Source organism: Lutibaculum baratangense AMV1, from assembly GCF_000496075.1.
Taxonomy (GTDB): domain Bacteria; phylum Pseudomonadota; class Alphaproteobacteria; order Rhizobiales; family Tepidamorphaceae; genus Lutibaculum; species Lutibaculum baratangense.
The window spans coordinates 1-55,730 of record NZ_AWXZ01000017.1; the positions used below are offsets into that span (position 1 = coordinate 1).

56 protein-coding genes and 4 pseudogenes (1 of these 60 running past the window's edge) are annotated in these 55,730 nt (G+C 68.5%); 31 read left to right on the top strand and 29 right to left on the bottom strand.

From position 1 onward, the window contains the following. Window positions 1-13 precede the first annotated feature (13 nt). Window positions 14-844 (bottom strand): quinoprotein dehydrogenase-associated SoxYZ-like carrier, encoded by an 831-nt coding sequence (locus N177_RS05535; RefSeq protein WP_023431273.1) that lies wholly within the window; start codon window positions 842-844, stop codon window positions 14-16. Between the two features lie 74 nt (window positions 845-918). After that, window positions 919-1,905: a quinoprotein relay system zinc metallohydrolase 2 gene (locus tag N177_RS05540; protein WP_051402258.1), complete on the bottom strand. Its 987-nt coding sequence runs from the start codon at window positions 1,903-1,905 to the stop codon at window positions 919-921. Window positions 1,906-2,292: 387 nt separating this feature from the next. On the opposite strand from N177_RS05540, the gene N177_RS05545 reads away from it, so the two are divergent. The 4 genes from N177_RS05545 (at window position 2,293) to N177_RS05560 (ending at window position 6,237) form a co-directional block, all read left to right on the top strand. After that, window positions 2,293-4,128 (top strand): methanol/ethanol family PQQ-dependent dehydrogenase, encoded by a 1,836-nt coding sequence (locus tag N177_RS05545; RefSeq protein WP_040485259.1) that lies wholly within the window; start codon window positions 2,293-2,295, stop codon window positions 4,126-4,128. Window positions 4,129-4,326: 198 nt separating this feature from the next. Next, window positions 4,327-4,827, top strand: coding sequence for a c-type cytochrome, methanol metabolism-related (locus N177_RS05550; protein WP_425280794.1), 501 nt, complete (start codon window positions 4,327-4,329; stop codon window positions 4,825-4,827). After that, window positions 4,811-5,680 carry a substrate-binding domain-containing protein gene (locus N177_RS05555; protein WP_023431277.1) on the top strand — a complete coding sequence of 290 codons (870 nt, stop codon included), beginning with the start codon at window positions 4,811-4,813 and terminating at the stop codon, window positions 5,678-5,680. Before N177_RS05550 ends, N177_RS05555 begins: the two co-directional genes overlap by 17 nt. Beyond that, the gene (locus tag N177_RS05560; protein WP_023431278.1) at window positions 5,677-6,237 is read left to right on the top strand and encodes a PQQ-dependent catabolism-associated CXXCW motif protein; all 561 of its coding nucleotides are present in this window, start codon (window positions 5,677-5,679) and stop codon (window positions 6,235-6,237) included. The genes N177_RS05555 and N177_RS05560 overlap by 4 nt, the downstream gene beginning before the upstream one ends. A gap of 76 nt (window positions 6,238-6,313) precedes the next feature. Here N177_RS05560 and N177_RS05565 read toward each other — a convergent pair whose 3' ends face one another. The 4 genes from N177_RS05565 to N177_RS05580 form a co-directional block, all read right to left on the bottom strand. Continuing rightward, complete coding sequence (locus N177_RS05565; protein WP_023431279.1) at window positions 6,314-6,937, bottom strand: hypothetical protein; 624 nt, start codon at window positions 6,935-6,937, stop codon at window positions 6,314-6,316. Continuing rightward, window positions 6,924-7,352 (bottom strand): cupredoxin domain-containing protein, encoded by a 429-nt coding sequence (locus N177_RS05570; protein WP_023431280.1) that lies wholly within the window; start codon window positions 7,350-7,352, stop codon window positions 6,924-6,926. Before N177_RS05570 ends, N177_RS05565 begins: the two co-directional genes overlap by 14 nt. Window positions 7,353-7,405: 53 nt before the next feature. After that, window positions 7,406-8,377 carry a YVTN family beta-propeller repeat protein gene (locus tag N177_RS05575; RefSeq protein WP_023431281.1) on the bottom strand — a complete coding sequence of 324 codons (972 nt, stop codon included), beginning with the start codon at window positions 8,375-8,377 and terminating at the stop codon, window positions 7,406-7,408. Between the two features lie 111 nt (window positions 8,378-8,488). Continuing rightward, window positions 8,489-9,697, bottom strand: coding sequence for an ABC transporter substrate-binding protein (locus N177_RS05580; RefSeq protein ID WP_023431282.1), 1,209 nt, complete (start codon window positions 9,695-9,697; stop codon window positions 8,489-8,491). 264 nt (window positions 9,698-9,961) lie between these two features. Here N177_RS05580 and N177_RS05585 point away from each other — a divergent pair, with 264 nt between their 5' ends. From N177_RS05585 to N177_RS05615, 7 genes are all read left to right on the top strand, one after another. After that, on the top strand, window positions 9,962-10,384 hold the full coding sequence (locus N177_RS05585; protein WP_023431283.1) for a DUF3280 domain-containing protein: 423 nt from the start codon (window positions 9,962-9,964) through the stop codon (window positions 10,382-10,384). A gap of 135 nt (window positions 10,385-10,519) precedes the next feature. After that, window positions 10,520-10,762 carry a hypothetical protein gene (locus tag N177_RS21830; protein ID WP_244444235.1) on the top strand — a complete coding sequence of 81 codons (243 nt, stop codon included), beginning with the start codon at window positions 10,520-10,522 and terminating at the stop codon, window positions 10,760-10,762. Continuing rightward, window positions 10,696-11,523, top strand: a complete 828-nt coding sequence (locus N177_RS05595; RefSeq protein WP_051402259.1) for an ATP-binding cassette domain-containing protein — start codon at window positions 10,696-10,698, stop codon at window positions 11,521-11,523. The genes N177_RS21830 and N177_RS05595 overlap by 67 nt, the downstream gene beginning before the upstream one ends. After that, entirely contained in the window at window positions 11,520-12,323 is an 804-nt protein-coding gene (locus N177_RS05600) for an ABC transporter permease (RefSeq protein WP_023431285.1), read from the top strand. Before N177_RS05595 ends, N177_RS05600 begins: the two co-directional genes overlap by 4 nt. 129 nt (window positions 12,324-12,452) lie before the next feature. Further along, window positions 12,453-13,442 carry an ABC transporter substrate-binding protein gene (locus tag N177_RS05605; RefSeq protein ID WP_023431286.1) on the top strand — a complete coding sequence of 330 codons (990 nt, stop codon included), beginning with the start codon at window positions 12,453-12,455 and terminating at the stop codon, window positions 13,440-13,442. A gap of 136 nt (window positions 13,443-13,578) precedes the next feature. Then, window positions 13,579-14,274 (top strand): ABC transporter permease, encoded by a 696-nt coding sequence (locus N177_RS05610; protein ID WP_081718409.1) that lies wholly within the window; start codon window positions 13,579-13,581, stop codon window positions 14,272-14,274. Window positions 14,275-14,302: 28 nt separating this feature from the next. Continuing rightward, the gene (locus N177_RS05615) at window positions 14,303-15,019 is read left to right on the top strand and encodes an ABC transporter ATP-binding protein (protein ID WP_244444236.1); all 717 of its coding nucleotides are present in this window, start codon (window positions 14,303-14,305) and stop codon (window positions 15,017-15,019) included. A 28-nt stretch (window positions 15,020-15,047) separates the two neighbouring features. Here N177_RS05615 and pqqE read toward each other — a convergent pair whose 3' ends face one another. From pqqE to pqqA, 4 genes and pseudogenes are all read right to left on the bottom strand, one after another. Further along, window positions 15,048-16,163 (bottom strand): pyrroloquinoline quinone biosynthesis protein PqqE, encoded by a 1,116-nt coding sequence (gene pqqE, locus N177_RS05620; RefSeq protein WP_023431289.1) that lies wholly within the window; start codon window positions 16,161-16,163, stop codon window positions 15,048-15,050. Next, window positions 16,160-17,217, bottom strand: a pseudogene (gene pqqC / locus N177_RS05630) (pyrroloquinoline-quinone synthase PqqC). Before pqqC ends, pqqE begins: the two are co-directional and overlap by 4 nt. Beyond that, complete coding sequence (pqqB, locus tag N177_RS05635) at window positions 17,178-18,077, bottom strand: pyrroloquinoline quinone biosynthesis protein PqqB (RefSeq protein WP_040485264.1); 900 nt, start codon at window positions 18,075-18,077, stop codon at window positions 17,178-17,180. The pseudogene pqqC and the gene pqqB overlap by 40 nt, the downstream one beginning before the upstream one ends. 31 nt (window positions 18,078-18,108) lie before the next feature. Beyond that, a complete protein-coding gene (gene pqqA / locus N177_RS22355; RefSeq protein ID WP_081718391.1) occupies window positions 18,109-18,189 on the bottom strand; it encodes a pyrroloquinoline quinone precursor peptide PqqA in 81 nt (26 codons plus the stop codon). 487 nt (window positions 18,190-18,676) lie between these two features. Here pqqA and N177_RS05640 point away from each other — a divergent pair, with 487 nt between their 5' ends. Further along, on the top strand, window positions 18,677-19,762 hold the full coding sequence (locus N177_RS05640) for an acyltransferase family protein (RefSeq protein ID WP_244444241.1): 1,086 nt from the start codon (window positions 18,677-18,679) through the stop codon (window positions 19,760-19,762). Between the two features lie 255 nt (window positions 19,763-20,017). On the opposite strand, the pseudogene N177_RS22435 reads toward N177_RS05640, so the two are convergent. From N177_RS22435 to N177_RS05650, 3 genes and pseudogenes are all read right to left on the bottom strand, one after another. Continuing rightward, a pseudogene (locus N177_RS22435) lies at window positions 20,018-20,092 on the bottom strand (SRPBCC family protein); the annotation flags it as partial. A gap of 110 nt (window positions 20,093-20,202) precedes the next feature. Next, a pseudogene (locus tag N177_RS21320) lies at window positions 20,203-21,027 on the bottom strand (ABC transporter substrate-binding protein); the annotation flags it as partial. A 192-nt stretch (window positions 21,028-21,219) separates the two neighbouring features. After that, window positions 21,220-22,002: an alpha/beta hydrolase family protein gene (locus N177_RS05650; protein ID WP_200863369.1), complete on the bottom strand. Its 783-nt coding sequence runs from the start codon at window positions 22,000-22,002 to the stop codon at window positions 21,220-21,222. A gap of 86 nt (window positions 22,003-22,088) precedes the next feature. Between N177_RS05650 and N177_RS05655 the strand changes: the two genes are divergently transcribed. Then, entirely contained in the window at window positions 22,089-22,724 is a 636-nt protein-coding gene (locus tag N177_RS05655; RefSeq protein ID WP_023431297.1) for a TetR/AcrR family transcriptional regulator, read from the top strand. Between the two features lie 30 nt (window positions 22,725-22,754). Here the strand turns inward: N177_RS05655 and N177_RS05660 are convergent, their stop codons facing one another. The 3 genes and pseudogenes from N177_RS05660 to N177_RS05670 all read right to left on the bottom strand — a co-directional run bounded on the left by N177_RS05660 (window position 22,755) and on the right by N177_RS05670 (window position 25,283). Next, a complete protein-coding gene (locus tag N177_RS05660; RefSeq protein ID WP_023431298.1) occupies window positions 22,755-22,994 on the bottom strand; it encodes a DUF2188 domain-containing protein in 240 nt (79 codons plus the stop codon). Between the two features lie 99 nt (window positions 22,995-23,093). Further along, a complete protein-coding gene (locus N177_RS05665; RefSeq protein ID WP_023431299.1) occupies window positions 23,094-24,341 on the bottom strand; it encodes a DUF5996 family protein in 1,248 nt (415 codons plus the stop codon). 25 nt (window positions 24,342-24,366) lie between these two features. Continuing rightward, window positions 24,367-25,283 (bottom strand): annotated as a pseudogene (locus tag N177_RS05670) (pirin family protein). Window positions 25,284-25,551: 268 nt separating this feature from the next. Between N177_RS05670 and N177_RS05675 the strand changes: the two are divergent. The 8 genes from N177_RS05675 (at window position 25,552) to N177_RS05710 (ending at window position 32,287) form a co-directional block, all read left to right on the top strand. Then, window positions 25,552-26,205, top strand: a complete 654-nt coding sequence (locus tag N177_RS05675) for a hydrolase (protein ID WP_023431303.1) — start codon at window positions 25,552-25,554, stop codon at window positions 26,203-26,205. A 99-nt stretch (window positions 26,206-26,304) separates the two neighbouring features. Continuing rightward, the gene (locus tag N177_RS05680) at window positions 26,305-26,667 is read left to right on the top strand and encodes a nuclear transport factor 2 family protein (protein ID WP_023431304.1); all 363 of its coding nucleotides are present in this window, start codon (window positions 26,305-26,307) and stop codon (window positions 26,665-26,667) included. Window positions 26,668-26,894: 227 nt separating this feature from the next. Beyond that, complete coding sequence (locus N177_RS05685; RefSeq protein ID WP_040485266.1) at window positions 26,895-27,581, top strand: type 1 glutamine amidotransferase domain-containing protein; 687 nt, start codon at window positions 26,895-26,897, stop codon at window positions 27,579-27,581. Between the two features lie 8 nt (window positions 27,582-27,589). Beyond that, window positions 27,590-27,769, top strand: a complete 180-nt coding sequence (locus N177_RS05690) for a DUF1330 domain-containing protein (protein WP_023431307.1) — start codon at window positions 27,590-27,592, stop codon at window positions 27,767-27,769. A 4-nt stretch (window positions 27,770-27,773) separates the two neighbouring features. Then, window positions 27,774-28,457 carry an NAD(P)H-binding protein gene (locus N177_RS05695; RefSeq protein WP_023431308.1) on the top strand — a complete coding sequence of 228 codons (684 nt, stop codon included), beginning with the start codon at window positions 27,774-27,776 and terminating at the stop codon, window positions 28,455-28,457. A 353-nt stretch (window positions 28,458-28,810) separates the two neighbouring features. Then, window positions 28,811-30,466 (top strand): acetolactate synthase large subunit, encoded by a 1,656-nt coding sequence (locus tag N177_RS05700; protein ID WP_023431309.1) that lies wholly within the window; start codon window positions 28,811-28,813, stop codon window positions 30,464-30,466. Window positions 30,467-30,489: 23 nt separating this feature from the next. Continuing rightward, on the top strand, window positions 30,490-31,872 hold the full coding sequence (locus tag N177_RS05705) for an aldehyde dehydrogenase family protein (protein WP_023431310.1): 1,383 nt from the start codon (window positions 30,490-30,492) through the stop codon (window positions 31,870-31,872). 25 nt (window positions 31,873-31,897) lie between these two features. After that, entirely contained in the window at window positions 31,898-32,287 is a 390-nt protein-coding gene (locus N177_RS05710; RefSeq protein ID WP_023431311.1) for a DUF4260 domain-containing protein, read from the top strand. A 2-nt stretch (window positions 32,288-32,289) separates the two neighbouring features. On the opposite strand, the gene N177_RS05715 is transcribed toward N177_RS05710, so the two are convergent. Further along, window positions 32,290-33,840: a VOC family protein gene (locus N177_RS05715; protein WP_040485268.1), complete on the bottom strand. Its 1,551-nt coding sequence runs from the start codon at window positions 33,838-33,840 to the stop codon at window positions 32,290-32,292. Window positions 33,841-34,021: 181 nt separating this feature from the next. Next, a complete protein-coding gene (locus tag N177_RS05720; RefSeq protein WP_023431313.1) occupies window positions 34,022-34,633 on the bottom strand; it encodes a TetR-like C-terminal domain-containing protein in 612 nt (203 codons plus the stop codon). A gap of 246 nt (window positions 34,634-34,879) precedes the next feature. Between N177_RS05720 and N177_RS05725 the strand changes: the two genes are divergently transcribed. Continuing rightward, window positions 34,880-35,791, top strand: a complete 912-nt coding sequence (locus tag N177_RS05725) for a helix-turn-helix domain-containing protein (protein ID WP_040485231.1) — start codon at window positions 34,880-34,882, stop codon at window positions 35,789-35,791. Window positions 35,792-36,429: 638 nt separating this feature from the next. On the opposite strand, the gene gyrB is transcribed toward N177_RS05725, so the two are convergent. Next, a complete protein-coding gene (gene gyrB, locus N177_RS05730) occupies window positions 36,430-38,868 on the bottom strand; it encodes a DNA topoisomerase (ATP-hydrolyzing) subunit B (protein WP_023431315.1) in 2,439 nt (812 codons plus the stop codon). A gap of 209 nt (window positions 38,869-39,077) precedes the next feature. Further along, entirely contained in the window at window positions 39,078-40,244 is a 1,167-nt protein-coding gene (gene recF, locus N177_RS05735) for a DNA replication/repair protein RecF (protein ID WP_023431316.1), read from the bottom strand. Window positions 40,245-40,502: 258 nt separating this feature from the next. Here recF and N177_RS05740 point away from each other — a divergent pair, with 258 nt between their 5' ends. Beyond that, complete coding sequence (locus N177_RS05740; protein ID WP_023431317.1) at window positions 40,503-40,802, top strand: DUF5818 domain-containing protein; 300 nt, start codon at window positions 40,503-40,505, stop codon at window positions 40,800-40,802. Between the two features lie 8 nt (window positions 40,803-40,810). Here the strand turns inward: N177_RS05740 and N177_RS05745 are convergent, their stop codons facing one another. The 7 genes from N177_RS05745 to mutM all read right to left on the bottom strand — a co-directional run bounded on the left by N177_RS05745 (window position 40,811) and on the right by mutM (window position 47,516). Continuing rightward, window positions 40,811-41,257, bottom strand: a complete 447-nt coding sequence (locus N177_RS05745) for a GNAT family acetyltransferase (protein ID WP_023431318.1) — start codon at window positions 41,255-41,257, stop codon at window positions 40,811-40,813. Then, window positions 41,254-42,375, bottom strand: a complete 1,122-nt coding sequence (dnaN, locus tag N177_RS05750) for a DNA polymerase III subunit beta (protein WP_023431319.1) — start codon at window positions 42,373-42,375, stop codon at window positions 41,254-41,256. The genes N177_RS05745 and dnaN overlap by 4 nt, the downstream gene beginning before the upstream one ends. Window positions 42,376-42,555: 180 nt before the next feature. Continuing rightward, the gene (gene dnaA, locus N177_RS05755) at window positions 42,556-44,154 is read right to left on the bottom strand and encodes a chromosomal replication initiator protein DnaA (RefSeq protein ID WP_244444237.1); all 1,599 of its coding nucleotides are present in this window, start codon (window positions 44,152-44,154) and stop codon (window positions 42,556-42,558) included. Beyond that, window positions 44,151-44,585 (bottom strand): rhodanese-like domain-containing protein, encoded by a 435-nt coding sequence (locus N177_RS05760; RefSeq protein WP_023431321.1) that lies wholly within the window; start codon window positions 44,583-44,585, stop codon window positions 44,151-44,153. The genes dnaA and N177_RS05760 overlap by 4 nt, the downstream gene beginning before the upstream one ends. A gap of 771 nt (window positions 44,586-45,356) precedes the next feature. Further along, window positions 45,357-45,623, bottom strand: coding sequence for a 30S ribosomal protein S20 (gene rpsT / locus N177_RS05765; RefSeq protein ID WP_023431322.1), 267 nt, complete (start codon window positions 45,621-45,623; stop codon window positions 45,357-45,359). Between the two features lie 165 nt (window positions 45,624-45,788). Continuing rightward, window positions 45,789-46,562 (bottom strand): enoyl-CoA hydratase, encoded by a 774-nt coding sequence (locus N177_RS05770; protein WP_023431323.1) that lies wholly within the window; start codon window positions 46,560-46,562, stop codon window positions 45,789-45,791. A 78-nt stretch (window positions 46,563-46,640) separates the two neighbouring features. Beyond that, window positions 46,641-47,516, bottom strand: a complete 876-nt coding sequence (gene mutM, locus N177_RS05775; RefSeq protein WP_023431324.1) for a bifunctional DNA-formamidopyrimidine glycosylase/DNA-(apurinic or apyrimidinic site) lyase — start codon at window positions 47,514-47,516, stop codon at window positions 46,641-46,643. A 90-nt stretch (window positions 47,517-47,606) separates the two neighbouring features. Here mutM and ubiE point away from each other — a divergent pair, with 90 nt between their 5' ends. From ubiE to N177_RS05815, 8 genes are all read left to right on the top strand, one after another. Beyond that, window positions 47,607-48,380 (top strand): bifunctional demethylmenaquinone methyltransferase/2-methoxy-6-polyprenyl-1,4-benzoquinol methylase UbiE, encoded by a 774-nt coding sequence (gene ubiE, locus N177_RS05780; protein ID WP_023431325.1) that lies wholly within the window; start codon window positions 47,607-47,609, stop codon window positions 48,378-48,380. Window positions 48,381-48,396: 16 nt separating this feature from the next. Further along, window positions 48,397-49,959 carry a 2-polyprenylphenol 6-hydroxylase gene (gene ubiB / locus N177_RS05785; protein WP_023431326.1) on the top strand — a complete coding sequence of 521 codons (1,563 nt, stop codon included), beginning with the start codon at window positions 48,397-48,399 and terminating at the stop codon, window positions 49,957-49,959. A 15-nt stretch (window positions 49,960-49,974) separates the two neighbouring features. After that, entirely contained in the window at window positions 49,975-51,204 is a 1,230-nt protein-coding gene (coaBC, locus tag N177_RS05790) for a bifunctional phosphopantothenoylcysteine decarboxylase/phosphopantothenate--cysteine ligase CoaBC (RefSeq protein WP_023431327.1), read from the top strand. After that, window positions 51,201-51,653 carry a dUTP diphosphatase gene (gene dut, locus N177_RS05795; protein ID WP_023431328.1) on the top strand — a complete coding sequence of 151 codons (453 nt, stop codon included), beginning with the start codon at window positions 51,201-51,203 and terminating at the stop codon, window positions 51,651-51,653. Before coaBC ends, dut begins: the two co-directional genes overlap by 4 nt. A 183-nt stretch (window positions 51,654-51,836) precedes the next feature. Continuing rightward, a complete protein-coding gene (gene cysK / locus N177_RS05800) occupies window positions 51,837-52,790 on the top strand; it encodes a cysteine synthase A (protein ID WP_023431329.1) in 954 nt (317 codons plus the stop codon). Between the two features lie 61 nt (window positions 52,791-52,851). Further along, entirely contained in the window at window positions 52,852-53,589 is a 738-nt protein-coding gene (locus tag N177_RS05805) for a DUF2259 domain-containing protein (RefSeq protein ID WP_023431330.1), read from the top strand. Further along, window positions 53,586-53,972 carry a hypothetical protein gene (locus N177_RS05810; protein WP_023431331.1) on the top strand — a complete coding sequence of 129 codons (387 nt, stop codon included), beginning with the start codon at window positions 53,586-53,588 and terminating at the stop codon, window positions 53,970-53,972. Before N177_RS05805 ends, N177_RS05810 begins: the two co-directional genes overlap by 4 nt. Before the next feature lie 47 nt (window positions 53,973-54,019). Next, the gene (locus N177_RS05815) at window positions 54,020-54,757 is read left to right on the top strand and encodes a molybdopterin-synthase adenylyltransferase MoeB (protein WP_023431332.1); all 738 of its coding nucleotides are present in this window, start codon (window positions 54,020-54,022) and stop codon (window positions 54,755-54,757) included. 9 nt (window positions 54,758-54,766) lie between these two features. Here N177_RS05815 and N177_RS05820 read toward each other — a convergent pair whose 3' ends face one another. Next, the gene (locus N177_RS05820) at window positions 54,767-55,075 is read right to left on the bottom strand and encodes a TM2 domain-containing protein (protein WP_023431333.1); all 309 of its coding nucleotides are present in this window, start codon (window positions 55,073-55,075) and stop codon (window positions 54,767-54,769) included. Between the two features lie 80 nt (window positions 55,076-55,155). Further along, window positions 55,156-55,730, bottom strand: the 3' end of a protein-coding gene (locus tag N177_RS05825) for a DUF2254 domain-containing protein (RefSeq protein WP_023431334.1). Its footprint extends 802 nt past the window's final position; only the last 575 of its 1,377 coding nucleotides appear in the window; the start codon falls outside the window, past its right edge — the gene reads right to left on this strand; its stop codon occupies window positions 55,156-55,158.

The window sequence follows — 55,730 nt, forward strand, 5'->3', positions numbered from 1 at the left end:
ACGGAAGCGGGCCTCACGAGTCCCTTGCGATCTCGAGCGGCCACTCGCCCTGGAAGACGTTGTCCTCCGTGTCGACCACCTCGACGCGGAGAGGCTCCCCGGTCGGCACGAAGTCGAAACGGAAGTTCGGGTCCTCCGCCAGGGAGATGCCGCCCTCCATCCGCATCACCAGGTCGCCGCCCTGCAGGATCGACACCTCGCGCACGAAGTGGGCGGGGATGTAGTGCCTTGTCAGCTGGTCCATCTGCAGGCCGGAATTGTTCGGGTGGCGGATCATGAGCTGGACCTCGGCGCGCGGGCCCTCCCCTCCCGGCTCGCTCATACGGCCGAACTGCCTCAGCTTCATCTCGCCGAGATGGGCCAGCGCCTCCTGCGGGTCCTTGGCCGCCGGCGCCGAGCAGCCGCCCGACGCCTTCACGAAGGCTTCCGCCACGTGAAGCGATCCGTCGGAGAGTTCGGCGACGGCGTGGACGTTCGTGTAGCGGTTGACCCGGACGCGCGTGGCGATGCGCGTGACGCCCGCCGTCTCGCCGAGCTCGAAGGTGGCCGCGACGGGGGCAGGGTTCTCGTCGATCACCAGCGTCAGCCGCTCGACCCGCCGCCCATCCTCCGGCGGCAGTCCGGCCGCGATCGTCATCGGGACGATCGCGGCGTCCTCGGCGCGATAGGGCGCCTCGAGCGTGACGACGCCGTCTGCGAGCATCGGCCGGCCGTCGAAGACATTCTCGACGATGTCGGCCCACGCCCCGCCGTCCTCCTCGGCACCGGAAGCGGGTATGGGGACGGAGGCGGCCAGAATGGCGGCCATGCCCGCGACGATCATCCCACGGAGACGTTCCAGCATGCGATTTCTCCTCGTGTCGGTGCGCCCCGGGCGCGCCCATCCTTCAAGCCCCCCCGCAACCGCCACGGGGCAGTCTACTCCCATTCGAGCTCGGCGAAGGCCGCCGTCGTGTTGCGGCGGTGGAACTCCTCGACGAGCGCCCACCCGCCCGCCGGCGGGCCTATGCCCCCGACCGCTCCCGCCATACCCGCGCCATCCGCGATCGCCGCGCGAAGCTCCTCCGCGAGCCCTTCGAGATAGGCAAGTTGCGGCGCGAGCGCGTCCGGCCAGGGTGACGCGGCAGGGCCGTGGCCCGGCACGACCTGCCGGGCCGGAAGTCCCGCCAGCTCATCCTGAATGGCGAGCCAGCCCAACAGGCTGCCGTCGATCACCGGGAGGTGGCGCTGGAACAGGAGGTCGCCGGCGAAGAGCGTCCCCGTGCGGACGTCGAGGACGGTCAGATCGTTGTCCGTGTGGGCCGTCGGCCAGGCGCGCAGCTCGATCTCGCGGCCGCCGAGGTCGAGTGTGAGACGGTCCTCGACGGCGAGGTCCGGCAGCACGATCTCGATCTCGCCCGCCAGGTCGTTCCCGAGCAGCGACGCGTTGGCGGCGAGATAGTGCTCCGCCCGGCTCGACAGCGCGCGCGACAGGTCGGCATGGCCGACAAAGGCGGGGTCGCCGCCTTCGGGCCCGCTGCCCCTGAAGGCCATGTTGCCGAAGACGTGGTCGGGGTGCATGTGGGTGTTCACGACATAGGCGACGGGCAGGTCGCTCACCCCCCGGACCGCCGCCAGGAGCGCCCGCCCCTCCGCGGCGCTGCCGCCGGTGTCGACCACCGCCACGGCCCGTTCGCCGACGATGAACCCGACATTGGCGATCGCCCCGCGGTTCTGCGCCGACATGAGCGCGACGGCCCCCTGATGGACGAAGACGCCCGGCGCCACCGCCACGACGGGAAGCGACGCCTCGTCGGCCCTCGGTGACCCGCACGCGAGGAGGAGGAGACAGGCGCACAGCCACGCCGAGCGCAACCTGGCCAGCGGTGCGCAGATGCCGGAGGCCGGGCAAGCAGAGGACAACATCGCGTCTCGCCAGCGGATGCCTTTCAAGCCGCCGTTCTGGTATACCACAGTAGTTCGCACTGCTTCATCGGCGGATCGAAACACGACAAAACGAACTATGCAAGTCACACGCCCGTGTGACGCCATGTCAGATCAAGACCTTTTCCGTTCCAGCCTCCCGCAATTCGCAGATGCAAAGAAACTTAATCGCAGATGCACAATGCGCTACTTCCAAAACTTGTTGTGGAAACCGGCGTTTTGCGCATAGGCTGAGCGCGTCGTGCGAAGTCCACCATGCGAAAGGCGCGGTTCTTCCAGACCGCTCCTTCGAACCGGGAGAGTTTGCTCCTGAAGCGCACGGCTCGAAGAGCCGGTGATAAATTGGGGAGGAGAACCATGCGGAAGCTGATGCTTCGGTCGGCCTGTCTGCTTTCAGCGACAGCCCTCGTGACCACGACGGCCCTGGCGAACGACAAGCTCGTTGAGATGCAGGAGAACGCATCCGACTGGGTGATGCAGACAGGGAACTACGCCAACTGGCGCTGGTCCGAGCTCGACCAGATCAACAAGGACAATGTCGGCGAGTTGCAGGTCGCCTGGACGATGTCCACCGGCGTCCTTCGCGGTCACGAAGGCGGGCCCCTCGTGATCGGCGACATGATGTACTTCACGACGCCGTTCCCGAACAATGTCTTCGCCGTCGATCTCTCCGACGAGCACATCATCAAGTGGAAGTACGAGCCGCAGCAGGACCCGAACGTCATCGGCGTGATGTGCTGCGACACCGTCAACCGCGGCGTCACCTTCGCGCCCGGCGAGGGCGACCGGCCCGACATCATCCTCCTGCAGCAGGCCGACACGACCGTGGTCGCGCTCAATGCCGAGACGGGCGAGGTCGTGTGGGAAGCCGTGAACGGCGATCCGGCCAAGGGCGAGACGGCGACGATGGCGCCGATCGTCGTCAAGGACAAGGTGATGGTCGGCATCTCCGGCGGCGAGTACGGCGTGCAGGGCCACCTGACGGCCTACGATCTCAACACCGGCGAGCAGGCCTGGCGGGCCTATTCGACCGGCCCCGACGACCAGATCCTGTTCGATCCCGAGAACACGACCCATCTCGGCGAGCCGGTCGGGGCGGATTCGAGCATCAAGACCTGGGAAGGCGACCAGTGGCAGCTCGGCGGCGGCACGACCTGGGGCTGGTTCTCCTACGATCCCGAACTCGACCTCATATATTACGGCAGCGGCAACCCCGGCACATGGAACCCCTCGCAGCGCCCCGGCGACAACCGCTGGTCGATGACGATCTTCGCGCGCAATCCCGACGACGGGATGGCGAAGTGGGTCTACCAGATGACGCCGCACGACGAGTGGGACTATGACGGCGTCAACGAGATGATCCTGGCCGATCTCGAGATCGACGGACAGACCAGGAAGACCCTCGTCCATCCCGACCGCAACGGCTTCTCCTACACGCTCGACCGCGAGACGGGCGAGCTCCTCGTGGCGGAGAAGTTCGATCCGGCCGTGAACTGGGCGACCGAAGTCGTGATGGATCCCTCGAGCGACCAGCACGGCCGGCCGCAGGTGGTCGAGGAGTTCTCGACGGCGGCGAACGGCGAGGACGTCAACACGACGGGCATCTGCCCCGCCGCGCTCGGCACGAAGGACCAGCAGCCCTCCGCCTTCTCGCCGAAGACGAAGCTCTTCTACATCCCGACGAACCACGTGTGCATGGACTATGAGCCGTTCCGCGTGAGCTACACGGCCGGCCAGCCCTATGTCGGCGCCACCCTGTCGATGTACCCCGCCCCCGACAGCCACGGCGGCATGGGCAACTTCATCGCCTGGGACGCGGCGGTCGGCGAGATCAAGTGGTCGCTGCCGGAGCGCTTCTCCGTGTGGTCGGGCGCCCTCGCCACGGCCGGCGACGTCGTCTTCTACGGCACGCTCGAGGGCTATCTGAAGGCCGTCGACGCGGAGACGGGCGACGAGCTCTACAGGTTCAAGACTCCGTCGGGGATCATCGGCAACGTGACGACCTACGAGCACGGCGACAAGCAGTACGTCGCGGTGTTCTCGGGCGTCGGCGGGTGGGCCGGCATCGGCCTCGCCGCGGGGCTGACCGATCCGACCGCAGGCCTCGGCGCCGTCGGCGGCTATGCGAGCCTGAAGAACTACACCGACCTCGGCGGCCAGCTGACGGTCTTCGCCCTGCCCGACAGGGTGACTTCGGGCCAGTAGGCGACAGCGTCCTGGCCCGGTGCCGGCACCGGGCCAGCCCTGAGACCTTGGCGAAGGCGGCACCGTCGCCTTCGCCGTTCGCCCCTTGAACGCCATTGATCACCATCGCGGCCGCGCCGGTGACCCTCTCCGGGAGATCGAAGCCCGTGAGGCCGTCGGCCACGCGACCGAGAGGAAAATATGCTGCTGAAGCAGACCATGCTGACCGCCGCCCTGGCCCTCGCCCTCTGCGGCCCCGCCGTGGCGCAATCGACCGGACCAGGCGATCCCGAGGCCGTGGACGAGGATGACGGCCGCTACTACGACGCCGACGGGCTTCCGACGTTCAACATCGCCGAGGACGGCACCGTCGACTTCCCCACCTATTCCGGCTTCCGCCGCTACCACGCGGAATGCCACGTGTGCCACGGGCCAGACGGGCTCGGCTCGACCTACGCCCCCTCGCTCGTGCAGAGCGTGCGCCAGAAGAGCTACGAGACGTTCGTCGAGGTGGTGGTGAACGGGCGGGAGCACGTCGATTCCGGCAATCGCAACGTCATGCCGGCCTTCGGCACGAACCCGAACGTCATGTGCTACCTCGACGACATCTACACCTACCTCAGGGCCCGCGCGCAGGGCGACCTTCCGCGGGGCCGGCCGGCGAACACCGAGCCGAAGAGCGACACCTTCTCGGACATGGAAAATGCGTGCATGGGCTAAGCAGACGGGCCGGGCGCTCGCCCGGCTCGCCGTCGCCGCGACGGTGATCGGCGGCGCCGCCTCCACCGCGGGCGCCGCCGGTCCCGGTGCGGAGTTCGAGCTCGTCGACCCGAACGTCCTGCGGGTCTGCGCCGATCCCCGCAACATGCCGTTCTCCAACGAAGCGGGCGAAGGCTTCGAGAACAAGCTCGCCGAGCTCATCGCCCGGAAGCTCGGCAAGGGCCTGTCCTACACCTACTTCCCGCAAGGGCTCGGCTTCCTGCGCAACACGCTCGACGCGGTGCGCTGCGACGTCGTGATGGGCTACGCCCAGGGCGAGGAGCTCGTCCAGAACACGAACGCCTACTACCGCTCCGCCTACGTGATCGCCGTCCCCGCGGACTCCGAGCTCGCCGGCGTCACCGCGCTCTCGGACCCCCGCCTCAAGGGCAAGAAGATCGGCGTCGTCGCGCAGACGCCCCCGGCGACGGCCCTCGCGAGAAACGGCCTGATGGGCAGGGCGAAGCCTTACTACCTCATGGTCGACACGCGCATCTCCGCCCCGGTGAGAGACATGTTCGCCGACCTCGAGGGCGGCCAGATCGACGCGGCGGTCGCCTGGGGTCCGATGGCGGGCTACTACGCGAAGGAAAGTGGCAGGGAGATCACGGTGATCCCGCTCATGCACGAGGACCCGAACCCTCGCATGAGCTTCCGCATCACCATGGGCGTGCGCCACAGCGACCAGGAGTGGAAGCGCACGCTGAACCGTCTGATCCGCGAGAGCCAGGACGAGATCAACCAGATCCTGCTCGACTACGGCGTTCCGCTGATCGACGAGCAGGGCAACCAGATCACGCAAGCGGGAGAGTGAAGACGAGAATCGCGGCGGCGCTGCTGCTCGCCTGGCTGCCGCAGCAGGATGCGGGCGCCAACGAACCGGTGCCGGAGCCGCCGGGCTTCCGCACCGAGGACTACCGCAGCCCGGTCCCGGCCACACTCGCGGGCGCGACGGTTCTCGACACCGCCCGGGCGCACGAGATGTGGCTCGCGGGCGCCGCGATCTTCGTCGACGTGCTGCCGCGCCCACCGCGGCCGGACCTCCCGGAGGGGACCTACTGGCGGCCGCCGCAGCGGGAGAGCATTCCCGGCAGCACGTGGCTGCCGAATACGGGCTATGGCGTGCTGTCCCCGGAGATGGCAGCCTATTTCGCGGACGAGCTCGACCGCCTGGCCACGCAGCATCCCGGCAAGCCTCTCGTGATCTTCTGCCTGCGCGACTGCTGGATGTCGTGGAACGCGGCCAAGCGCGCGCTCGTGCTCGGCCACGCGGCCGTGGCCTGGTATCCGGACGGCACGGACGGCTGGGCCGAGAGCGGCCATCCGCTCGAGCGCATCGACCCGGTGCCGCGTCCCGGCGCCGCGGAGTGAGCGGGAGGGCGCCGCCATGCCGGAGAAGGCCTCCTTCGGCCGACGAAGCGCCCCGATCGCGTGCGGTGCCGGAGGCTCAGTCCGGCATCTCTCCGGCGATCACGCGGCCGAGCGCGAAGAGGCGCTGCTCGACGAGCCGCGGCATCTCGCAGATATAGGTGAGCGCGCGGCGGCGCTCGTCGAAGATCCGGCGGTTCCAGAACAGCGCCTGCTCTTCCGCCGTCGCCCCCTCCCGCTGCCGCGCGTCGTTGATCTCCGACCCCTGCTCGCGCAGGGCTTCCGCCGCGGCCCTCTGGCGCCGCGCGTAGCGTGCGATGCCATCCATGATCTCGCCGCGCTCGGCATTCATCGTGTCGAAGAGGCCGGCGAAGAGCAGCGTCAGACGGCCCTGGCGATCCTCGGGCGGCAGCCCTTCGGCGAAGGCCCTGATCCTGGCCTCGGCCTCCTCGATCGGCAGGCGCCGCTGGCTCAGGTCGAGGGCCAGCCGCGACACCTCCTCGTCCTGGCGCCATGCCCGCCCGACATCTTCGATCGGAGGCCCCGACCACACGGCGGCGGGCGTCAGGCTCGGCACCTTTCTCTGGATGCAGGGCCAGTCCGGATCGGCCTCGGTCGCCGGCTGTGCGGACACGGCGCCGGAGGCCAGCGAGGCGGCGATCGCGATCGCGACCGCCATGCGGATGCCTTCAGCCTTTGACATTGAATATCGCCTGCTGCGTCTCCCCCGTCGTCCCGGGGATCCGCAGGATGAAGCGTCCGGGCCGGATCGGGATGAAGGTGATCGTCGCCTCTCCCTCGTCGTCGAACTCGAGGGAGTCGATGCCGAGAGGCCTGACTTCGATGTCGTTGATGACGACCTCGTTGACCCAGACGTTGCGGAAGAACTCCGCGCCCGAGATCGCGAGCTCGGCCGAGCCGTCGGACTGTATAGCGAGCCTGTAGTACTTGCCGGCCTCAAGCTCGTAGGGCTCCTCCGCGAGGGGCTGGCCCGAGGACAGCGTGATCGGCGGCAGCGCCTGCGCGCCACCCGTCATCAGGCCAGCCTGGCCGAAGGCCGGTCCGGCGAGCCCAAGCGCCGCAAGCCCCGCGATGATGCCCGTGATTGCCCTGTTCATCCCGTTTCCTCCCGTCTCTTCTTCAGGTCTTGCTACTGATCAGGTGCTGTCCGTCATTCCGGGCGGGCGACGACGCCCCAGGGAAACTCGCCAACCGGAACCGTGTCGATGACCCGCCGCGCGCCGACATCGATGACGGACACGTCGTTCGAGACGCCGTTCGTGCTGAAGAGGAGGTCGCCGTCCGGCGAGAAGCCGAGCTGCCAGACGCGCTGGCCGACGAGCAGGTAATCCTGCACCTCGTAGGTCTCGGCATCGATGACGGCGACCCGGTTAGCCGGCCCTAGGGCGACGAAGGCCGTTTCGCCGTCGCTCGTGATGCGCACGCCGACCGGCTGGATCGCCTCCGGCCGGAGGCCCGGGATCTCGAAGGTGATCTTGTGCTTCACCTCGTGCGTCTTCGGATCGATCACGCTGACCGTCCCGCCGATCTCGGCCGAGACCCAAACCTCCGAGCCGTCGGGCTTGAACTCCGCGAAGCGCGGCCGCTGGTCCACGAGGACGTTCGCCACGATCTCGAATGTCTCGGGATCGATGAAATGGGCCATGTTCGTCGTCTCGGACGTGTTCACGATGACGCTGCCGTCCGGCGCCACGCCCATCCCCTCGGGCTCGACGCCGACAGGGATCTCGGCGAGCACCGTCCGCGCCTCGAGGTCGACAACGGTGACGAGATTGTCGTCCTCGTTCGCGATGTAGAGCGGGTTGCCGGAGGGGTGGAGCACGAAGAGCTCCGGGTCCGGTCCCGAGGGAAGGGTATGGAGGCGCTCGTAGGTGTCGGTGTCGAAGACCTCCACCGTGTCGTCGTCGCCGACCGCGACGAGCAGGTGCTTTCCCTCCGCCGCGAGGGTGATGCCGCGCGGGCGCTGGCCCACCTTGATCGTGTCGACGACCTCCATCGTCTCGGAGTCGATGACGCTGACCGTGTTGCCCTTCTCGTTCGAGACGAAGATCTTGTAGGCGTCGGCCGGGTGCGCCGCGGCCACCACCGCGCAGAAGGCGACCGCTCCGAGAAGACGTGACATTCCTGGACCCTCCCATAATGGCGGCGCTCCCGAGGCGGCGCCGCTCCCGTTTTCACTGCCCGCAGTGACGCCGCCGCTTCCTCCCGCCGACGAAGGCGGGCGGAGCGACCTTCAGCCCCGGTCGAGCGAGCACGAGCTTTCCGGCCGGTCGTGGCCCAGCGTGTCGAGATAGGACGAGGGGTGCAGGAAGCCCTCCTGTGGCGACACGGTGACGACCTGCTGGCCGTCGGCGAGCAGGATCGGCTGGCGCAGCTGCTGGTTCCACGGCCTCAGCGTGAGCGCCTGCCCCTTGAAGCCCGCGAGCTGGAAGTCCGGCCCTTTCATGAAGTCGGCGATCGCCTGCCGCTCCGCCGCGCCCGCTCGGGTCGCCGCCTCGCCCACCATCCGGACGGCCATCCACGCGAGCATGTCCTCCTTCTCCATGCGGCGGCCGAACCGGTCGAGGAAGCGGTTCTGCAGCTGCACCGCACCCCACTGCTCGTGCGCCGAGCTCCACACGGTCGGCTCGAGCCCGGCAGTGCCGGCGATCGGCCGCGGGTCCCAAGTGTGGTAGGGCACGTAGGTGCCGAAAACCTCGCTTTCGTCCGCGACGACGACGACGTCATGCGCCGAAGCGTTCTGCAGGAAGACGGGCATGCGGGCCTGCACCTGCACGTGCCCCGTGTCCGTGGTGCGGGCGCCGCCGGTGTCCGCGAAGACGCGTTCCTCCACGACCCGGCCGCCGAACCGGTCGGCGGCGCGGCGGATCGCCGCCGCGTAGGCCTGATCCTCCGGATGGGACCCCGTGACGAGGAACCAGCGCGGCCACTTCTTCCAGACGAGGTACTGGGCGAGCGCATCGGCCAGCATCGCGCGGCTCGGGATGACGTGGACCAGGTTCTCCCGGCAGTCGCGCAGCCTGAGATCGTCGTCCGGGGCGCCGACATTGAAGACGAGCATGTCGCGTTCCGCGGCCGCATCGGCGACCTCGAGGAGGGCCTCGGCGCCGAGATCCGCCACGATCCAGCCGACCCCCGCCGCGTCGAGCCGCTCGACCGCCGCCACCGCCTCGGCAGCCTCGCCCACCGGCACGGCGTCGAGAACGTAGGTCTGGCCGGTGAAGCGCCCCGTCGTGTTGTTGTCGGCGATCGCCAGCTCGGCGCCCGCCGTGCCGAAATCCTCCCGCGGGCGGTCGATCAGCGACAGCGTCAGCTCGCGCTCGGCGGGATGGATGTAGCCGATCCGGAACTCGTCGGCCTCGGCAACGGCCGAAACTGCCGCGAACGCGCAGCCGACGACCGCAAGAGTCAGATGGCGGAGAGCGCGGCTCGCGTGCCCCATGACGTCCCTCCCGACTTCTTTTTTCAAGTTTAGGCACGAAGAAAAGCTGGCCGCAAGGGATTCTCGCAAAGAACCCTCCGAAACCCGAGATCAATGCGTTCTCTCAACAAGTTGACCCAAGGTTTCATTGCAAGCTTGCCTTGCCGCACGGCATGGTCATATCATGCCGAAATGGTCAAACGGATCCTGTGGCTCTGCGCTATTGGCATTGCACTTGCTGCGAGCGCGAATGTTGCTGCACATGCGAAGGATAGCCGGACGCAGGTGGCTGTCTTCGACTTCGAGCTGATCGACTCGAGCCTCGAGGGCGAGCTGACGGGACCGAAGGCGGAGGAGACGGCGCGTCTGGAGATGCTCGGCGAGCGGTTGCGGGCAGCTTTCGCGAGCGCGGAGGGATTCGAGGTCGTCGACGTCGAGCCCGTTCGGGAGGACGCATCGAGGCGAAACCTGCAGGCCTGCGGCGGCTGCGACCGCGCTCTGGCCGCTGAGCTCGGCGCGGAGTGGGCGGTGACGGGCACCGTGCAGAAGGTCTCGAACCTCATCCTCAACATCAACCTCTACGTGCGCGACGTCGCGACGGGAGAGCGCCTCCAGACGATGAGCGCGGATATCCGAGGCAACACCGACGAGTCGTGGCAGAGGGGCCTCGACTGGCTGATCCGCAACCGGCTGGCCATCGGGAAGTGACGCCCTACCTGAGGGGAGCGACGCACCAGTTGACACCGGAGCGGCGCCCCAGAAGGATGGCACGTGACTTGCGTCTCGTGGTGGGGCCACGGGCAACTGACATGGTCCGGGCGCCCCAACGCAAGCGAGGATGCCATGCCCCTCATCGAACTCGTCGTCGCGGTCTGCCTGATCGCCAATCCCGACACCTGCAAGGAACAGCGCTTTCAGTTCACGGAGCACATGACGCTCACGGGCTGCATGTTGCGGGCGGAGCCCTTCCTGGCGGACTGGACGCGCATGCACGGGGCTTGGAAGGTCGAGAGGTGGACGTGCAACTATCCCGACAGGCGGGAACGCAAGGCGGACGCGGCGGCGGCACAGACGCTCTCGTCGTAAGGGGGGTCTCTCACGCCTACGGCGCCCGCAAGGCGCTCGACGGCGTCGGCTTCTCGGTATCACGCGGTAGCTTCACCGCCCTCCTCGGCCCCAACGGCGCGGGCAAGACGACGCTGTTCGGCCTCGTCACGCGGCTCATCGGACTGCGGACGGGCACGATCGAGATCTGCGGCCTGAACCTCGCCGGGGCACGGGCCAAGGCTCTCGCGCCGCTCGGGCTCGTCTTCCAGCAGCCGACCCTCGACCTCGATCTGACCGTCCGGCAGAACCTCTTCTATTTTGCTGCACTGCGGAATATGTCGCGTGCAACTGCACAAAAGCGCATCATCGAGGAGCTGACCCGCCTCGACATGGCCGAGCGTGTCGACGAGCGCGTGCGCAATCTCAATGGCGGCCACCGGCGGCGCGTCGAGCTCGCGAGAGCCCTCCTGCACGATCCGGCGCTCCTCTTGCTCGACGAGCCGACCGTAGGCCTCGACGTGGAGTCGCGGCGGCGCATCGTGGCCCACGTGCACGACCTCGCCGAGGAGCGCGGGCTCGGCGTGCTGTGGGCGACGCACCTGATCGACGAGGTGCTGCCGCACGACGACCTCGTCGTGCTGAACCGCGGCCGCGTCGTCGCGAGCGGCAAGGCGGTCGAAGTGGCGCGCGAGGTGGGGGAAGACGACCTCGACGGCGCCTTCGCCCGCCTCACCGCGCCCGAAGCGGGCGGCACCGCCGAATCCGGCCGAGCCGGCGCCGCGGAGGCGTGGCGAGCGTGAGTGCGTACGGCCGCGCGCTTCTGGGCATCATGCGGCGCGAGGTGCTGCGCTTCCTGCAGCAGCGCGGCCGCTTCATCGCGGCTCTCGTGCGGCCGATGGTGTGGCTCGTCGTCTTCGCGGCCGGGTTCCGCTCGGTGCTCGGCGTTGCGATCCAGCCGCCCTACCAGACCTACATCACCTACGACGTCTATATCGTGCCGGGCCTGATCGGCATGATCCAGCTGTTCAACGGCATGCAGTCCTCGCTGTCGATGGTCTACGACCGCGAGATGGGCTCGATGCGCGTTCTGATGACGACGCCCCTGCCGCGATGGTTCCTCCTCACCGCGAAGCTCGCCGCCGGCGTGGCCGTCTCGATCCTGCAGGTCTACGCCTTCCTCGCGATCGCGGCGCTCCTCGGCATCGGCTTCCGCTGGCAGGGCTACGTCGCGCTGCTGCCGGCGCTCGTCCTCTCGGGCTTCATGCTCGGCGCGGTCGGCATGTTCCTGTCCTCGACGATCCGCCAGCTCGAGAACTTCGCGGGCGTGATGAACTTCGTCATCTTTCCGGCCTTCTTCCTGTCCTCCGCGCTCTACCCGCTGTGGCGCATGCGGGAATCGAGCGTGGTCCTGTGGCAGATCGCGTCCGCGAACCCCTTCACGCACGCCGTCGAGCTGATCCGCTTCGCGCTCCACGGCCAGGCGAACCTGACGGCGGCGGCGATCGTGGCGGCCACGTTCACCGTCGCGCTGGCGCTCGCGATGTGGGGCTACGACCCCTCGCACGGCTTCTCCGCCCGGAGGCTGCGCGGCGGCGATTGACGCGGGCCACGGACCGGGCTCAGGATTCTCCGGCCGGCTTCAGGCTCGAGAACTGTCCGCAAAGCCCGCGAAGACGGGCGCGCGAAAGAAGCGGTGGAGCTTCGCTAGCTCCACCCCCGGGAGGAGACGATGACCCGAAAGACCATCGGCGCCCTTTGCCTTGCGATGATCTTGGCGGCGAGCGGCCCCGCCGGCGCCCAGGACCGGCCGACGCTCAGGCTCGGCCTCCTGAAGTTCGGCACGGTGAACTGGGAAGCGCAGACGATCATCGACGAGGGGCTCGACGAGCGGCACGGCTTTGAGCTTCGGATCGTGTCCTTCGCCGGCGGCGACGCGACGAAGGTCGCGATGCAAGCCGGCGACATCGACGTGACGACCGGCGACTGGCTCTTCGTCTCGCGGCAGCGGGCGGAGGGCGCGCCGCTGACCTTCGTTCCCTACTCCTCCTCGATCGGCGCCGTGATGGCCCCGTGCGAGTCCGACATCGCCTCGATCGAGGACCTCAGGAGCAAGAGGCTCGGCGTCGCCGGCGGCCCGCTCGACAAGAGCTGGCTCATGCTCCTGGCCCTGGCGGAGCGCCGGCACGGCATCGACCTCGCCCGCGAGACGAGCCCGGTCTACGGGGCGCCGCCGCTCCTGGCGGAGAAGCTGCGCCAGGGCGAGCTCGGCGCCGGCCTCAACTACTGGCACTACAACGCCCGCCTCGAGACCGAGGGGTTCTGCGAGATCGTCTCGGCCCAGGAGGCGGCGCGGGAGCTCGGCGCGCGGGGCGACATCTCGGCGGTCGGCTACATCTTCGACGAGGGCTGGGCCCAGGAGAACCGCGACCTCGCCCTCGGCTTCGTCGCCGCCTCGCGCGAGGCCAAGGCCGTGCTCGCCGGGTCGGACGCGGCCTGGCAGCGCATCCGCCCGATCATGGGCGCGGAGAACGACGCGGTCTTCGAGGCGCTCGTCCGCCGCTACCGCGAGGGCATACCGGACCGGCCCGTCGAGGAGGAGGAGGCCGACACGCGGGCCGTCTACCGCCACCTCGCGGAAATCGGCGGCGAGAAGCTCGTCGGCGTGGCGCAGGAGATGACGCCGGGCACGTTCTGGCAGGCGCTCAAGGATGGCTCCTGACACCGGGCAGGGCGTGGCGCGGGCGTCCGGGGCTGCCGGGGCGCGTCCACGCGCGCGGCCGCGCGACCTCCTCGGCGGACGCTCCGGCACGTTCCTCGTGAGGTCCCTCTCCGTGCTCGGCTTCTTCGCCCTCTGGATGGCCGGCACGCTGCTCCTCGGGCCCCGCCTCTGCCCGAGCCCTGCCACCGTCGCCGCGTTCGTGGTGCGGGAAACCGCGTCGGGGGAACTGCCCTACCACCTGGGCGTCACGCTCCTGCGGGTCGCCGCGGCCTTCCTCCTCGCCATGACGATCGGCACGCTCGCCGGGCTCGCGATGGGCCGCTCGCGCACGGCCAATCTCGTCATGGAGCCGTGGCTCGTCCTCCTCCTGAACGCGCCGGCGCTGATCGTCATCGTGCTCGCCTACATCTGGATCGGCCTCACTGAGACGGCGGCGATCCTCGCCGTGGCGATCAACAAGATCCCGAACGTGACGGTGACGATCCGCGAAGGCGCACGCGCGATGGAGCCTGCCTACATGGAGATGGCGCGCGTCTACAAGTTCCCGAAGGCGAGCCTCTATCGCGACGTGATCCTGCCGCAGCTCCAGCCATATCTCGCCGCCGCCGGCCGATCAGGCCTCGCGCTCATCTGGAAGATCGTGCTGGTGGTCGAGCTTCTCGGCCGCTCGAACGGCGTGGGCTTCCAGGTCCACCTCTACTTCCAGATGTTCGACGTGCGGGCGATCCTCGGCTACACGCTGGCCTTCGTCACCGTGATGCTGCTCATCGAGTTCCTCCTGGTGCAGCCCCTCGAGCGGCGCGCCAATCGCTGGCGCTCGAGGCCGGCCTGAGGTGGCAGGGGACGGGGCAGCGCTTCGCGTGCGCATCGAGGAAAAGTCCTATGCGTCGCCCGGCGGAGAGACCGTGCCGGTGATCTCCGGCCTCGAGATGTCCCTGCCGCCGCGCGCCTTCACCTGCCTCATCGGCCCCTCGGGCTGCGGCAAGACGACGACCCTCAGGATCCTCCTGGGGCTCGACGACGAGTTCGAGGGGAAGATCGACGATCGATTCCGGACGGCGCGCCTCGCAGCCGCCTTCCAGGAGCCGCGCCTCCTGCCCTGGCGCACGGTCCGGCAGAACGTCGACCTCGCCCTGCCGAGAGACATGACCGACCGGGAGGCGGTGATCGGACGGGCGCTCGCCGACGTGGGGCTCGAGGAGCTCTTGGACCGCTATCCGGGCCAGCTCTCCCTCGGCCAGGCGCGCCGCGCCGCGCTCGCGCGCGCCTTCGCCGTCAGGCCCGACATCCTCTTCCTCGACGAGCCCTTCGTCTCCCTCGACGAGGCGACGGCACAGCGGCTGCGCGGCCTGCTGATCGAGCTCTGGACGCATCATCCCGTGACCGTGCTGATGGTCACCCACAATGTGCGCGAGGCGGTGCAGCTCGCCGACCGCATCGTGCTCCTGACCCACCGCCCGGCGCGGGTCGTGGGCGAGGTCGCCGTCACGCTGCCTCGCGAGGCCCGCACGCAGGAGACGGTCGGCGCCTTCGCCGCCGAGCTCGCCCGGCGTCATCCGGGGCTCGTGACGCTCTGACGGGGGCGGCGCCCCCCCGGCCGCCGCCTCAGCCGACCGGCTCGGGATCGCGGGTCGGCGTCTTCATCGTGCGGTAGCGGTAGGGGTGGCCGCGCTGGACGGCATCCTCGCGCGCCATGTCCCGCAGCACCTCGTGATAGGCCGACTTCTCGCAGGCCGGGTCGGCCGCCTCGGCCCGTCCGGCGATCGCCAGCGCCTGGCAGCGGCAGCCGCCGCGGCACGAGGCCTTGATCTCGCAGGAGGAGCACGGCTCCTCTATCCAGTCGGTGCCCCTGAAGGCGTTGAAGGCCGGCGCGTTCGCCCAGATGTCGGCGAGGCTGTGGTCGCGCACGGTCCAGAACTCGAGCCCCGGGATCGTCTCGGCCGCGTGGCAGGGCAGCACCTTGCCGGCCGGCGTGACGTTGAGGGCGCGGCTGCCCCAGCCGCCCATGCACGCCTTCGGGCGGCGGGCGTAGTAGTCGGGCGTCACGGAATCGATGACCATCCGCCCCTTGAGGCGCGCCTGCGCCTCCGCCGTCACCTTCAGCGCCTCCTCGACCTGCGGCCATTCCGGCATCAGCGAGGCGCGGTTCACGAAGGCCCAGCCGTAATACTGGACGTGCGCCACCTCGAGGCGCTTCGCGCCCATCTCGGCGGCGAGGTCGATCGCGCGGCCGAGCCGCGCGATGTTGCCGCGGTGGACGACGAGATTGACGGTCAGCGGGAAGCCCTGCTCGCGGACGTGGCGCGCGAACGCCATCTTCCTCAGGTGCGCCCCCTTCATGCCCGCGACCTCGTCGGCCGGGCCGATCTCGACGTCCTGGATCGAAAGCTGCACGTGGTCGAGACCGGCGTCGCCGAGACGGGCTAGACGCGCCTCGTCGATCTGCACGCCGGAGGTGATGAGGTTCGTGTAGATGCCGTGCTCTGCGCACCGCGCCACGATCTCCTCGAGGTCGCGGCGCAGGCCGGGCTCGCCTCCCGAGAGGTGGACCTGCAGCACGCCCAGCGCCTTCGCCTCGTCGAAGACGCGCAGCCACTCGGCCGTCGAGAGCTCGCCCTGGCGGGCATCGAGCTCGACAGGGTTCGAGCAGTAGGGGCAGCTCAGCGGGCAGCGATGCGTCAGCTCCGCCAGCATGCCGATCGGCGCGGGAATATCGTTCATAGCTCGATCATCCCTTTCTCGTTCAGGCCGCGGAGGAACTCCTCGACATCCGCGGCAACCTCCTCGCGCGGCGCCGCGAAGTCCCGCGCGAGCTGGTCGACGATCTCTCCGAGCGTCGCCTCGCCGTCGATCCTGCGCAGGATCTCGACCGCGATCTCGTCCGGCTCGAGGATCCGCTCCGGCGCCAGGAGGACGAAGCGGCCACGCGCCTCGTCCCGGCTGAAGCGCACGCCGCGCGGGAGCCGCGGCACCACGGCCGGCGACAGCGGCGGCGCCTCCCCGCTCATGGGCCCTCCGGCACGAAGGCGTCCGGCGGCCGCAGGCCCGGCTCCACATACGCGAAGTGAAGCGCGTCGAGCATGCTCCACAGCACGTGGCACTTGAAGACCAGCGCCTCCTGCACGGCCCGCTGGTCTTCCGGGGTCTTCGCGTGCTCTTTCACGTAGTCGAGCGCGAAATCGGCGTCCCGCGGCGCCTGGGTCAGGCGGGGCTCGAAATAGCTGAGCGTCTCCGGGCTCACGAAATCGTAGGACGACAGAAGCCCCTTCACCCGTTCGCCGATCGCCGTCGGCGAGAACAGCTCGGTCAGCGACGAGGCGATCGCCTCGAGCATCGGGCGCTCCGCGCAGAAGCGCACATAGGCGTCGACCGCGAAGCGCGTCGCGGGGAGCACGCCTTTGAGCCCCGTCACGTCCGCGCGGGGGATGCCGAGGCCGGTCGCCAGCGCGATCCACTTCTCGATGCCGCCCTGCCCCTCCGCGTCGCCGTCGTGGTCGATGATGCGCTGGCGCCAGATGCGGCGCAGGGCCGGATCGTCCATGCGGGCGAGGATCGTCGCGTCCTTCATCGGGATGCGCGACTGGTAGTAGTAGCGGTTGAGCGCCCAGGCCTGGAGCTGCCCCTTCGTCAGGGCGCCGTCGACCATCAGGCGGTGGAAGGCGTGCCTGTTGTGGTAGCGCTCCGCGCCGATGGCACGCAGCGACTGCTCGAGTTCCTCGGGAGAGAGCAGGCGTGTCACGGGACGATCTCCATGCCGTCTTCGGCCACGACCCAGCCCGCCGCCTCGACGGTCAAGCGCTCGGGCGAGCCTTCGATCAGGATCGGGTTCGTGTTGTTGATGTGGATGTAGATGCGCCGCCCGATCCCGCTTCCCGCGAACGCCTCGAGCGACCCGCCGTCCCCAGAGATCGGCACGTGGCCCATGCGCCGGCCGGTCTTTCGGCCCACGCCGGCCGACATCATTTCGTCGTCGGTGAAGACCGTGCCGTCGAACAGGAGCGCGTCCGCCCCCTCGGCCCGCTCGAGCACATCCTCGTCGACGAGGGCGCAGCCCGGCAGGTAGACGAGACGCTTGTCCCCGGCCCGCACCTCGAGGCCGACCGTCGCCTCGGTGCGCCTGTCGGTCTCGACCTCGCCGGCCTCCGCGTAGAGCGGCACCTTGCCCGGCGCGAGGAAGGGCACGACCGAGAGTGCTTCAAGCGGCGCGAAGGCTGCCTCCGGCTCGATCGTCCGCCATTCGACGACGTCGTCGGCCAGGACCGAGAAGATCGGGTTCTGCCGCAGGTATCGGGCGGTGGTCGCCGTCGCCCAGAGCGTGAGCCCGGAGCGCTCCCTGAGCGACAGGAGGCCCGCCACGTGGTCGACATCGGCGTTCGTCAGCACGACCGAGCCTATCGGGGTGTGCCGCGCCTCGCCGGTGGGCCAGAGCGCCTGAGTGGCACCGATCTGCTCGCGAATGTCGGGGCTGCAGTTCAGGATCGCCCATGTTCGGCCGTCGACCGACACCGCGAGCGAGGACTGCGTCCGTCGCGGCACCCGCGGATCGCCCGCCCAGGCGAGGGAACAGACGGGACAGCGGCAGTTCCACTGTGGACTTCCCCCGCCGGCCGCCGAGCCGAGCACGATGACCCGCAGGTGGCCGACGGGGGTGGACGTCATCTAGCCCTCAGAGAAGGGCCGGGAAATAGTCGTTGATCTCAAGTGCGACGCAGACTTCCACGACGCACGGCTTGTGCCACGCCTTCATGTGGACCCTCCTTGGCAAGATCAGATTGCTTCACCGCTTCCCTATCGGAAGATAGAGAAGCTTAGGCACGTTCTAAACTTGTGTCAAACGGCGCAAGCGCCCGGCACGTTCCTCGCCGGACACCGTTTTCGCGACTGCAGAAGATCTTGCTGCAAAGCGGCAACCGCTCGAAAAGGCGAAGTATCGCGAGGAGAACTCCGGACCAGAGGTCCGGCCGCCGCCGGATCGACCGGTTCGATCGCGAAGCCGCCGAAACTGAGATGGGCGCGGCCCCCTCGGGGGCCCCACGTCCGGGCAAATCGTGATCGCCCCGTGATCGCAACGCGGCGAGGCCTGCTGATCCAACTCAACCGCCCTTTCGCAGAGGAGACGCCCCCTCGTGTCGGCGGGAAAGACCAACATGCGCCGCGAGTCTACGATTGGATTCGCCAATTCTTATCAATTCGAAGCGACACTCGCGCGCCTTCGAGGGGCAGGAGGAGGTGCGGTGCGTTCCGGATCGAGACTGAGGGTCCTGGTGGACGGCAGCGGAAACTCGCTGACCTTCGTCCGGCTGCTCTGCGCGCTGGCCGTGGTCGTCTCGCATTCCTTCCAGGTCGTCGGGGGCGCGGACGCCGTGCAGCCGCTCGGCCTCCTCACGCCCTACGATCTCGGCCAGCACGCGGTGAACGCGTTCTTCGCGATGTCGGGCCTCACCCTGTCCGCCAGCGTCACGAGAAACACCGACCTCCGCCGGTTCGCGGTCGCGCGCTGCCTCCGCATCTTTCCGGGCCTCGTCGCGTTCGGCGTCGTCTTCGCATTCCTGCTCGGCCCGTTCCTCTCCTCGCGCGCCGTGGGCGAGTATTTCCTCGACATCCACACCTATCTCTACCCCTTGCGCGTGCTCCTCTATTTCAGCGACGCGGCCCCGCCCCAGGGGATCTTCGAGACCGTTCCGATGGCCGGACTGGTCAACGCGCCGCTCTGGACGGTGCGCTACGAGCTCGTAGCCTACGCCGGACTCGCCCTCCTCGTCGCCAGCGGCCTCTTCCTGCGCGCCTGGGGCCTCGCCTTGGCGAGCGCAGCGATCATAGCCTACTGGTCCGTCTTCGAGATCTTTCCCGAACTCGGCGCCGGTATCGGCGGCTTCGCGAGCCTCGGACGGTTCGGCCTCTGCTTCCTGCTCGGCGTGCTCGCCTTCGTCCTGCGCGACCGCATCGTCCTGTCGGCCTATGGCGTCGTCGCCGGGGCGGCAGCGCTCTGGCTTCTGAACGGCACGGCGGCGGATCGGCTCGCGAACATCCTGTTCGTGGCGTATCTGGTCTTCTTCCTGGGTTCGCTGTCCTTCGGCGCCCTCGGCCGCTGGGCGCAGCGCACCGACATCTCCTACGGCACCTATCTCTACGGATGGCCGATCCAGCAGACCCTGGTGATGGCGCTTCCCGGGCTCGGCGTGCCTCTTCACCTCGCGCTGTCGCTCATCCTCGCGCCGATCGCGGGCCTCCTCTCCTGGCACTACGTCGAGGAGAGGGCGATGCGGCTCAAGGGGCGCTTCCGCTTCAAGACGCGCCCGATCCCGCCGACGAACGGCTGACCAGGCGACGGCCGCCATCCCGCGATAAATCTCTTCGATGCCGGCTTCGCAGTGATGATGACCCCACTCTCCCAGGAACTGAGGTCCCGGGGAAAGCCGGGGCGGCTCGTGCCACCCCGTGGAGATTGGCGTGCTGGTGCCGCCTCGCGCGGCGATACGCTCGGCCGGTGCTGCGATGCCGCTCGCGAACGTGTTGCGGCCGACCTTGTGCTTGATGTCCGCCTCGTCGTCTGGTGACACGTCGAACTCCGCCCACCACTCGACGAAGGTGCGGTCGCCCTCGGTGACGGGCGTGCAGCGGAATGTCGCGACGTAGTTCTCGATCGGCATCGGCGAGACGAGGATGTTGTACGTGAACGAATGGTCGAGGTCGGGAAAGGCGGGAGACGCTCGCGAAGATGGCCGCCGTCAGCGAGCGTGAAGTTGCGCACGCAGCCGACCTGGTCGCTCGGCCTGCCGTCCTCGACGTGGCTCTCCGCGATCAGGGGATGCCAGTCGCCATGGCCGTTGAAGTCGCGCGCCAGCGCCCAGACGCGGTCGATCGGGGCGTCGATGACGCCGACGATCGGCAGCTCGCCGCCCATCTGGGCGTACTGGTTGAGGAAGTCGACCGCGTCCGACCCGCCGAGGACCACGAACATCCCGTCGACGCCGTTCGGCTCGAGCGGCAACTGCGCGATGACCGACGAGTAGTCCTTCGTTCCGAGCGGAATGAAGTGCTTGGCGCTGACCTTGCCGCCCGCCTCGCAACAGGTGGCCATGAAGCCGAAGATCTGGGCGTAGGGGAAGGAATAGTCCTCAGAGACGATGACGATGTTGTCCCAGCCCCGCTCCTCGACGAGGTAGCGCCCGAGCGGCGCCGTCCACTGGGCCCCTTCGGTGTTGAAGCGGTAGAAGTTCTCGGCCGGATCGACGAGCGTCGTCTCGATGGCCGCCGAGCCGCCGTTGAGGAAGGTCGTGTCGGGATGCTCCTTGGCGTACTGCGCCAGGCGGATGCCTTCGGAGCCCGAGAGCGGCCCGACCATGATGTCGACGTCGTCCTGCTCCACGAGCCGGCGGGCCGACGCCAGGGCGACGTCGGGATTGCCGTCCGACGAGGCGGAGGTGAACTCGATCTTCTTGCCCGCGATGTTCCAGTCGAACTCCTCGAAGGCGAGCTCCATGCCGCGCAGGCCGTCCTTGCCCGGCTCGGCGAACGGCCCCTCGAGCGTGGCGAGGTCGCCGAAATGGATCGTCTCCTCCTGCGCGTGAAGGGCGGTGGCCATGAGGCCCGTGGCGAGCGCGGACGCGGGCGTCCGGCTCACTTCGTCTCGATGCTGCCTTCCGGTGCGGCTTCGGCCGCGAGCGTGGCGACTGCATCGGCCCAGGCGGGGTCGTCGGGGTAGAGCGCGCTACGCAGGAAGGCGGTTGAAAGTCGTTGGATCGCGGCGACCCGCTCTGGCCGTTCGTCCGTCGTCTCACGCGCCTCGTACCCCGGGGATGCCGCCAAGAGCGTGCTCGCCGCCAAACGCCGTGAACAGCGCTTTTGGCGACGGACTGAGGTCGTAGGCATCGCGCCACCAGTCCGGTCCTCGCGTGGTCAGTCCACCCTTGTCCGCGTCACCGGCTATGACCAGCGTGGGCGTGGTCATGCCGGAAAAATCTGGGTGCATGAACGGCAGCGAGCGGGCTGCAAACGGGTTCAGATCCTTACCGCCACGACCGGGTGCCGCCAGCAGCACGCCCGCCTTGATGCGAGCATCCTTCCTGTGGACCACCGATCCGTCGTCAGGATCAGGATGGGTGGCCCCCAGCAATGTGCTGGCGGTCTGCCCACCCCATGAATGGCCGGCAACCGCGATGCGTGAGCGATCGAGCCGCCCCTGGACCATCGGCGCCTCGCCCTCGATGCGGTCGAAACGGTCGAGAATGGCCGCAAGGTCATCCTCACGGAATCGCCAGAACTGCGGGCGGCGAGGATCGCCCGGGGCAAGGCCCAGCATGCGCGAATCCAGGTGCGTCGGCTGGATCACGACAAAGCCGTGTGCCGCCCAGTGATCGGCGAGGGGGCCGTAGGCGTACAGCGATTGGCCGTTGCCATGCGAGAAGATGATGACAGGCAATGCGTCGCCCATGGCCGGCGCGGAAACCCGCACCTGCAGGTCGACGCCACGCCCCGGAGACGGCAGGGCGATGGGAGCGATGGAGACGACGGCAGGCAGGCCAAGGCTCTGTGTGCGGGCTTTGTTTGAGCTGGACATGGACAGCCATCCTCCTAACTATCAAACGGATCAGTGATCCGATAAGCGATATGCGGATCATTGTTCCGTTTATCAAGAGGGCGACAATGGCCGCGTCCGAATCCCGCAATGCGACCAACTCCGCCTCCCCGACCAAGGACGCCGGCAAGACGTCCGCGCCCCGAAGGCGCGCCGATGCGCGCAGAAACGAGGAAGCGCTTCTGGAGGCCGCGAAGATCGTGTTCGCCCGTTCGGGAGTTGATGCACCGATCCGGGAGATCGCCGCACAGGCAGGTGTCGGGCTGGGTACGCTCTACCGCCGTTTCCCGACCCGCGCCGACCTGGTGGCGGCGGTGTTCCGCCGCGAGGTCGATGCCTGTGCCGATGCGGCAGAACCGTTGGCCGCCGAGCGCGGGCCTGCGGATGCACTCGCGGCCTGGCTGATGCTCTACACGCGCTTCCTGGCCACCAAACAGGGGCTGGCCGCCGCGCTTCATTCCGGCGACCCGGCATTCGCCACCTTGCCGGACTATTTCCGAAACCGGTTCGAGCCTGCCCTGTCGATGCTGCTGAACGCCGCCGCCGATGCGGGAGAAGTCCGTGCCGACGTCGCGCCCTACGATCTGCTGCGCGCGATCGGCAACCTCGCCGTGTCGACCGGGGAGGATGGAGCGGCGCACACCGAACGCATGGTCATGCTGCTGCTGGACGGCCTGCGCCACGGCGCGGCCACGCCGAGATAGCCGGGATCGCTTCGAGGGCGCGCGCGAGAATCAGCCGATGACCTCTGTGCGCGGCCTGTCGCCGGCGCGCGAGAGTTCCGCGTGCCAGTGGCCGGTCGCGTCCTCCCAGACGATGCCCGTGGTCTCGCCCGGGCGCATCTGCTTGCACGCCGCCCGCCGCGCCGCGCCGAAGGCCGCATCATGGCTGGGAAAGGTCTCGGAATAGGTCCCGTTCACGAGATAGGCCCAGCCGCCGTCATGTTCGACGACCCGATATTTCACGCCGCTCATTTCGTTGCTCCTGCCGTTTTCCTGTTTGCTGGTCGCGCTGCGGGGATTCCTCCAAAGGGAAGAGGCGCAGAGCCGCGCCGATCCGCCGGCACCCTCCCGTCACCGGCGCACCACGTCCTGCCATTCCGGGTGCCGTCCGATCTGCGCCTTCGCGAAGGGGCAGAGCGGCAGGATGGCGACCCCATCGCGGCGGGCGTCCTCGATCGCCTGGCGCACCAGTCTCTCGCCGACCTTGCGGCCGCGCAGCGCCGCAGGCACTTCCGTGTGATCGATGATGATCAGGCCTCCGCCGGCGCGGCTGTAGGTCATCTCGGCTTCTTCGCCGTCGATGACGAGGCGGTAGCGCCCCTTCGAGGCGCCATCCTCCCGCTCGACCGTCCCGCCGCCGCTCGAGGCTGTGGGCTCGACCGTTTCGGCGTCCGGCCGGCGGACCTGCCGCGGCGCTCCATGCGCGCATTCGAGGAGCTCGCGGTCCCATCCGCCCAGCTCGGCCGCCGCCTCGTAGGTCGAGACGAGAAATGCCAGCAGAGCTTCGTCGGGATCGGCGGCCGACCGCACGGCGTCGTAGGGGAGAATGAACTCCGACAGTCCCTCGTGCCAGAATGCCGCCTCGGGCCGGACCGTCGCCGCCCGGTAGCCTGCCGGTGCCGGATAGGCGTAGGCGTAGAAGGCGGGATAGTCGATCCCGTTGCCGCCCGGCCAGAAGCCCGCCGAGGACACCTCGCGGTCATAGGCCTCCTGCGCCACGTCGTCGGGCAGGGCGGGAATGCCCGCCGGATGGAGCGGCGCGCGCCGGCCCGAGAACCGGGTCACGGCGAGGTCGAGAGCGCCCCAGAAGAGGTGGACGGGGCTCGACTTGCCGAGGAAGGACGTGCGGAACCGGCTGAAGACCCTGTCGGCTGCCATCAGGGCCTGATGGAAACGCTCAACGGCTTCGCGGTCGTAGGGCCGGTCGCGATCATCCTCGGCGAAGGGAACCGGGTCGGGCACCTCGTTCGGCCGGCCGTTGAAGGTCGGGGTGCCGCCGAGCTCCGTGATCAGCCGAGCGAAGCGCCCGTGGAACGTCGCGACTGTGGTCGGGCCGAGATCGAACGACGCTTGCCGGCCGTTGCCGCAGGTGCCCACCACCCGGTGCTCGCGCAGGTCGAACAGGATTTCGATGCCCGGGCCGTCGGGAATGGGCGAGGAGGCGAGACCCTGGGGCGTGACGTAGAAGGTCGCGTTCCAGGAATGGTTGAGCCATGGCGTGTGGGCGAGCCGGTACTTCCCCGCGATCTGGAGGTAGAGATGCAGCGCGGAGCACGTCTCGCGCCAGCCGAGGTAATCGAGTTCGGGCCATTTGTTCATGGTCGTTTCTCCAGGCTGGTGCCGGTCAATCCGGAAGCGGGATGTGCTCGTTCCGGTCGTCGACGGGCAGGTCGAAGCGCCCCTTGCCCCAGTTCGCTGCCCGCCATTCGGCCTTCGCCTGTTCGATCCGCTCCCGCGACGAGGCGACGAAGTTCCACCAGATGTAGCGCGGTCCGCTGAAGGTCGCGCCACCGAGGATCATCAATCGCGCGCCCCGCTCTCCGGCGGCCACCGGAAGACCATCATCCGGCCCGCCTCGAAGTCCTGGCCCGCGACCGAGATCGAGCCCTCGACGATGTAGATGCCGCGGTCTTCGTGGCCGTCCGGCATCGGCAGCCGGCTTTCCGGCTCGAGCCTCACGTCGGCGTAGAATGTTTCGGAGAACATTCTCGCGGGCGCGACCTTGCCATAGGCACTGCCGAGGATGAGCCTGACCGAGACGCCGTCGTCCTCGATGATCGGCAGCGTCTCCTTGCCGTGATGCGCGAAGCTCGGCGCGATATCCTCGTGGCTTTCCGGCAGGGCCAGCCAGGTCTGGATGCCGAACAGGCTGTTCGGGCCGCTCCGCGCCGTCGCGGAGGTGCGCTCCGAATGGGTGACGCCGCGACCCGCGACCATCCAGTTCAGGGCGCCGGGACTGATGATCTGGTCGGCCCCGGTGCTGTCGCGGTGATGGAAGTCGCCCTTGAACAGGTAGGTCACCGTGCCGAGGCCGATATGGGGATGCGGTCGGACGTCGACCCCCTGCCCGGTCAAGAGCTCGGCCGGTCCCGCCTGGTCGAAGAAGATGAACGGACCGACCATCTGGCGCTTCGGCGCCGGCAGGGCACGCCGGACCTCGAATCCGCCGAGGTCGCGGGAGCGCGGGACGATGAGGGTCTCGATCGCATCGATCCCTACCTCGTCGGGGCAGCCGGGTTCGAGTGCCGGGTTCCAACTCATGTGCGTCATCCTCTCGCGTCGGGCCACCGATGGCGACGCCACTTGCTCGCTCGCCCGACGGATGGGCCGTCACGCATGTCTGCAAGCGGATCGCCGAATTCGGTCGAACCGTCTTCAAGAAACCGAAGGAACTCAAGTCTTCGCGTGGCGACGAGCCTGATTGGGAGCAAGAACGGCACCGGCTCGGCAGGTTCTGCACCGCGGCGCTCAAGAGCGTTCGCTAGCGTCCTGAACAGGCGAATGCTATCCGCGAAATCGGGAGATTTGGATGACTTTTCGTAACGGGCTGAATTCGCTTCTGCGCCCCGAAGACTCGGTCCTCGTTCTGATCGACCACCAGCCTTACCAACTCGCGAACCTGAACAGCCACGACCCGCACATGGTGGTGAACAACACGACCGCTCTTGCCAAGTGCGCCAAGGTGTTCGGCGTGCCCACGATCCTGACCAGCGTCGTCGCGGATCGCGGCGGTCACATCTTCCCGCACGTCACGGAGGTGTTCCCCGACCAGGAGGTGATCGACCGGACCTTCATCAACACCTGGGAGGATTCAAAGGTCGTCGATGCCGTGAAGGCGACGGGCCGCAAGCAGCTGATCATCGCCGGTCTCTGGACCGAAATCTGCGTCGCGATGCCGGCGATCCAGGCCGCTGGCGAAGGCTGGGACGTGACCGTGATCACCGATGCGTCGGGCGGCACGTCGCTCGAGGCCCACGAGGTCGCGATCCAGCGCATGATCGCGGCAGGCATCAACATGATGACGTGGCTGGCCCTGGCTTCCGAATGGCAACGCGACTGGGCCCGGGCCGAGACCGCGACCGCACTGAACGACGCCCTCAAGTACCATATCGGCGGCAGTGCCATCGCCTATCTCTGGGAACAGCAGCTGCTCAACACGCCGGTGCCGAGCCCGGCGGGCTGATTTGAGCCTCGATGGCGAGGCGAGCCTCGGAGCATTCCCCGAACGGGCTCGGCCTCGTCATCCCTGCCGCCGCTCAAACCTGCCGCGAAGGAGGCGCCGATGGATTTCGAGATGCTCATGCAGGACAACCTCGATCTGGTGTTCGGCGAACGTGACCCCGCACGGCGGCTCGCGGCGATTCGAAACATCTACAATGCGGACGCGGAGCTTCACGAACCCGAGCGTTCGGCGCGGGGACATGAAGCGATCTCGCAGGCCGTCGGGGACGTCCTGAAGCTTCTGCCCCCGGATTTCGTTTTCACCGCGTTGAGGCCCGCGCTTGGTCATAACGGCGTCGGCCGCCTGCAGTGGGGCGCCGGCCCGGCCGGCGGCCCGTATGCGATCACGGGCACCGATGTCGCGCATGTGGCGGGCGGGCTCATTCGAACCCTCCATGTCTTCATCGATCAACCGGACTTCTGAACGGCGAGACGCGACGAGTGGAGGTCGCGCCGGCGACAGGGCGGCTTCCTTCGGCCACCGATCGCATGGCCGACCTCCCTGAGGAGATTGAAACCGCTGACCGCGTCGGGCTCGACGTCGTCGGCATCGGCGGGCACCAACGCGCCGCGTCTCTCGAATGCGCGCCCGCCGTCATCCCGACCGCCGCCGCAGCCCGGACCAACAACAACCTAGTGGAGAACAAAGTCATGAAAGTTGTGATGATTCTGACGTCGCATGACCAGCTCGGCGACACCGGCCGCAAGACCGGTTTCTGGCTCGAAGAGCTGGCCGCGCCTTATTACGTGTTCAAGGAAGCTGGCTACGAGATCACGCTCGCGTCGCCGGAGGGCGGCCAGCCGCCGCTTGATCCCAAAAGCAACGAGCCCGCCTTCCAGACCGAGGACACGCGCCGCTTCGAGGCCGACGCCGAGGCGCGAGAAGCGCTGGCGAATACCGTGAAGCTCGCCGACATATCCCAGGCTGATTTCGATACGGTCTTCTATCCAGGCGGCCACGGCCCGATGTGGGATCTCGCCGAAAGCCCGGTCTCGGCGGCGCTGATCGAGAGCTTCCTTGCCGCGAACAAACCGGTCGCGCTGGTGTGCCACGCGCCGGGCGTGCTCCGTCACGTCAAGACGCCGAACGGCCGTCCGCTCGTCGAAGGAAAGAAGGTCACCGGCTTCACCAACAGCGAGGAGGCCGCCGTCGGCCTGACCGACGTCGTGCCGTTCCTCGTCGAGGACGAGTTGCAAGCCAAGGGCGGCATCTACTCGAAGGGTCCCGACTGGGGTCCGTACTTCGTACAGGATGGCCTGCTGATCACAGGCCAGAACCCGGCCTCGTCCGCCGGCGCCGCCCGGCGCCTGGTCGAGGAACTCGCAATGTCGGCATGAGCGCCTAGGTGGTCTTCGTCCGTGACACGGTGACCGACGAGCAGGCGCTCGATCGCTACCGGGAGCGGACGCCGGCCACGCGCGACGCGTATCCGCTGGAACCGCTCGCCTTCTACGGCCCTCAAGAGGTGCTCGAGGGCGAGCCGGTCGACGGGGTCGCGATCTTGCGCTTCCCCACGATGGAGTAAGAGCATGAAGGTATTCATCGTTGGTATCGGCGGCGGCGTCGGCCGTCGTGTCGGGGAGCAACTCGCCGCGGCGGGCGACGAACCCACCGGTCTCGTACGTCAGCAGCGTCAGGTCGAGGCGCTGGCGTCCCTCGGCATCAAGGCGAAGTTCGGCGACCTCGTCACGATGTCGGTCGATGAGCTCGCCGACGCGGTGCGCGGCGTCGACGCGGTCGTCTTCAGCGCTGGCGCCGGCGGCAAGGACGGCGACGATGCGACGACCCGCATCGATGGCGATGGACCGGGCAAGCTCGCAGAGGCGGCGGCCCTCGCCGGCGTGCGACGGTTCATGCTCGTCTCCGTCTTCCCTGAAGCCTGGCGCGAGCGGCGCATGGACGCTTCGTTCGAGCACTACATGGTTCAGAAGAAGCGGGCGGAAATCGCGCTCGTTCAGACAGATCTCGACTGGCTGATCGTGCGCCCCTCTGCGCTTCTCAACGATCCGGGGACGGGTCGGGTCGATCTTGGTCTCGCCAAGGTCCGCGAGGAGATCACGCGCGACGACGTCGCAACCACGGTCGTCGCACTGCTCAAATCGCCCGACCTGAGCCGCCTGATCCTGGAGGTGACCGGCGGCGACGTACCCATCGCCGAGGCGGTAGCGGCTGTCCGAGAAGCCGCTGCGCCGTCCGGCTCCGAGCAAGCGTGACACGTCCATGCGCGCTCATCACACACGGCACTCCCGTCGACCGGTGATCGCGATGCCGGCAGGAACGGCGATGATCGCCGTTATGGCGGGGCCTTGACAGGGCGCAGGTGAGAGCTCCGCGGCCGAGGCTCGAACCTGTAGAGGTGTTGGTGAAGGTCGCTGCAGCGCTATAGAGCAGACGGGATCGCGGACCGCTCGTCTATGGTCGGATGGGCTCGACCGCATGTGCCTGAGAAAACCCGTGCGGGGAACCGATTCCAGGATTCCCCAGCCTCCAGCGCATTATACGGTTCGTCTGACCGTTCACGATCACCGCACGTTCCGTCGAAACCAACAGCTAGAGACTTCAGGCCATGCCCAAAGGATCTGACCTTCTTGTCGCCGCGCTGGAGAACGAAGGCGTGGAGCGCGTCTTCGGCGTGCCGGGCGAGGAGAACCTCGACCTCCTCGAATCGCTGCGAACCTCCGGCATCGAGCTCGTTCTGACCCGTCACGAGCAGGCCGCGGCCTTCATGGCCGCGACGCATGGCCGGCTGACCGGCAAGCCCGGCGTCTGCCTGGCGACGCTCGGCCCCGGCGCACTCAATTTCTCGACCGGGGCGGCCTATGCGCATCTGGGCGCGATGCCGATGATCCTCGTCACCGGCCAGAAGCCCGTGTTGAGCGCCAAGCAGGCCCGGTTCCAGATCGTCGATATCGTCGCGTCCATGAAGCCGCTCACGAAGATGACGCGACAGATCGTCAGCGCAGCTTCTATCCCCTCCATGGTGCGCGACGCCTTCCGGGTGGCGATGGAGGAGCGGCCGGGACCGGTGCATCTGGAACTGCCCGAGGACATCGCCGCCGAGGAGGTCGAGAACACCCCGGTCATTCCGCTCCACCAGACAGAGCGGCCGGTCCCCTCGGCCCTGTCGCTCGACGACGCGGCGGAGAAAATCCTGGCGGCCAGCCGGCCGCTCGTCATGGTCGGCGCGGCGGGGAACCGGCCCGCGCTGGTCGAGGCGCTTTCGGCCTTCGTCAGTCGCACGAGGCTGCCGTTCTTCAACACCCAGATGGGCAAGGGCGCGGTCACCGGCGGATCGAACCTCTACATGGGAACCGCGGCACTGTCGGAGGGAGACTACGTCCACGAGGCCATCGAGCGCGCCGACCTGATCATCGCCATCGGGCACGACACGGTCGAGAAGCCGCCCTTCCTCATGAAGAGCGCCGGTGGCCCGAAGGTCATCCATGTCGGCTACCAGTCCGCGACCGTCGAGCAGGTCTATCACCCGGACATCGAGGTGATCGGCGACATCGGGGCCGCCGTCGAGGCGCTTGCCGCGCGGCTCGAAGGAAAGCTGACGCCCGACGAGGGAATGCTCGATCTGCGTCAGCGTATCCTCGCCCGGCTCAACGACCGCGCCGAGGAGGCTCGTTTCCCGGTCACGCCCCAGCGCCTCGTCCACGATGTCCGCGAGGTGATGCCGGAAGACGGCATCGTCTGCCTCGACAACGGCATGTACAAGATCTGGTTCGCCCGCAACTACCGCACCCATGTCGCCAACACGCTGCTGCTCGACAATGCGCTCGCCACGATGGGCGCCGGCCTGCCCTCGGCGATGATGGCGGCCATGCTTCATCCGGAGCGACGCGTCATGGCGGTCTGCGGCGACGGCGGCTTCATGATGAACTCGCAGGAGATGGAGACGGCGGTCCGCCTCGGGCTCGACCTCGTCGTCGTCATCCTCAACGACAGCGCCTACGGCATGATCCGCTGGAAGCAGGCGGTCGACGGCTTCCCGGATTTCGGCATGAGCTTCGGCAATCCCGATTTCGTGCGCTATGCCGAAGCCTACGGTGCGAAGGGCTCGCGCGTGACCGCAGTGGAAGACCTCGTGCCCACGCTCGATGCCGCGTTCGCCGGCGGCGGGGTTCACCTCGTCGATGTGCCGATCGACTACTCCGAGAACACGCGCGTCCTGGTCGACGAGTTGCGCAACCGGACGCCCGACGTGGAATGCGCCTGAGCGCATGTCGAGGAAAACAGCCAATGCTGACAGTCGTGCAAGCCTTCGATCGTGCACCGATCGCGGAAATCGAGATCGACGACGCCGCCGCGCTGGAGCGCAAGCTGCAGGCGGCCGACAAGATCTTCAGGGATCGTGACGGTTGGCTGAAGCCTCACCGGCGCATCGCCATCCTGCGCAGGCTGGCCGAGCTGATGGAGGGCAGGCGCGATCATCTCGCCATGCAGATCGCGCGGGAGGGCGGCAAGCCGCTGCCCGACGCGATCGTCGAGACGAACCGCGCCATCGACGGGGTCCACAACGCTGCCGACGAGCTGCGCAATCTCGCCGGCCGCGAGATCCCGATGGGACTGTCGACGGCAGCCGAGAGCCGCTGGGCCTTCACGACGAAGGAGCCCATCGGCGTCGTCGCGGCGATCTCTGCCTTCAACCATCCGTTGAACCTGATCGTCCATCAGGTGGCACCGGCCATCGCGGTCGGCTGCCCGGTCATCGTCAAGCCGGCCTCCACGACGCCGCTCTCCTGCCTCGATTTCGTGGCGCTGGTCCGCGAGGCCGGTCTGCCCGAGCCGTGGTGCCAGACCTTCGTCACGGAAGACAACGCATTGGCCGAAAGGCTGGCGACCGATGCCCGCGTCGCCTTCCTCAGCTTCATCGGCTCGGCCCGGGTCGGTTGGTCGCTGCATGCCAAGCTCGCCCCCGGCACGCGATCGGCGCTCGAGCATGGCGGGGCCGCACCGGCCATCGTCGACCGCACCGCCGATCTCGGCAAGGTGATCGAGCCCATCGTCAAGGGCGGCTACTACCATGCCGGGCAGGTCTGCGTGTCGACGCAGCGCATCTATGTCCACGCCGACATCGCGGACGACTTCACGCATGACCTCGTCGCGCGCGTGGAGACATTGCGCACGGCCGACCCGGCCCTGCCGGACACCGAGGTAGGCCCGCTGATCCTGCCGCGCGAGGCGGACCGCGTCGCACAGTGGATCAGGGAAGCGGTCGAGGGCGGGGCGACGCTGGCGACCGGCGGCAAGCGTCTCTCGGAGACGACACTGGAGCCGGCGGTTCTGCTCGATCCCGCCGCCGACGCGAAGCTCTCGACGCTGGAGGTGTTCGGTCCGGTGGTCGCGGTGTATCGCTATGCCGATCTGGACGAGGCCATTCGCCAGGCCAATGCACTGCCGACAGCGTTCCAGGCCAGTGTCTTCGCGCAGGATATCAACGTTGCGTTGCGCGCCGCAAATCGGCTCGACGCCTCGGCCGTGATGATCAACGACCCCACAGCGTTTCGCACCGACTGGATGCCCTTCGCCGGCCGCCGCGAGTCCGGCTACGGCACCGGCGGCATCCCCTACACGATGCGCGACATGACGCAGGAGAAGATGATCCTGATGCGCAGGAGCTGACCGGCCGTTCCGAGGAGGGCTAAGTGTGACTGGCTTCGTGACGGGAGCACCGAGGGCACTCCTGCGGCTCGAGGGTCTCCTCGTTCTCGCCGCGGCCATCCTCTACTATGCCGGGCTGGATGCGAGTTGGTGGTTGTTCGCATTTCTGTTTTTCGGGCCCGACCTGTCGATGGCCGGCTATCTGGCCGGACCGAAGGCCGGAGCGGCGATCTACAACACGGCTCACTGCTACGGTCTTCCGCTCGCCCTGATCGCCTGCGGCGGGTTGATGCCCAGTCCACAGGCCCTGGCGATCGGGCTGATCTGGGCTGCCCACATAGGCTTCGACCGCGCGCTGGGCTATGGCCTCAAATATGGCGAAGGCTTCGGCGCGAGCCATCTCGGGCGCATCGGGAAGACGAAGGAACCGGACTGATGCTAGGGGGTGGCGGCCTCGGCGGAGAAGGCCCCCGGGAGATTGCGCCGTATCCACTCGGCAGCCTCCCTGGCATCGGCCGCGGCCAGTTCGTGACCGGCCGGCAACTCGCGTCGGTCGACGTGTGCTCCGCGGGCTTTCAGGGCAGAGGCGACTGCCGGCGCATTGCGGGCGAAGGGATCGTCGCGTCCGTCGACAACCAGCACGCTGGCTTCCGAAAGGTCGGCAGCCGGTGGATCTTCCAGCACCTGTATCCCGCGCAGCAGAACCGCGCGGCGCACGACCCCGGGATATAGCTGGATGACCGCCGCGAGGATGTTCGCACCGTTGGAGTAGCCGAGGAATACGAGCCGGTCCGGATCGAGCCCGTATCCGCTTACGGCGCCTTCGACGAACGCGGAGAAGGCTTCGGCTTCGCCGCGTATATCCGCCTGATCGAAGGTCAAGGCGTCGAAGCGGCGGAACCAGCGGTTGACGCCCTCCTCCGTTGCGCGCCCGCGCACGCCCAGCAACGTCGCGCGAGGTGCGATGCGGCGGGCGATCGGCATCAGGTCGGCCTCGTCTCCGCCGGTGCCGTGCAGCAGCACCATCGCCGTGCCGTCCGGGTCATCCGGCCGGTTGAAACGATGAACGAAGGGCAGTCGTCGAGCGGGAAGCCGCTCTTCGCCCGGCAGCGCGAATTGCGGGAGCATCGCCTTCAGGTCCTCGGCGCGATCGGCTTCACCCGGGGGGACGAACAAGGTCTCGCCGAGCCTGTCGGGCGCTTCGTCGACGGTCATTCCCGGGCCGTCGGTCGCGTGCTCCATGAGTATCCCGGCAGGGTCGCGAACGTAGAGCGACAGGAAGTACTTTCGATCATGAATCTCGGTCGGCCCATAATCCTCGAGTGAAAGCCGCATCGCGCGCACCTCGTCGGCACTCCCCGCGCGGAAAGCCACGTGGTCGGGAACGCCGGCCCCCGGCACGGACGGCACGAAGCCCGACACTTCCCTGACGTCGACGACGTCGGTATCGGAGAGCATGCGCCGCGTCAGGCCCACAAGCTCGCCGTGTCTGTAGCCGAAGCGTCTCAAGAAGCCTGCGGTCTCCTCCGCCCTGTCGGTCAGGACCGTCACGCCCCGCAGGCGCGTCGGCGCATCCGGAAGGGACGCGGGCGTCGCCAGCTCGACGCCGACCAGCTTCACGATCAGCCCGTCGGGATCCTTCAGCCGGAGGACGGGTTCGCCGAACTCCCGGGACGGACCTTCGAGCGGGATGCCGGCGGCGAGCGCCCTGGTGATCCAGTCGCCGAGCGACACCGGCGGCACCGCCAACGCCACTTCCGAGACCTGACCGATGCCGGTGCGGCCGCGGCCGGCCGCCTCCCAGACGAGAAAGGTCAGCAGCGAGCCCGGACTGCCGAGACGGTCTCCATAGACCAGGTGCAACTGCTCGGCGTCGGCAAAGCCTCCGGTCCGCTTCACGAGCTTGAGACCCAGGAACCCGACATAGAAGTCGACGTTGGCCTGCACGTCGGCGGTGATGCCGGTGACGTGGTGTATGCCGCTGCTCACTTCCATGATACCTCCCGCGCCCTTCCCGAGATCTGGCGTATGGTACCAGCCATACATCGCGGAGGCTGCGGTGACGGTGCCGTTCTTGCGACGATTCCGGTGCCCGGAGATATAGGGGCGGTCGCCGCACCGGCGGGGACGACATGCCGCCTGACCGCGCTGCCCGGGTGCGATCGCCGGTTCAACAGGCCATGACGGCGGCGTGCAGGGCGATGCCCAGCCTGTCGAGGTCGGCATTGGTGAAGTACTTTCCTCGAACGATCATGCGCGCGTAGAGGGGGGCGAAGAGCAGATCGAGCGCCAGCTCCCTGTCGAGGTCGGCGCGCAGCTCGTTCCGGGCGATGGCGCGATCGAGCAGCCGGTGTCCGAACTGTCGCCGTGCCTCCGCGATGCCCTGCAGCAACGCCGCCAACTCGTGCGATCGCAGGCGTTCGGCAACCAGATCTGGGATGATCCGGCGGACCAGAGGATGTCTCAGGACCGCGCGCGTCGCGCGAAGATATTCATTTATGTCAGCCTGCAGGGACCCCTGATCGGTGCAACCCAGCCGCATGACCTCGACGCTTCGGATCGCTTCGCACGCGAACTCGAGCTTCGACGGCCACCGCCTGTAGATGGCCGCCTTGCCGGCTCCTGCCCGCGCCGCCACGCGCTCCAGGCTGACGGCCGCATAGCCCGTCTCTGCCCACTCCTCGAAAAACGCCCTGAACAGCGCGATCGTCAGTTCAGGCCGGATGACCGCCGCGCCAGTCGGCCTCCGAGTTTCGCCCCCGTCGATACGCTTGCGTTCCATCCAGGACTTCTCCATTGTGGATGGAACGGTATCGTCTCGACCCTCTGCCGAGAAGCGGTTGGGACAACCTTCAACGGTTATTTCTGGATCGTTGCGCGCGGCCGGACAGCAAGAGCCCCGCAGCGTCGCTCGCGTGCCACCTGAACGGAGGATGCTGGCTTCGGCCAGTCACACTCCGTTCGGTCTCCGAGGCATGACGCCGGCCGCCAAGCCTGATCCAGCGGCGACCACCATGGGAGACACAGCATGAGCGTGCCTGCCTATTCGTCTTTCGCCCAGTGGTACGGCGACGGTCACCTCGCGCACTATGTTCGCACGATGAAGTCCGCAGGTGGCTTTCTTCATCTGATCGAAGCCGCGCAGCCGGCCGGGGACATGTCCGACCCCGCCGTTCCGGATCTCGTCCTTTATCAGGACCTGCGTGGCGGCAGCCGCGTCAGCGGCGATATGGGAGGGGGGCGCTTCGACGTGCGGAGCGAAAAGGGTAGCTTCTTTCTCTCCGCTCCGAAGTTCGCGAATACGGTCATGGTCGACGCCGCTCATGAGCTTCGCAGCTTGTCGTTTCCCCTGGCGCAGTGGCAACCCGTTCTGGATCAAGCCGGCGACGGGCGTTTCCCTCTGGACTATCAGAAACTATGCATGGGGGCCTTCGCCTCGCAGACTATCCGATCAGCAGTCCGCAACCTGTGGGCCCTGTGCGAGGAGGAGGGTGCGCCGTCGCGCCTGCTGGCCCGGGCCGCAGGCTGCGAGATCCTCGCCGAACTCTGCCGGTTGGGCGGCGCGCCGTTCGGGCCGGCGAGGGCCGGCCTCGCCCCGTGGGCAGAGCGGCGCTGCCTGGACCTCATGCGGGCGCGGCTTTCGGAAGACGTCAGCCTCGACGAGCTGGCCGCCGAGGCGCGGCTCTCTCCGTTCCATTTCGCGCGCATGTTCAAGCAGAGCGTCGGTGTGCCGCCACGGGTCCATCTGACGCGATTGAGGATGGAGAAAGCCTGCGAGCTGCTCGCGCTGACGGATCTCCCGATCACGGAGATCGCGCAGGAGGTGGGATATTCCTCCAACCAGGTCCTGGCCCGGGTGTTCGTCAAGCATCAGCGAATGACCCCATCCGACTATCGTCGGGCGGTGCGCGTGAAGACGTCTTGTTCTTTGGAACGATAGATCTTCGAGCTCCCCCGCGCGGCGCACAAACTGCTACGACGTTGCTCGGCTTGCTGTTCGCCCGAATGCCATCCGACGCCGCCGCTCTCCCCGGAGTACACGGGGTCGTTCCTGCTCCAGTACGATCACGGCCTCCCGGACAGGACGCTCGTCATCCAGTTCCACAGGCTCGGCATGTTGCTGCCTCCGTCTTGACGGGCTCGCCGATGTCCGGTTTGGCGACCTGCGCCTCCGGATCGGTGCTTCTCGGGTGGCCTGGGACGTCCTCTACATGGAGGGCATCAGCCACTGACGGAGGCGTAGCTCGGTCGGCCGAGGCCCGGCGTCCCGATGCAGCGGGTGGGATGGCCAACCGACGAACATGCTCCCGCCGCCCTGGACCGGGCCCGCGGCACGAGCGATCCTGTGGCTCTAGGGGGTGGCGAAAGGCCTGCCATGCGGTGGCCCGATGGCAGATCCAATCTCGAGTGACCATGGGGACCGACCGCCGATCGCCCAGATCGACAATGAAGGAACACGTGCCTCGCTCGAGGGCGGGCAAGAGCGGACGCCCGGTACCTCACCTACGTCCACCTATTGCTGCCTGTCGGGTCGCGGCCAGCTCGGGTCATTGCCGACGAGCTGGAACGATCGAGGCGTCACACGTCGAGATTCGCGACCGTCAGGGCGTTTTCCTGGATGAACTCGCGGCGGGGCTCGACGACGTCGCCCATCAGCTTCGTGAAGAGGTCGTCGGCCTCGTCGAGCTCCTCGACCTTCACCTGGAAGAGCGAGCGGTCCTCGGGGTCGAGCGTCGTCTCCCAGAGCTGCGAGGCGTTCATCTCGCCGAGGCCCTTGTAGCGCTGCATCGACAGGCCCTTGGCGCCCACATCCATCACCGTCTTGAAGAGCGCGGACGGGCCGTAGATGTCGGTCGTGACCTCCTTGCGGCGCAAGGTCGCGGGATTGCCGTAGATCTCCTTCAGGTGCTCGGTCCGCGTGCCCAACTTGCGGGCGTCGGCCGACTGCAGGAAGGCCTGATCGATCGTCGCCACCTCGCGCACGCCGCGCACCTCGCGCTCGAAGACGAAGGAGCCCTCCTCGGTGAAGCGCCCGGTCCAGCCGCGCTCGGTCTCCTCGGAGAGGATGTCGAGCCGCCCGGCGAGCTCGCTCGCCGCCGCCCGCCGCGCCTCGTCGCTGTCGACGGTGCCCGGCGCGAAGACGCCGGCGATCGCCGCCTGCTCGATCACCACGCGGCTGTAGCGCGAGTGGATCCCGTCGAGCGTCTTCGCGATGACGCGCGCCGCCTCGAGGATCAGCCGCAGGTCGTTGCCCGTCCGCACCTCGCCGCTCGCAAGCGTCAGGCTCGCTTCGTCGAGGCCGCCATCCATCAGATAGTCCTCGAGCGCCCGCTCGTCCTTCAGGTAGCGCTCCGAGGTGCCGCGCTTTACCTTGTAGAGTGGCGGCGCTGCGATGTAGAGGTGCCCCCGCTCGATGATCTCCGGCATCTGGCGGTAGAAGAACGTCAGAAGCAGCGTGCGGATATGCGCGCCGTCGACGTCGGCGTCCGTCATGATGATGATCTTGTGGTAGCGGAGCTTCGCGATGTCGAAGTCCTCGCGGCCGATCCCCGTGCCGAGCGCGGTGATCATCATGCCGATCTGGTCGGACGACAGCATCTTGTCGAAGCGCGCACGCTCGACGTTCAGGATCTTGCCGCGCAGCGGCAGCACGGCCTGGAAGTTGCGGTGCCGGCCCTGCTTCGCCGTGCCGCCGGCCGAGTCGCCCTCGACGAGGAAGATCTCCGACTTCGCGGGGTCGCGCTCCTGGCAGTCGGCGAGCTTGCCCGGCAGGTTCGCGATCTCGAGGGCGCCCTTGCGGCGGGTCAGCTCGCGCGCCTTGCGCGCCGCCTCGCGGGCCGACGCCGCCTCGACGACCTTCTGGGCGATCGCCTTGCCCTCGGCCGGGTGCTCCTCGAACCAGATGCCGAGCCGCTCGTTGATGACGCCCTCGACGACGGGGCGCACCTCGCTCGAGACGAGCTTGTCCTTCGTCTGGCTCGAGAATTTCGGATCGGGCACCTTCACCGACAGGACGCAGGTCAGCCCCTCGCGGCAGTCGTCGCCGGTCAGGTTCACCTTCTCGCGCCTCGCGCCACCCATCTGCTCGGCATAGGCGCCGACCTGCCGGGTGAGCGCGGCGCGCAGGCCCGCCAGATGCGTGCCGCCGTCGCGCTGGGGGATGTTGTTGGTAAAGAGCAGCACGTTCTCGTGGTAGCTGTCGTTCCACCACAGCGCCGCCTCGACGATCACGCCGTCGCGCTCGCCGCGCACGGCGATCGGTGCGGGCAGGATCGGCTGCTTCGTCCGGTCGAGCCAACGCACGAAGGCCTCGATGCCGCCGTCGTAGCGCATCTCCTCGCGCTTCTCCTCGACGCCGCGGCGGTCGGTGAGCGCGATCTTCACGCCGGAGTTCAGGAAGGCGAGCTCGCGCAGCCGGTGCTCGAGCGTGTTCCAGCTGAAGTCGAGCGACGTGAAGGTGTCCGGGCTCGGCAGGAACGTCACCTCCGTGCCGCTCTTGCCCTCCGCCTCCCCGACGACCTCGAGCGCGCCCTGCGGCACGCCGTGCTCGAACCTCAGCACGTGCTCCTTGCCGTTGCGCCAGATCCTGAGGGTGAGCTCGGAGGAGAGCGCGTTTACGACGGAGACGCCGACGCCGTGCAGGCCGCCCGACACCTTGTAGGAGTTCTGGTCGAACTTTCCGCCGGCATGAAGCTGGGTCATGATGACCTCGGCCGCCGACACGCCCTCGCCGGTGTGGATCTCGGTGGGGATGCCGCGCCCGTTGTCGCGCACCGTGACGGAGCCGTCGGGATTGAGGATCACGTCCACCTGGTCGCAGTAGCCGGCGAGCGCCTCGTCGATCGCGTTGTCGACGACCTCGTAGACCATGTGATGGAGGCCCGAGCCGTCGTCCGTGTCGCCGATATACATGCCGGGCCGCTTGCGGACGGCGTCGAGGCCCTTCAGGACCTTGATCGATTCGGCACCGTATTCGTTTCCGGCCGGGATGGGGCGCCCAGCTTCTTCCATGCTCATGGTCACTCTCTAGGGATGCCGCGGGCAATGAGGCCGGGCCTCGGGGAACGCGGCGGAATCGATCCAGAAGAATCAGCGGCAGACTAGCATCCGGAGGCCCCTCGTGCCGAGCCCTCCGACGCCGTCCAGCGGATGTGCGCAATACCCGAATTATATGGGGATTCTGGGGCGCCGACCCAAGGGGCGGGCGCCCCCTCGAAGGCCCGCCGTCACCCCTCCTCAAGCCCGCCGGAGACCACCTCGAAGCACTGCGCCTCGTCGACGACGTCGGCGAAGAGGGCGCGGTCGGTGCCGGTCATGAAGGCCTGCGCGCCGAGCGCCCGGATCTCGGAGAACAGCGCCGCACGCCTGATGTCGTCGAGATGCGCCGCGACCTCGTCGAGGAGCAGGATCGGCGCCGTCATGTCCGTCGCAGCCGCGACATGCCTCGCCTGCGCGAGCACGAGCGCGATCAGGAGGGCCTTCTGCTCGCCCGTCGAGCAGAGCGCGGCCGGCATGCCCCGGGCCTTGTGCGTCACCTCGAGGTCGGTGCGGTGCGGCCCCTCGAGCGTGCGCCCGGCCGCAGCGTCCGCCCTGCGCGCCTCGCGCAGCCGCCGCCCATAGGCCTCCTCGACCTCGATCGCGGGGCTAAGCGCGACCTCCGTCTCGAGCGTGCCCTGAAGCGCGACCTCGGGCTCCGGGAAGACCCCGCCCGCCCGCTCGGCGAGATATGCCTTGAGTCGCCCGACGACGGCGGCGCGGGTCGCGGCGACGGCGACGGCCGACGCCGCCATCTGCGCCTCGACGCCGTCGAGCCAGCGTGTATCGCCCACGCGCGTCTCGAGCAGGCGGTTGCGCTGGCGCATCGCCTTCTCGAACTCGCCGACCCGCGCCGCATGGGCCGGATCGGCCGTCAGCACGAGCCGGTCGAGGAAGCGGCGGCGGTCCGACGGCGAGCCGGTGAACAGCCCGTCCATCGCCGGCGTGAGCCACAAGGCCCGCACCACCTCGCCGAGCGCGGCGGTCGAGCGCACGCTCGCATGGTCGATGCGCACGCTGCGGCCGGCCTCGCCGAGCTTGTAGCCCGTGCCGACCTGCGCCTCCCCGTCCGGCCACTCGACCCGGGCCGCGACCGCCCAGCGCTCCTGGCCGACCCGGCAAACGCGCTCGAGCGGGGCGCCGCGCAGGCCCCTGCCAGGCACGAGGTAGGAGACGGCCTCGAGGAGGTTCGTCTTGCCCGCCCCGTTCGCCCCCGTCAGCACGACGGGCCCCGGCGCGAAATCGAGCCTGAGCGCGGCGTAGTTGCGGAAGTCCGAGAGGCTGAGGCGCCCGATCGCGATCCGGCGCGGCCTGGCCGACGCCGCCGCGCCCGCCGTCCGCTGCTCGAGCACGCTCATCGGCCGGCTCCCCCGCGAGGCGATCGGCGGGCGGCCCCGGAGGTACCGGGCCGCTGGGTCGGACATCGCTCGCGTGGCATGGCTCGATACGGTGTGGCGGGACAGGTCATGAGTGTAGGGTCTCGAACCGACGGTTCCAACCTCTCCCCTCGGATCGGGCCACGGGAACGACAGAACGGCCGCGGCCGTTGGCGCCCGACGGACGCGAGGTTTCAAGCGACAGGAGCAAGCCATGCACCCGTTCCCCGCAGGCAGGCGATGATCGCCGCGATCGCGGCGCCGCTCGCCCTTCTCGCCACCGCCTGCAACACGGTCCCGGATGGGCCGCCCGACGGCGCTCTGGGCGACGGCCGCGCCTTCGAGGGCCGGGTCTCGGCCGGCGCGGAATGCCCGATCCTGACCACGACGGACGGCCGGGTCTACAGCCTCGCCGGCGGCGGGGAGGCGCATATGGGCGAGCGCGTCCGGGTGTGCGGCACGATGGCCGAGATGTCGTTCTGCATGCAGGGCGAAGGCACGATCTCGGTGGAGTCGATCGAGGCCTTGCCAGGCCGGTGACGCGGCTCTCAGTCTAGCGCCTCGATGATCTTCTGCAGGCAGACGGTGCGGGTGTCGCGGTAGCCCAGCGTCTCGTAGAAGGCGACGACCGGCGCGTTGTCCTCGCGGACGAGGAGCTGCACCTTCCAGACGCCGCGTGCGGCGAGCCAGGCCTCGGCCGCCGCCATGATCGCGGCTCCGTGGCCGTGACCCTGGAGGGCCGGCTCGACGGCGACGTAGTAGACCCAGCCGCGGTGCCCGTCCTCGCCGACCATGGCGGTCGCCACGGGGCGTCCCTCGATCCCGCCCACGAGCACGCAGGCGTGGCCGTCGCGCCTCGCGAACGCGAAGTCCCGCACCGGATCGTTCCAGGGGCGGCTGACGCCCGCGGCGTGCCACAGCGCGATCACGGCTCCGGCGTCGCCGTCTTCCGCCTCGCGAATGGCGAGGCCCGACGTCGGCGCGCGCGTCCTCACACCCGCATCGGCATGAGGACGTAGAGCGTCGCGTCGTCGCTGTCGTCGCGGATCAGCGTCGGCGAGCCCGGATCGGCCAGCTCGAAGCGGGCGTTGCCGGATTCGATCTGCGAGGTGATGTCGAGGAGGTAGCGGGCGTTGAAGCCGATCTCGAGGGGATCGCTCTCGTAGCCGACGGGGATCTCTTCCGTCGCGCTGCCGGAATCGGGATTGTTCACCGTCAGCACGAGCTGGTCCTGGCCGATCGCGAGCTTCACCGCCCGGCCGCGCTCGCTCGAGACGGTGGAGACGAGGTCGACGGCCTTGCCGAACGAGGCGGTGTCGACCTGCATCACCTTGTCGTTGCCGCTCGGGATCACGCGGGCATAGTCGGGGAAGGTCCCGTCGATCAGCTTCGAGGTGAGGATCGTCTGGCCGACCGAGAAGCGGATCTTGTTGACCGACAGCTCGATGTCGACGCCGGCCTCGTCGGATTCGAGCAGGCGCTGGAGTTCCTGCACGGCCTTGCGGGGCACGATCACGCCCGGCATGCCGACGGTGCCTTCCGGTGCCTCGATCTCGGCGCGCGCGAGCCGGTGGCCGTCGGTCGCCACCGCGCGCAGCTTCAGTTCGCCCCCCTCGCCCTCGATCGTGTGCAGGAAGATGCCGTTCAGGTAGTAGCGCGTCTCCTCGAGCGAGATCGCGAACTGCGTCTTCTCGATCAGCTTCTTCAGCGCCGCCCCCGAGAGGGAGAAGGTGTGGCTCATCTCGCCGGCGGTGATGTCGGGGAAGTCGGTGTCCGGCAGCGTCTGCAGCGTGAAGCGCGCGCGGCCGGCCGAGAGGATCATCGTCCCGCTGTCGCTGCCCGTGTCGAGCGAGATCTCCGAGCCTTCGGGCAGCTTGCGCACGATGTCGTAGACGACGTGCGCCGGCACCGTCGTCGCGCCCGGCTGCACGACCGTCGCGGGCGTCGTCTCCACGACCTCGATGTCGAGGTCGGTCGCCTTCATCTGCAGCGAGGCGCCGTCGGCGCGCAGGAGGATGTTCGACAGGATCGGGATCGTGGTGCGCCGCTCGACCACACGGTGAACGCGACCGAGGGACTTGAGAAGGGCGGCCCGCTCAACAGTGACACGCATTTTCTAGAACCTGACGGTCTTGCCCGCGCGGAATGCATGATCCGTCCCGCGCCAGCCTCAGGGGAATAAGGGGAGGCAGACCTTGCCGTCAAACCCGCCGGTTTTCAAGCCCGACGAACGGAGGGACGGCACTACGTTCCGTCATCCGCCCTTCTTCGCTCGCGGTCCGGGGAAGCGCCCTCAGGCCTCCCCGTCCTCGACCCGCCGCTTCAGCGTCTCGACGTCGCGGGCGAGATTGCCGTCGCTGCCGAGAAGCTTCTCGATCTTCCGGATCGCGTGCAGCACCGTCGTGTGGTCGCGATTGCCGAAGCGCCGGCCGATCTCCGGCAGCGAGCGCGGCGTCATCGTCTTGGCGAGGTACATCGCCACCTGCCGCGGCAGGACGATCGCCCGGTTGCGGCGGCTCGAGACGAGGTCCTGGCGGCTCAGCTGGTAGTGTGACGAGACGACGCGCTGGATGTCCTCGATCTTCACCGGCGCCCGCTCGTGCTGCGAGACGAGGTCGCGGATCACCTTCTCGGCGAGCTCGACCGTCACGGGCACGCCGGCATAGCACTGATGCGCGGCGAGCCGGTTGATCGCGCCCTCGAGTTCGCGGCCGTTCGAGGAGACGTTCTTGGCGACGTATTCGAGAACCTCGTCCGGCAAGTCGACGCGCTGGCCCTGCCGGCCGAGGGCGGCGGCCCGCGCCTCGAGAATCCGGCGGCGCAGCACGAATTCCTGCTGCCCGACTCCGGCGACGAGGCCGCCTGCGAGGCGCGAGCGGGTGCGCTCGTCGAAGCCCTCGAGCTCGGCAGGCGAGCGATCCGCGACGATCACCACCTGGCGACACGCCTCGATCAGCGCGTTCATCGTGTGGCCGAACTCGCGGTGCGTCGCCTTGCCCTGCAGGAACTGCAGGTCGTCGATCAGCAGTAGGTCGACCTGGCGCAGCCTGTCCTTGAAGTCGATCGCGGAATCCGCCCGAAGCGCGGACACGAAGCGGAACACGAACTGCTCGGCGGAGAGGTGGAGCACCCGCCGGCCCGGCCCGAGCTCCTTGGTACGCCACGCGATCGCGTGCAGGAGGTGCGTCTTGCCGCGGCCGACGCCGCCGTGAATGAACAGCGGGTTGAACAGGGTCTCGCCGGACGCCGCAGCAGCGGCCACGGCGAAGGCCGTGTCGTGGGCGATCTTGTTCGAATCGCCCGTCGCGAAGCTGTCGAAACGGAAGCGCGGATCGAGGGGTGCGCTCTCGAGGCCGCCGGCCTCTCCCGCAGGCAGCTCGACGCGCGGCGGCCGCACCTCGCCGCTCGGCTCGACGACCTTCAGCGCGTCTCGCGCCGCGGCCCGGCGCGGCTCCGCCGGCGCCTTCTCGCACGCCGGCACCGTCGCGACGCCGCGAACCCTGATGTCGACCCGCTGCACGCTCGGCCGCTCCGCGCGCCACAGCGCGAGAAGCCTCGTGCCGTAGTTGTTGCGCAGCCACATCCGCAGGAACTGGGTCGGCACGGAGAGATGGACGGTGAACTCGTCGGCCTCGACGACCGCCACCCCCTTGAACCAGCTGCGGTAGACGTCCTCGCCATACTCCTGGCGAATGCGCTCTACGATGCGGGCCCAGACCGCCTCCGTGGTGCCCGGGGCATCCTCCGCGCCGCTGCCCTCCGCGTCCGACGCCTGGCAGTCGTCCCTGGTGCTCCCGGCCCAGCGTCCGGTCGCCACACCCGGCCCTCCGAGGACCCCGTGTCCTGCAAAGTCCATACCTGCCTCCTTCGCCGCCGCCTTCAGATCCTTCATGCCTGCACCCACGGGAGCCCCGCCGCCTTCCAGCCCTCGACCGTGCCCCTGTGCCGCGCGGCGTCGAGACGCCCCTCGAAGCCCCCAGCCACGTTGAAGCAGCTGGAATAGCCGGCCGCCGTCATCGCCGCGGCAGCCGCCGCGCTGCGCGCGCCGGACCTGCAGATGAAATAGACCGGCACGTCCTTCCTGAGCCCCCGCCGCTCCAGTTCGCTGCCCACCGCGTCGACGAAGCGCGCGGGGTCGGCCTGCATGCTCGGGAAGGCCTGCCACTCCACGAAGAGTGCCTCGCGTCCGAGCGGGCTCAGGTCCGGCACGCCCACGAAGCTCCATTCGGCCCTGGTGCGCACGTCGACCAGCACCGCATCGGGATCCTCCGCCAGAGCGAGCCATGTGTCGCTCGCGCTCGGATCCCCCGCATAGTCGCTCATTCCGTCTTCACTCCACGAGATCAGCAGGCGCGCGTCGAGCCGCTTCCGGCCAGGGCCGGACGAGCCGCGACAGATTGTTGTGTATTCTTGAGTTACAGCAGCTGGCGCGCCCTACCACGATCCAGCATATGCGGAGGTGAGCACGCACCGAACACTATCGAAGCGACGCCCAAACCTTCCATGAATCATGGTAGAATTCTCCCGTTGCTTGCAAGCAAGCATGGTATTGGCAAATTTTCTGCTGTGACGCTGGGGCGATCCCCCGAACGTCTTTGAAAGATACACAGCCCCCCCTGAGGAGGCAACCTGACTCGATTAAGAATCGGTTGCAGTTTGGTGACAGTGTGCCCCTCGCGGCGGGCCGGTCCGGCGAGTCGTTCAAACAAGCTTCTGTAGAGTCATGTGAATCGATTTCACGCCGCTCGCCCGTTCGGCCGACACGGCCGGCCGGATTCTTTTGCCTTGACTCTCGAAGACTCTCCGCGGCGATGCGCCACCCGTGTCCAGGCACGCCCACTATGGATCATGTGCCTGCAATGACTGGAGAATTTCTGTCTGCTTCAAAGCGCGACCTTATCCACAGGGGCGCACGATATGCGCTTCAACGGACTCGACTCCGCGGCCGAACCCGGACTCGAAGCCAGCCGTCAATCCCCACATTCGGGTGGAGCCGCCAACTGCCTTGATGACGCGGGCATGACAGGGGCACGACACGAAAAAAGCCCGGGCGACTGCCCGGGCTTTTCTACAACCTCGACGTACGGTAACGCGTCAGGCGTTCATCGTCTTGATACGATGGGAGAGACGGGAGATCTTCCGAGAGGCGGTATTGGTGTGAAAGATACCCTTTTGGGCGGCGCGCATGACCTCCGGCTGCGCTGCGCGCAGGGCCTCGTCGGCCGCGCTCTTGTCGCCGGAGGCGATCGCCTCCTCGACACGGCGCAGGAAGGTGCGAACGCGGCTCCGGCGCGTCTTGTTGATCGCGGTGCGGCGCTCGATCTTACGCACCGCCTTCTTAGCGGACGGTGTATTGGCCATTGCCAGTCTCCAGAGATCGGGACGGCGCACGGGCTGCGCGGGGCCCCGGATAATAAGCTGCGTCTCCGGCGGACATGACGTGCGCCGGGCGTGGCCGGCACCTATAGTCGGATGCCCCGCCGCCGTCAACCGTCCGGCGGGATCGAAGCGCGCAGATCCGCGCGCTCAGCGGTGACGGAACTGCGGCGTCCGCTTCTCCGCGAAGGCCTTCATGCCCTCCTTCTGATCCTCTGTGGCGAACAGCGAGTGGAAGAGGCGACGCTCCAGGCGGCAGCCCTCCGACAGCGTCGTCTCATGCGCGCTGTTCACCGCCTCCTTCGCCATCATCAGGGCCGGCATCGACAGATCGCCGATCCGCTCCGCCGCCTCGAGCGCCGTGTCGACAAGCTCGCCGACCGGAACGACCCGGCTGACGAGACCCGACCGCTCCGCCTCGCGGGCGTCCATCACGCGGCCGGTGAGGATCATGTCCATCGCCTTCGCCTTGCCGATCGCCCGGATCAGCCGCTGCGTTCCGCCGGCCCCCGGAATGATGCCGAGCGTGATCTCCGGCTGTCCGAACTTCGCGTTCTCCGCGGCGATGATGAAGTCGCACATCATCGCGAGCTCGCACCCCCCGCCGAGCGCGTAGCCGGCGACCGCGGCGATCACCGGCTTGCGGGCGCGGGAAAGGCGTTCCCACTCGGCGATGAAGTCCTCGCGGTAGGCCTGGACGAAGGTCTTGCCCTGCATCTCCTTGATGTCGGCACCGGCGGCGAAGGCCTTCTCGCTGCCGGTGATGACGATGCAGCGGACATGCGGGTCCTCCTCGAAGCCGTCCACCGCGCCGTTCAGCTCCGAGATGAGGCGCGCGTTCAACGCGTTCATCGCCTTGGGCCGGTCGAGGCGGATGAGGCCGGTCGTCCCCCGCGTCTCGGCGGTGATGCACTCATAGGCCATGGCGTCGCTCGAAGCCCCCGAATTGCGTGTCCTTCTCCAGCGCTACAGGACGTGGGCGCCGCTTTCAACGCCGCGGGCTCACCTCTGGCATTCCGGGCAGTAGAAGGTCGACCGTCCTGCCTGCACGATCCGCCGGACGGTGCCGCGGCAGCCGGGCGTCGGGCAGGGCGCGTCCAGCCGGTCGTAGACGCGGAAGGCGTGCTGGAACATGCCGAGCGTGCCGTCGGAACGGACATAGTCCCTGAGCGAGGATCCGCCCGCCTCGATCGCCTCGGCGAGCACCTCCTTCACCGCGTGCACGAGCCGCTCCGCGCGCTGCCCGGCGGTCCCGTCGCGCCGCGCCAGCGTCGCCGCGATGCGCTGCGGCGACAGTCGCGCCCGGTTCAGCGCCTCGCAGACATAGATGTTGCCGAGCCCGGCCACCACGCGCTGGTCGAGGAGCGCCGCCTTGAGGGGCGTCTGCCGCCCGGCTAGCGCCCGCGCGAGACAGGCCGCGTCGAATGCCGCGCCCATCGGCTCGGGGCCGAGGTCGCGGAACATCGGCGAGGCGTCCATCTCGTCGCGCGCGACGAGGTTCATGAAGCCGAAGCGGCGCGGGTCGTTGTACGTCATTGATTTCCCGTCATCGAGATTCATGATGACGTGGTCGTGTCGAGGGTCCTTCGCGCGCTCGTAGTGGAAAGAGTCCGCACCGGCGATCGCCTCCTCGACCCGCAGCGATCCCGACATGCCGAGATGGACGACGAGGCTGAGCCCGCCTTCGAGGTGAAGGAGGAGGTATTTCGCCCGCCGGCCGAGCTCCTCGATCCGCCGGCCCTCGATCCGCATCGCGAAATCGGGCGGAAAGGGAAAGCGCAGGTCGGGGCGGCGCAGATCGACGCGCGCGATCCTGCGGCCGGTCAGGGCCGGGGCGAGCCCGCGGCGAACGGTCTCGACTTCGGGCAGTTCGGGCATGGGCCTTGAAGAATGTCGGAGGAAATCGGCCGCGACGGTGCTCCCGCAACATAGCCTCACCCGCCCCGCTTGCGCTATGGTCCGCCCGCCATGAACAGCGATTTCGACGATCAGGCGGGCGCGCCGCACACGCATTTCGGTTTCAGGACCATTCCCGCGGCGGAGAAGCAGGGCCGCGTCGACGAGGTGTTCCACCGCGTCGCGGCCCGCTACGACATCATGAACGACCTGATGTCCGGCGGCCTCCACCGCGTCTGGAAGGACGCGATGATCAGCTGGCTCGCGCCGCCGCGCCGAGGGCCCTACAAGGTGCTCGACGTGGCGGGCGGCACCGGCGACATCGCCTTCCGCATCGCGCGCCGGTCGCGCGAGGCGCAGCTCACCGTCTGCGACATCAACGAGAGCATGCTGACGGTCGGGCGCCAGCGCGCCGAGAAGCAGGGCCTTTCGGACCGTGTCGATTTCGCCCTCGGCAACGCGCAGTCGCTGCCCTTCCCCGACATGAGCTTCGACGCCTACACGATCGCCTTCGGCATAAGGAACGTGACGGTGATCGAGGAGGCGCTCTCGGAGGCTTTCCGGGTGCTCCGGCCGGGCGGCCGCTTCATGTGCCTGGAGTTCTCGCCGGTCGACACGCCCGTGCTCGACCGCATCTACGACCTCTACTCCTACAGGGTGATCCCCGAGATCGGCCGCCGCATCGTAGGTGACCCCGATCCCTACCAGTATCTCGTGGAATCGATCCGCCGCTTCCCGCACAGGGAGACCTTCGCGGAGATGATCGCCGAGGCGGGATTCTCCCGCGTCTCCTTCCGCAAGATGACGGGCGGCGTCGCGCTCCTGCATTCCGGCTGGCGGCTTTGAAGCCGGAGACGGGCGCGTGATCGGCCCCTTCGTTCACCTCGGACGCCTCGCGCGCGCTGCCTTCGTCCTCGGTCGCGAGGGCGCGTTCGACCTCGTCGACGACCGCGAGCTGCCGCCCGGGCCCGCTCTCCTGGTGCGCGCGCTGCGCAAGCTGAAGCGCGGCGGCACGGCCGAGCAGGGACGGCTCGCGAAGGCGTTCGAGCGACTGGGGCCGAGTTGGATCAAGCTCGGCCAGTTCCTCGCGACAAGGCGCGACGTTGTCGGAGACGACATCGCCAGGGATCTCTCCGCACTCCAGGACCGGCTGCCGCCCTTTCCCGACGAGGTCGCGCGGCGCCAGATCGTCGACGCCTTCGACCGCCCGGTCGAGGGGCTCTACGAGTGGTTCGGGCCGCCCGTCGCCGCCGCCTCCATCGCCCAGGTGCACAAGGCCCGCACCGGGGGCATGGACGTCGCCGTCAAGATCCTGCGGCCGGGAGTCGAGGGCCGCTTCGCACGCGACCTGCGGACGTTCTTCTTCGCGGCGTGGATGATGGAGCGCTTGGACCCCATGTCCCAGCGCCTCCGCCCGGTCGACGTCGTCCAGACGCTCGCACGCTCGGTCACAATCGAGATGGACCTGCGGATGGAGGCCGCCGCCATCTCCGAAATGGCGGAGAACACGAAAAACGACCCAGACTTCCGCGTGCCGAGTGTCGACTGGTCGCGCTCCGGCAAGCGCATCATGACGATCGAGTGGATCGACGGCGCCCACATCGGCGACCGCGCCACGCTGATCGCCCAGGGCCACGACCTGAAGCGCCTCGGGCGGGTGGTCATCCAGTCCTTCCTGCGCCATGCGCTGCATCACGGCTTCTTCCACGCCGACATGCATCCGGGCAACCTGTTCATCGACCCGCAGGGCCGGCTCGTCGCCGTCGACTTCGGCATCACCGGCCGGCTGGGGCGCCGGGAGCGGCGCATCCTCGCGCAGATCCTGTGGGGGTTCATCCGGCGCGACTACTACGCGACCGCCAAGGCCCATTTCGAGGCCGGCTACGTTCCCCCGCACCACCGCATCGAGGACTTCGCGCAGGCGCTGCGCGCGATCGGCGAGCCCCTGCGCGACAAGCGCGCGAGCGAGATCTCGATGGCCAGGCTCCTGCAGCAGCTGATGGAGGTGACGGAGCTCTTCGACATGAGGACGCGTCCCGAGCTCATCATGTTGCAGAAGTCGATGGTGATCATCGAGGGCGTGGCGCGCGACCTCGATCCCGAGCTCGACATGTGGACGACGGCGGAGCCCGTCGTCGGCGACTATATCCGCAACGAGCTCGGGCCCCGCCGCCGGATCGAGAACGCGCTCGAGGGGTTGCAGGCGTTGATGGAACTGGCCGAGCAGGTGCCGGACGCCATGAAGCGACTGGAGAGCTTCGTCGAGTCGATCGATGATACCGTGAACAACGGCATGAAGCTGCACCCCAAGAGCGCGACGGAGTTCGGCCACGAGATCGCGCGCTACGCGCGCTCGGGCCGGATCGCGCTGTGGATCCTCGTGATCGTGGCGGCGGGCATCGCCGTCGGCGCCTCGATCTTCTAGGGAGGGAGTCTCGGCATGGATCGCGGCAAGCGCGTGCTCCTGATCGTCGGGGGCGGGATCGCCGCCTACAAGTGCCTGGAGCTGACGCGGCGGCTCGTGGAGCGCGGCATCGAGGTGCGCGTCGTCATGACGAGGGGCGCGACCGAGTTCGTGACGCCCCTCACCTTCTCGAGCCTCTCGCGCAACAAGGCGATGACCGAGCTCTTCTCCGTGACCGACGAGGCGGAGATCGGCCACATAAGGCTGTCGCGCGAGGCCGACCTCGTCGTCGTCGCGCCGGCGACGGCCGACCTTCTGGCGAAGATGGCGAACGGCCTCGCCGACGACCTCGCGAGCGCCGTGCTGCTCGCCACCGACAAGACCGTGCTTGCCGCCCCCGCCATGAACCCCCGCATGTGGGCGCACCCGGCCACGAGGCGCAACGTCCGCCAGCTTCAGGACGACGGCATCGCCTTCGTCGGTCCCGCCGAGGGCGAGATGGCGGAGAAGGGCGAGCCCGGCATCGGCCGGATGGCCGAGCCGCAGGAGATCCTCGCCGCCATCCTCGCGGAGCTGGACGGGGATGCGGGCCGGCTGAAGGGCCTCCTTCAGGGCCGCCGCGTCGTCGTGACGTCTGGGCCGACGCACGAGCCGATCGATCCCGTGCGCTATCTCGCCAACCGCTCGTCCGGGCGGCAGGGCCACGCGATCGCGGCCGCCGCCGCCCGGGCCGGGGCGGCGGTGACACTCGTCTCCGGCCCGGTGGCGATCCCCGATCCGGCCGGTGTGCGGACGATCCACGTCGAGACGGCGCGCCAGATGCTCGACGCGGTCGAGGGGGCGCTACCGGCCGACATCGCGATCTGCGCCGCCGCCGTCGCCGACTGGCGCCCGGTGGCGGAAGGCGAGCAGAAGCTCAAGAAGCAACCGGGTGCCGGCGCCCCCGCACTCGACCTCGTCGAGAACCCGGACATCCTCGCCACAATCTCGAAGCTCGCGAAGCACCGCCCCGGGCTGGTCGTCGGCTTCGCGGCCGAGACGGAGAACCTGATCGAACACGCGCGCGCGAAGCTTCAGCGGAAGGGCTGCGACCTGATCGTCGCGAACGACGTGTCCCCCTCCGGCGGGGTGATGGGCGGGGCGCGCAACACGGTCCACCTCGTCACCGCTTCGGGCGTGGAATCGTGGGAGGAGACGACGAAGGAGGAGGTCGCGCGGCGCCTGGTCGCGCACGTCGCCGGCCTCCTGGGGGAGCCCGGCGCATGACGCTCGCCCTGCGCATCAGGCGCCTGCCACATGCGGACGGCCTGCCGCTGCCGGCATATGCGAGCGAAGGCGCGGCCGGTCTCGATCTCGTCGCCGCCGTGCCGGCGGACGCTCCCCTGACGCTGGCGCCCGGCGAGCGCGTGCTCGTGCCGACGGGCCTCGCCATGGCCCTTCCCGCCGGACACGAGGGCCAGGTGCGGCCCCGCTCGGGCCTCGCGAGCCGATCGGGCGTCACCGTCCTCAACTCCCCCGGCACCGTCGACGAGGACTATCGCGGCGAGGTGAAGGTGCTGCTCGTCAATCTCGGCCGCGAAGCGGTGGAGATCGCGCGCGGCGACCGCATCGCCCAGCTCGTCGTCGCGCCGGTGACGAAGGTGACGATCATCGAGACCGGGACGCTTCCGGAGAGCCTTCGGGGCGAAGGCGGGTTCGGCTCGACGGGCCGCTGAGCCACCTGCGAGGGAAAGGCGTTCTCCGGCGCCGGCCGTCTACGGCAAGCCCGTTGCCGTCACCAGCCGGCAATCGCACGTCAACGCCCTCGTCAGCGGACGACGCTCGCCTTACCTTACGCTCTCGATCGGCCGGACAACTCGTCAGGGCCGTGAGCCAAGAGAGACATCAGGAGCTCCGACATGAGCGAGACGCCGAGCCGCGGCCGCATCTTCGATTCGATCACGGAAACGATCGGAAACACGCCGATCGTACGCCTGAAGCGCATCGCGGAAGAGCATGGCGTGAGGGCGAACATCCTTGCCAAGCTCGAGTTCTTCAACCCGATCTCCAGCGTGAAGGACCGCATCGGCGTCTCGATGATCGAGGCGCTCGAGCGCGAGGGCAAGATCGGCAAGGACACCGTCCTCGTCGAGCCCACCTCCGGCAACACCGGCATCGCGCTCGCCTTCGTCGCGGCCTCGAAGGGCTACCGGCTCATCCTGGTGATGCCCGAGACCATGTCGATGGAACGCCGCAAGATGCTGGCGCTCTTGGGCGCGGAGCTCGTGCTCACGGAGGGTCCCAAGGGCATGAAGGGCGCGGTCGCGCGCGCCGAGGAGCTCCTGGGCGAGATTCCGAACTCCGTCATGCCGCAGCAATTCGCGAACCCCGCGAACCCCGAGATCCACCGCCGGACGACGGCCGAGGAGATCTGGGCGGACACTGGGGGCGAGATCGACGGCTTCGTCTCCGGCATCGGCACGGGCGGCACGATCACCGGCGTCGGCCAGGTGCTGAAGCCCCGCAGGCCCCAGCTCAGGATCATCGCCGTCGAGCCCGAGGCGAGCCCGATCCTCTCCGGCGGCCAGCCCGGCCCGCACAAGATCCAGGGCATCGGCGCGGGCTTCGTGCCCGAAATTCTCGACCGATCCGTGATCGACGAGATCGTCCAGGTCTCGAACGAAGAGAGCTTCGAGATGGCGCGCCAGATCGCCCGGCTCGAGGGCATTCCCGTCGGCATCTCGTCGGGTGCCGCGGTCGCCGCCGCCGTCAAGGCGACCCGGGGCGAGGACTGGGTCGGCAAGAACGTCGTCATCATCATCCCCTCCTTCGCCGAGCGCTACCTGTCGACGGCCCTCTTCGACGGCCTCTGACCACCGCCCCTCACATGCGCCCCGTCCCCTGCTAGAGTGACGGGACAAGGGAGGGCCGCAGATGAGGATCGCAATCGCCGTCTTGCTCGCCGCCGCATGGGCCATTCCCCCCGCGGCGGCGGGCGACACCGCGGAGAGGCGCATCATCGGCTTCGCGGAGGAGGGCCGTCTCTTCGCCTTCGAGGAGTTCGGCGTCCAGGACGGCTCCGGCTTCCCGTACTCGAACATCTACGTCGTCGACACCGACACGGATTCCTGGGTCGCCGGCACGCCCATCCGCGTGCGCCTCGAGGAGGATGGCGCGGGCCTGGAGGACGCGCGCCGGCAGGCCGAGACGAGGCTCGAGGAGGTCGTCGGAGAGGAGCTGGGGGACGCACGTTTCGTGACGCTCGCACATTCGCCGCTGGGCGAATTCGAACAGAGCCCGACGGAGCTCCTCTTCGCACCGCTGATCCCCTCGAACCCGCTCGCCGATCCCGACCGGACCTACGCCGCCCGTCTCGACCTCTTCCATGCCGAGACCCAGGCGGCGGACTGCATCACCTATATCGGCGATCGTCCCATGGGCTTCCGCCTCACGGTGGACGGCCTCGAGAAGGGTGGCGGATCCGTGGTCCTGCACGAGGACGCTGGGCCGGTTCCCGCCTCGCGCGGCTGCCCGATCACGTACCGGCTCAGCGAGATCGTCGTGCCGGACTTTCCCCCCGATCGGCTCGCCGTGCTGATCAGCGTGTTCACGCCGGGCTTCGAGGGCCCGGACCGACGCTTCATCGCGGTCACGGGAAGGCTGCCGGAGTGAGCAGGCCCTCCCGGCCGACGGCGCCGCTCGCGCTGCTGGCGGCGGTCGCGCTGCCACCGCTCGCCCTCGGCGGCGCGTTCCTGTGGTACGTCTACGCTCCCGTCCGGGTCGAGGAGATGGTGCGCGGGCTCGCCGCGGAGGTCGTCATGATCGAGGGCATGCTTGAGGGGGTCAACGTGACCTGCCGCTTCGGACGGGGGGTCGAGCTGCGCGACGCGCGCGTCTCCTATGCCTGCGAGATCACGGGGATCTGCGACACGCCGGTGAGGCGGGAGGCCTTTGTCGGCCTCGAGCAGGGTCCGCATCTGGTAGGTGAGCCGCTGGCGCGCACGATCGCGGAAACGTGCCCCGACGCTGTCGGCACGGGCACCGACGAGGGATGAGCGCGCGGGCGGGGGCAGGAGCCTTCCACGGAGAGCCGGAACGGGACATGGAACTGACGTCGGAGGAAATCGAGCGCTACGCCCGCCATCTCGTCCTGCCGGAGGTCGGCGGAACGGGCCAGCAGAAGCTGAAGAAGGCGCGCGTCCTCGTGATCGGCGCGGGGGGCCTCGGCGCCCCGGTCCTCATGTACCTCGCGGCGGCAGGCGTCGGCACCCTCGGCATCGTCGACGACGACACCGTGTCGCTGTCGAACCTGCAGCGCCAGATCATCCACGACACGGACCAGGTAGGGGCGAAGAAGGTGGAAAGCGCACGGCACGCGATCGGGCGCGTCAACCCGCACGTGAAGGTCGAGCTTCACGACACGCGGCTCAGCGGCGAAAACGCCCGCGCCCTCGTGCGCGGCCATGACGTCGTGATCGACGGGTCGGACAACTTCGCGACGCGCTATTGCGTCGCCGACGCCTGCGAGGCCGAGGGCGTGGCCCTGGTGACGGGCGCGGTAGGCCGCTTCGACGGATCGGTCACGACGCTCCTGCCCTTCGCCGAGCGCGATGGCCGCAAGCTGCCGTCCTACCGCGACCTCTTCCCCGCGCCACCGCCGGAGGGAACGGTGCCGAGTTGCGCCGAGGCGGGCATCCTCGGCGCGCTCACCGGCGTCATCGGCTCGATCCAGGCTATGGAAGCCATCAAGCTCGTCACCGGCACCGGCGACGTGCTCGCCGGCCGCCTGCTCCTGGTCGACGCGCTGTCGATGCGCTTCGAGACGATCGAGTTCGGCTGAGGGCCGGCCTCAGGCCCCCACCCTTCGCGCGACGTCGAGATTGTAGTCGCGAATCCAGCCCGGGATCAGGAAGGCGTCGACCAGCCACCAGAGGCCCCAGAGCCCGAGGAAGAGGTAGCCGATGACGATCGGGGCGGTGAGCCAGCCGAGGCCGTGCAGCAGGATCTGCAGGATTCCGGTGCCGACGCGGCCGCCATAGAGTCGGTGGGCGCCGAGGAAGCCGAGGAAGAACCACAGGATGTAGCCGAGCGCCGTCGACTTGGCGCGCGCGTTGTACTCCATCATCGCCCTCGTGTGGGCGGAGTCGACATTGGCCATTCCGGCACTCCCTCGATCGAACGGACGTTGTTCATCCGATATCGGTGCGGGAGGCGGGTTTCGCAAGCTCTCGCCCGCGCTCATAGCCAGGGGTGCCGGCCGCGTGCCTCGAACATCGAAAGTTCCCCCCGCGCCGCCTGCGAGATGATCTCGAACCTCTCGCGGATCTTCCGCCTGTCGACCTCCAGGGCGACCTCCTGCTCCGCGCCGTCGAGCAGGTCGCGCGCCATCTTCATCAGGAGATCGGTGTTCTTCCGGTCCCGGCTGTCGAGCACGAGCCCGCCGATGCGGGCCATCATGTGCAGCGCCGCGGCCGGATCCCGCTGGAAGTATGGCCGAAGCCGCCCGAACGCATGCTCGAGCAGGTGCTGGAAGCCCCGCGCGCGCAGGATGAGGCGGGGCCGCCCCTCGGCGTCGCAGCGCACCGCCGGTCGCGGCTTGCCCCTCAGCGCACGCGACAGGCCCGAAGTGATCCAGTCGAGGCAGATCATCGCGGTGCGGGGGTCGTTGATGCCGGGCGAGAGGGCCCGCGAGGCGACGTCCATCAGGAGCTCGAACAGGAATTCGACGTCCTGGGCCGGCGTGCGGTTCGTGCCGATCGAGAAGCACCCGCAGATTTCCTCGGGGATCGCCTCGTCTGCCCTGCCGGCGGGCC

Coding starts and splice junctions, on each gene's coding strand:
- N177_RS05695 (WP_023431308.1), top strand. CDS start 27,774: ATGAAGGTATTCATCGTTGGTATCGGCGGCGGCGTCGGCCGTCGTGTC.
- recF (WP_023431316.1), bottom strand. CDS start 40,244: ATGAGCGTGCTCGAGCAGCGGACGGCGGGCGCGGCGGCGTCGGCCAGG.
- N177_RS05535 (WP_023431273.1), bottom strand. CDS start 844: ATGCTGGAACGTCTCCGTGGGATGATCGTCGCGGGCATGGCCGCCATT.
- N177_RS05675 (WP_023431303.1), top strand. CDS start 25,552: ATGACTTTTCGTAACGGGCTGAATTCGCTTCTGCGCCCCGAAGACTCG.
- N177_RS21830 (WP_244444235.1), top strand. CDS start 10,520: ATGCCCCTCATCGAACTCGTCGTCGCGGTCTGCCTGATCGCCAATCCC.
- N177_RS05550 (WP_425280794.1), top strand. CDS start 4,327: ATGCTGACCGCCGCCCTGGCCCTCGCCCTCTGCGGCCCCGCCGTGGCG.
- N177_RS05760 (WP_023431321.1), bottom strand. CDS start 44,585: ATGAGCGACTATGCGGGGGATCCGAGCGCGAGCGACACATGGCTCGCT.
- N177_RS05805 (WP_023431330.1), top strand. CDS start 52,852: ATGAGGATCGCAATCGCCGTCTTGCTCGCCGCCGCATGGGCCATTCCC.
- dnaN (WP_023431319.1), bottom strand. CDS start 42,375: ATGCGTGTCACTGTTGAGCGGGCCGCCCTTCTCAAGTCCCTCGGTCGC.
- ubiE (WP_023431325.1), top strand. CDS start 47,607: ATGAACAGCGATTTCGACGATCAGGCGGGCGCGCCGCACACGCATTTC.
- N177_RS05570 (WP_023431280.1), bottom strand. CDS start 7,352: ATGAACAGGGCAATCACGGGCATCATCGCGGGGCTTGCGGCGCTTGGG.
- rpsT (WP_023431322.1), bottom strand. CDS start 45,623: ATGGCCAATACACCGTCCGCTAAGAAGGCGGTGCGTAAGATCGAGCGC.
- N177_RS05770 (WP_023431323.1), bottom strand. CDS start 46,562: ATGGCCTATGAGTGCATCACCGCCGAGACGCGGGGGACGACCGGCCTC.
- N177_RS05605 (WP_023431286.1), top strand. CDS start 12,453: ATGACCCGAAAGACCATCGGCGCCCTTTGCCTTGCGATGATCTTGGCG.
- N177_RS05540 (WP_051402258.1), bottom strand. CDS start 1,905: ATGTTGTCCTCTGCTTGCCCGGCCTCCGGCATCTGCGCACCGCTGGCC.
- N177_RS05545 (WP_040485259.1), top strand. CDS start 2,293: ATGCTTCGGTCGGCCTGTCTGCTTTCAGCGACAGCCCTCGTGACCACG.
- N177_RS05740 (WP_023431317.1), top strand. CDS start 40,503: ATGATCGCCGCGATCGCGGCGCCGCTCGCCCTTCTCGCCACCGCCTGC.
- N177_RS05815 (WP_023431332.1), top strand. CDS start 54,020: ATGGAACTGACGTCGGAGGAAATCGAGCGCTACGCCCGCCATCTCGTC.
- gyrB (WP_023431315.1), bottom strand. CDS start 38,868: ATGAGCATGGAAGAAGCTGGGCGCCCCATCCCGGCCGGAAACGAATAC.
- N177_RS05700 (WP_023431309.1), top strand. CDS start 28,811: ATGCCCAAAGGATCTGACCTTCTTGTCGCCGCGCTGGAGAACGAAGGC.
- N177_RS05680 (WP_023431304.1), top strand. CDS start 26,305: ATGGATTTCGAGATGCTCATGCAGGACAACCTCGATCTGGTGTTCGGC.
- N177_RS05820 (WP_023431333.1), bottom strand. CDS start 55,075: ATGGCCAATGTCGACTCCGCCCACACGAGGGCGATGATGGAGTACAAC.
- N177_RS05705 (WP_023431310.1), top strand. CDS start 30,490: ATGCTGACAGTCGTGCAAGCCTTCGATCGTGCACCGATCGCGGAAATC.
- N177_RS05665 (WP_023431299.1), bottom strand. CDS start 24,341: ATGAACAAATGGCCCGAACTCGATTACCTCGGCTGGCGCGAGACGTGC.
- N177_RS05555 (WP_023431277.1), top strand. CDS start 4,811: ATGCGTGCATGGGCTAAGCAGACGGGCCGGGCGCTCGCCCGGCTCGCC.
- N177_RS05650 (WP_200863369.1), bottom strand. CDS start 22,002: ATGTCCAGCTCAAACAAAGCCCGCACACAGAGCCTTGGCCTGCCTGCC.
- N177_RS05725 (WP_040485231.1), top strand. CDS start 34,880: ATGAGCGTGCCTGCCTATTCGTCTTTCGCCCAGTGGTACGGCGACGGT.
- N177_RS05720 (WP_023431313.1), bottom strand. CDS start 34,633: ATGGAACGCAAGCGTATCGACGGGGGCGAAACTCGGAGGCCGACTGGC.
- N177_RS05565 (WP_023431279.1), bottom strand. CDS start 6,937: ATGTCAAAGGCTGAAGGCATCCGCATGGCGGTCGCGATCGCGATCGCC.
- coaBC (WP_023431327.1), top strand. CDS start 49,975: ATGGATCGCGGCAAGCGCGTGCTCCTGATCGTCGGGGGCGGGATCGCC.
- mutM (WP_023431324.1), bottom strand. CDS start 47,516: ATGCCCGAACTGCCCGAAGTCGAGACCGTTCGCCGCGGGCTCGCCCCG.
- N177_RS05575 (WP_023431281.1), bottom strand. CDS start 8,377: ATGTCACGTCTTCTCGGAGCGGTCGCCTTCTGCGCGGTGGTGGCCGCG.
- dut (WP_023431328.1), top strand. CDS start 51,201: ATGACGCTCGCCCTGCGCATCAGGCGCCTGCCACATGCGGACGGCCTG.
- cysK (WP_023431329.1), top strand. CDS start 51,837: ATGAGCGAGACGCCGAGCCGCGGCCGCATCTTCGATTCGATCACGGAA.
- N177_RS05685 (WP_040485266.1), top strand. CDS start 26,895: ATGAAAGTTGTGATGATTCTGACGTCGCATGACCAGCTCGGCGACACC.
- pqqE (WP_023431289.1), bottom strand. CDS start 16,163: ATGAACGATATTCCCGCGCCGATCGGCATGCTGGCGGAGCTGACGCAT.
- N177_RS05660 (WP_023431298.1), bottom strand. CDS start 22,994: ATGAGCGGCGTGAAATATCGGGTCGTCGAACATGACGGCGGCTGGGCC.
- N177_RS05655 (WP_023431297.1), top strand. CDS start 22,089: ATGGCCGCGTCCGAATCCCGCAATGCGACCAACTCCGCCTCCCCGACC.
- N177_RS05610 (WP_081718409.1), top strand. CDS start 13,579: ATGGCCGGCACGCTGCTCCTCGGGCCCCGCCTCTGCCCGAGCCCTGCC.
- dnaA (WP_244444237.1), bottom strand. CDS start 44,154: ATGAAGGATCTGAAGGCGGCGGCGAAGGAGGCAGGTATGGACTTTGCA.
- N177_RS05580 (WP_023431282.1), bottom strand. CDS start 9,697: ATGGGGCACGCGAGCCGCGCTCTCCGCCATCTGACTCTTGCGGTCGTC.
- pqqA (WP_081718391.1), bottom strand. CDS start 18,189: ATGAAGGCGTGGCACAAGCCGTGCGTCGTGGAAGTCTGCGTCGCACTT.